The organism is Mesorhizobium sp. M0077, from assembly GCF_040322955.1.
GTDB lineage: Bacteria > Pseudomonadota > Alphaproteobacteria > Rhizobiales > Rhizobiaceae > Mesorhizobium.
The window spans coordinates 1-54580 of sequence record NZ_JAMYUL010000014.1 but is presented as its reverse complement, the minus strand read 5'-3'; the positions used below and the strand labels follow the sequence as shown (position 1 = coordinate 54580).

Annotated in this window: 56 protein-coding genes; 20 read left to right on the top strand and 36 right to left on the bottom strand. The window is 63.8% G+C overall.

What is annotated here, in order from left to right; genetic code table 11:
- The first annotated feature begins 81 nt into the window (after window positions 1–81).
- Complete coding sequence (locus NKJ57_RS24090) at window positions 82–336, top strand: DUF1344 domain-containing protein (RefSeq protein WP_023685405.1); 255 nt, start codon at window positions 82–84, stop codon at window positions 334–336.
- Between the two features lie 84 nt (window positions 337–420).
- On the opposite strand, the gene NKJ57_RS24085 is transcribed toward NKJ57_RS24090, so the two are convergent.
- The 3 genes from NKJ57_RS24085 to mddA form a co-directional block, all read right to left on the bottom strand.
- Complete coding sequence (locus NKJ57_RS24085; RefSeq protein ID WP_023685404.1) at window positions 421–1008, bottom strand: histidine phosphatase family protein; 588 nt, start codon at window positions 1006–1008, stop codon at window positions 421–423.
- A 46-nt stretch (window positions 1009–1054) separates the two neighbouring features.
- The gene (gene fabI / locus NKJ57_RS24080; protein WP_023727494.1) at window positions 1055–1876 is read right to left on the bottom strand and encodes an enoyl-ACP reductase FabI; all 822 of its coding nucleotides are present in this window, start codon (window positions 1874–1876) and stop codon (window positions 1055–1057) included.
- Window positions 1877–2100: 224 nt separating this feature from the next.
- Window positions 2101–2835, bottom strand: coding sequence for a methanethiol S-methyltransferase (gene mddA, locus NKJ57_RS24075; protein ID WP_023685403.1), 735 nt, complete (start codon window positions 2833–2835; stop codon window positions 2101–2103).
- A gap of 187 nt (window positions 2836–3022) precedes the next feature.
- On the opposite strand from mddA, the gene NKJ57_RS24070 reads away from it, so the two are divergent.
- Window positions 3023–3658: a TetR/AcrR family transcriptional regulator gene (locus NKJ57_RS24070; RefSeq protein ID WP_023685402.1), complete on the top strand. Its 636-nt coding sequence runs from the start codon at window positions 3023–3025 to the stop codon at window positions 3656–3658.
- Between the two features lie 19 nt (window positions 3659–3677).
- Here NKJ57_RS24070 and NKJ57_RS24065 read toward each other — a convergent pair whose 3' ends face one another.
- Entirely contained in the window at window positions 3678–4607 is a 930-nt protein-coding gene (locus NKJ57_RS24065) for a DnaJ C-terminal domain-containing protein (protein ID WP_023692090.1), read from the bottom strand.
- A gap of 124 nt (window positions 4608–4731) precedes the next feature.
- Window positions 4732–5193: an RT0821/Lpp0805 family surface protein gene (locus NKJ57_RS24060; RefSeq protein ID WP_023687129.1), complete on the bottom strand. Its 462-nt coding sequence runs from the start codon at window positions 5191–5193 to the stop codon at window positions 4732–4734.
- Window positions 5194–5221: 28 nt separating this feature from the next.
- Here NKJ57_RS24060 and pdxH point away from each other — a divergent pair, with 28 nt between their 5' ends.
- On the top strand, window positions 5222–5851 hold the full coding sequence (gene pdxH / locus NKJ57_RS24055; RefSeq protein WP_081725434.1) for a pyridoxamine 5'-phosphate oxidase: 630 nt from the start codon (window positions 5222–5224) through the stop codon (window positions 5849–5851).
- A 22-nt stretch (window positions 5852–5873) separates the two neighbouring features.
- Here the strand turns inward: pdxH and NKJ57_RS24050 are convergent, their stop codons facing one another.
- The 5 genes from NKJ57_RS24050 to NKJ57_RS24030 all read right to left on the bottom strand — a co-directional run bounded on the left by NKJ57_RS24050 (window position 5874) and on the right by NKJ57_RS24030 (window position 11690).
- The gene (locus tag NKJ57_RS24050; protein ID WP_352512909.1) at window positions 5874–6437 is read right to left on the bottom strand and encodes a hypothetical protein; all 564 of its coding nucleotides are present in this window, start codon (window positions 6435–6437) and stop codon (window positions 5874–5876) included.
- Window positions 6434–7027 carry a hypothetical protein gene (locus NKJ57_RS24045; protein WP_352512911.1) on the bottom strand — a complete coding sequence of 198 codons (594 nt, stop codon included), beginning with the start codon at window positions 7025–7027 and terminating at the stop codon, window positions 6434–6436. Before NKJ57_RS24045 ends, NKJ57_RS24050 begins: the two co-directional genes overlap by 4 nt.
- Window positions 7024–8937 carry a hypothetical protein gene (locus NKJ57_RS24040; RefSeq protein ID WP_352512912.1) on the bottom strand — a complete coding sequence of 638 codons (1914 nt, stop codon included), beginning with the start codon at window positions 8935–8937 and terminating at the stop codon, window positions 7024–7026. Before NKJ57_RS24040 ends, NKJ57_RS24045 begins: the two co-directional genes overlap by 4 nt.
- A 199-nt stretch (window positions 8938–9136) precedes the next feature.
- The gene (locus NKJ57_RS24035) at window positions 9137–9889 is read right to left on the bottom strand and encodes a crotonase/enoyl-CoA hydratase family protein (protein ID WP_352512913.1); all 753 of its coding nucleotides are present in this window, start codon (window positions 9887–9889) and stop codon (window positions 9137–9139) included.
- 31 nt (window positions 9890–9920) lie between these two features.
- Window positions 9921–11690 carry an acyl-CoA dehydrogenase family protein gene (locus tag NKJ57_RS24030; protein ID WP_352512914.1) on the bottom strand — a complete coding sequence of 590 codons (1770 nt, stop codon included), beginning with the start codon at window positions 11688–11690 and terminating at the stop codon, window positions 9921–9923.
- A 448-nt stretch (window positions 11691–12138) separates the two neighbouring features.
- On the opposite strand from NKJ57_RS24030, the gene NKJ57_RS24025 reads away from it, so the two are divergent.
- Window positions 12139–13251 (top strand): glycoside hydrolase family 25 protein, encoded by a 1113-nt coding sequence (locus tag NKJ57_RS24025; RefSeq protein ID WP_023723281.1) that lies wholly within the window; start codon window positions 12139–12141, stop codon window positions 13249–13251.
- A gap of 3 nt (window positions 13252–13254) precedes the next feature.
- Here the strand turns inward: NKJ57_RS24025 and purD are convergent, their stop codons facing one another.
- Both purD and NKJ57_RS24015 read right to left on the bottom strand, forming a co-directional pair.
- Window positions 13255–14541 carry a phosphoribosylamine--glycine ligase gene (gene purD, locus NKJ57_RS24020; protein ID WP_352512915.1) on the bottom strand — a complete coding sequence of 429 codons (1287 nt, stop codon included), beginning with the start codon at window positions 14539–14541 and terminating at the stop codon, window positions 13255–13257.
- A gap of 133 nt (window positions 14542–14674) precedes the next feature.
- A complete protein-coding gene (locus tag NKJ57_RS24015) occupies window positions 14675–15469 on the bottom strand; it encodes a phytanoyl-CoA dioxygenase family protein (RefSeq protein ID WP_023752609.1) in 795 nt (264 codons plus the stop codon).
- A gap of 91 nt (window positions 15470–15560) precedes the next feature.
- On the opposite strand from NKJ57_RS24015, the gene NKJ57_RS24010 reads away from it, so the two are divergent.
- Together NKJ57_RS24010 and ubiA are read left to right on the top strand one after the other, a co-directional pair.
- Window positions 15561–16472 (top strand): LysR family transcriptional regulator, encoded by a 912-nt coding sequence (locus tag NKJ57_RS24010; protein ID WP_352512916.1) that lies wholly within the window; start codon window positions 15561–15563, stop codon window positions 16470–16472.
- Between the two features lie 51 nt (window positions 16473–16523).
- A complete protein-coding gene (gene ubiA / locus NKJ57_RS24005) occupies window positions 16524–17507 on the top strand; it encodes a 4-hydroxybenzoate octaprenyltransferase (RefSeq protein WP_023727500.1) in 984 nt (327 codons plus the stop codon).
- A gap of 173 nt (window positions 17508–17680) precedes the next feature.
- On the opposite strand, the gene NKJ57_RS24000 is transcribed toward ubiA, so the two are convergent.
- From NKJ57_RS24000 to NKJ57_RS23990, 3 genes are all read right to left on the bottom strand, one after another.
- Window positions 17681–18247, bottom strand: coding sequence for a DUF6101 family protein (locus NKJ57_RS24000; protein ID WP_023743668.1), 567 nt, complete (start codon window positions 18245–18247; stop codon window positions 17681–17683).
- A 184-nt stretch (window positions 18248–18431) separates the two neighbouring features.
- Entirely contained in the window at window positions 18432–19862 is a 1431-nt protein-coding gene (locus NKJ57_RS23995; RefSeq protein WP_023740689.1) for an FAD-binding oxidoreductase, read from the bottom strand.
- 18 nt (window positions 19863–19880) lie between these two features.
- The gene (locus NKJ57_RS23990) at window positions 19881–20846 is read right to left on the bottom strand and encodes an L-threonylcarbamoyladenylate synthase (protein WP_352512918.1); all 966 of its coding nucleotides are present in this window, start codon (window positions 20844–20846) and stop codon (window positions 19881–19883) included.
- Window positions 20847–21218: 372 nt separating this feature from the next.
- Here NKJ57_RS23990 and NKJ57_RS23985 point away from each other — a divergent pair, with 372 nt between their 5' ends.
- Together NKJ57_RS23985 and NKJ57_RS23980 are read left to right on the top strand one after the other, a co-directional pair.
- Window positions 21219–21671 (top strand): hypothetical protein, encoded by a 453-nt coding sequence (locus tag NKJ57_RS23985; protein ID WP_352512919.1) that lies wholly within the window; start codon window positions 21219–21221, stop codon window positions 21669–21671.
- Between the two features lie 165 nt (window positions 21672–21836).
- Window positions 21837–22220 carry a hypothetical protein gene (locus NKJ57_RS23980; protein WP_352512920.1) on the top strand — a complete coding sequence of 128 codons (384 nt, stop codon included), beginning with the start codon at window positions 21837–21839 and terminating at the stop codon, window positions 22218–22220.
- 75 nt (window positions 22221–22295) lie between these two features.
- Here NKJ57_RS23980 and glyS read toward each other — a convergent pair whose 3' ends face one another.
- From glyS to NKJ57_RS23965, 3 genes are all read right to left on the bottom strand, one after another.
- Window positions 22296–24800 (bottom strand): glycine--tRNA ligase subunit beta, encoded by a 2505-nt coding sequence (gene glyS / locus NKJ57_RS23975; protein WP_352512921.1) that lies wholly within the window; start codon window positions 24798–24800, stop codon window positions 22296–22298.
- Window positions 24801–25106: 306 nt separating this feature from the next.
- Window positions 25107–25508, bottom strand: coding sequence for an endonuclease domain-containing protein (locus tag NKJ57_RS23970; RefSeq protein WP_352512922.1), 402 nt, complete (start codon window positions 25506–25508; stop codon window positions 25107–25109).
- 398 nt (window positions 25509–25906) lie between these two features.
- Window positions 25907–26851: a glycine--tRNA ligase subunit alpha gene (locus NKJ57_RS23965; RefSeq protein ID WP_352512923.1), complete on the bottom strand. Its 945-nt coding sequence runs from the start codon at window positions 26849–26851 to the stop codon at window positions 25907–25909.
- Window positions 26852–27027: 176 nt separating this feature from the next.
- Here NKJ57_RS23965 and NKJ57_RS23960 point away from each other — a divergent pair, with 176 nt between their 5' ends.
- The gene (locus NKJ57_RS23960; RefSeq protein WP_023684366.1) at window positions 27028–27489 is read left to right on the top strand and encodes a GNAT family N-acetyltransferase; all 462 of its coding nucleotides are present in this window, start codon (window positions 27028–27030) and stop codon (window positions 27487–27489) included.
- A gap of 209 nt (window positions 27490–27698) precedes the next feature.
- On the opposite strand, the gene NKJ57_RS23955 is transcribed toward NKJ57_RS23960, so the two are convergent.
- From NKJ57_RS23955 to NKJ57_RS23935, 5 genes are all read right to left on the bottom strand, one after another.
- On the bottom strand, window positions 27699–29474 hold the full coding sequence (locus NKJ57_RS23955; protein WP_352512931.1) for a tetratricopeptide repeat protein: 1776 nt from the start codon (window positions 29472–29474) through the stop codon (window positions 27699–27701).
- Window positions 29475–29666: 192 nt separating this feature from the next.
- Window positions 29667–30083, bottom strand: coding sequence for a DUF1284 domain-containing protein (locus NKJ57_RS23950; RefSeq protein WP_352512924.1), 417 nt, complete (start codon window positions 30081–30083; stop codon window positions 29667–29669).
- A gap of 109 nt (window positions 30084–30192) precedes the next feature.
- Window positions 30193–30783: a biotin transporter BioY gene (locus tag NKJ57_RS23945; RefSeq protein WP_023702054.1), complete on the bottom strand. Its 591-nt coding sequence runs from the start codon at window positions 30781–30783 to the stop codon at window positions 30193–30195.
- A gap of 351 nt (window positions 30784–31134) precedes the next feature.
- The gene (locus tag NKJ57_RS23940; RefSeq protein WP_023732118.1) at window positions 31135–31803 is read right to left on the bottom strand and encodes a GntR family transcriptional regulator; all 669 of its coding nucleotides are present in this window, start codon (window positions 31801–31803) and stop codon (window positions 31135–31137) included.
- Between the two features lie 87 nt (window positions 31804–31890).
- The gene (locus tag NKJ57_RS23935) at window positions 31891–32907 is read right to left on the bottom strand and encodes a polyprenyl synthetase family protein (protein ID WP_023668471.1); all 1017 of its coding nucleotides are present in this window, start codon (window positions 32905–32907) and stop codon (window positions 31891–31893) included.
- A 221-nt stretch (window positions 32908–33128) separates the two neighbouring features.
- On the opposite strand from NKJ57_RS23935, the gene NKJ57_RS23930 reads away from it, so the two are divergent.
- The 7 genes from NKJ57_RS23930 to NKJ57_RS23900 all read left to right on the top strand — a co-directional run bounded on the left by NKJ57_RS23930 (window position 33129) and on the right by NKJ57_RS23900 (window position 37400).
- Window positions 33129–33353 (top strand): putative signal transducing protein, encoded by a 225-nt coding sequence (locus NKJ57_RS23930; RefSeq protein ID WP_023692106.1) that lies wholly within the window; start codon window positions 33129–33131, stop codon window positions 33351–33353.
- Window positions 33353–34147 carry a tRNA1(Val) (adenine(37)-N6)-methyltransferase gene (locus NKJ57_RS23925; RefSeq protein WP_023806760.1) on the top strand — a complete coding sequence of 265 codons (795 nt, stop codon included), beginning with the start codon at window positions 33353–33355 and terminating at the stop codon, window positions 34145–34147. Before NKJ57_RS23930 ends, NKJ57_RS23925 begins: the two co-directional genes overlap by 1 nt.
- A gap of 120 nt (window positions 34148–34267) precedes the next feature.
- On the top strand, window positions 34268–35125 hold the full coding sequence (locus NKJ57_RS23920; RefSeq protein ID WP_023687110.1) for a S49 family peptidase: 858 nt from the start codon (window positions 34268–34270) through the stop codon (window positions 35123–35125).
- A 72-nt stretch (window positions 35126–35197) separates the two neighbouring features.
- On the top strand, window positions 35198–35383 hold the full coding sequence (locus NKJ57_RS23915; RefSeq protein ID WP_023668475.1) for a membrane protein: 186 nt from the start codon (window positions 35198–35200) through the stop codon (window positions 35381–35383).
- 26 nt (window positions 35384–35409) lie between these two features.
- Complete coding sequence (locus NKJ57_RS23910) at window positions 35410–36303, top strand: 4-(cytidine 5'-diphospho)-2-C-methyl-D-erythritol kinase (protein ID WP_023747562.1); 894 nt, start codon at window positions 35410–35412, stop codon at window positions 36301–36303.
- Window positions 36290–36844: a molybdenum cofactor biosynthesis protein B gene (gene moaB, locus NKJ57_RS23905; RefSeq protein WP_023732120.1), complete on the top strand. Its 555-nt coding sequence runs from the start codon at window positions 36290–36292 to the stop codon at window positions 36842–36844. The genes NKJ57_RS23910 and moaB overlap by 14 nt, the downstream gene beginning before the upstream one ends.
- Window positions 36845–36968: 124 nt before the next feature.
- The gene (locus NKJ57_RS23900) at window positions 36969–37400 is read left to right on the top strand and encodes a GFA family protein (protein ID WP_023709898.1); all 432 of its coding nucleotides are present in this window, start codon (window positions 36969–36971) and stop codon (window positions 37398–37400) included.
- On the opposite strand, the gene NKJ57_RS23895 is transcribed toward NKJ57_RS23900, so the two are convergent.
- A complete protein-coding gene (locus NKJ57_RS23895) occupies window positions 37390–38364 on the bottom strand; it encodes a hypothetical protein (protein WP_023709899.1) in 975 nt (324 codons plus the stop codon). The two genes, NKJ57_RS23900 and NKJ57_RS23895, sit on opposite strands and share 11 nt — an antisense overlap.
- A gap of 252 nt (window positions 38365–38616) precedes the next feature.
- Window positions 38617–39120 (bottom strand): glycosyltransferase, encoded by a 504-nt coding sequence (locus tag NKJ57_RS23890; protein ID WP_023684377.1) that lies wholly within the window; start codon window positions 39118–39120, stop codon window positions 38617–38619.
- 150 nt (window positions 39121–39270) lie between these two features.
- Here NKJ57_RS23890 and NKJ57_RS23885 point away from each other — a divergent pair, with 150 nt between their 5' ends.
- Window positions 39271–40425 (top strand): PA0069 family radical SAM protein, encoded by a 1155-nt coding sequence (locus NKJ57_RS23885; RefSeq protein ID WP_352512926.1) that lies wholly within the window; start codon window positions 39271–39273, stop codon window positions 40423–40425.
- 154 nt (window positions 40426–40579) lie between these two features.
- Window positions 40580–41278, top strand: coding sequence for a ribonuclease HII (gene rnhB, locus NKJ57_RS23880; RefSeq protein WP_023726390.1), 699 nt, complete (start codon window positions 40580–40582; stop codon window positions 41276–41278).
- Window positions 41279–41532: 254 nt separating this feature from the next.
- Here the strand turns inward: rnhB and NKJ57_RS23875 are convergent, their stop codons facing one another.
- The 7 genes from NKJ57_RS23875 to NKJ57_RS23845 all read right to left on the bottom strand — a co-directional run bounded on the left by NKJ57_RS23875 (window position 41533) and on the right by NKJ57_RS23845 (window position 47118).
- The gene (locus NKJ57_RS23875) at window positions 41533–42024 is read right to left on the bottom strand and encodes a F0F1 ATP synthase subunit B (protein WP_023668483.1); all 492 of its coding nucleotides are present in this window, start codon (window positions 42022–42024) and stop codon (window positions 41533–41535) included.
- Between the two features lie 10 nt (window positions 42025–42034).
- On the bottom strand, window positions 42035–42634 hold the full coding sequence (locus NKJ57_RS23870) for a F0F1 ATP synthase subunit B (protein ID WP_352512927.1): 600 nt from the start codon (window positions 42632–42634) through the stop codon (window positions 42035–42037).
- A gap of 92 nt (window positions 42635–42726) precedes the next feature.
- The gene (locus NKJ57_RS23865; protein ID WP_006206606.1) at window positions 42727–42951 is read right to left on the bottom strand and encodes a F0F1 ATP synthase subunit C; all 225 of its coding nucleotides are present in this window, start codon (window positions 42949–42951) and stop codon (window positions 42727–42729) included.
- A gap of 68 nt (window positions 42952–43019) precedes the next feature.
- Window positions 43020–43778, bottom strand: a complete 759-nt coding sequence (locus NKJ57_RS23860; RefSeq protein ID WP_023745505.1) for a F0F1 ATP synthase subunit A — start codon at window positions 43776–43778, stop codon at window positions 43020–43022.
- 65 nt (window positions 43779–43843) lie between these two features.
- Window positions 43844–44236: an AtpZ/AtpI family protein gene (locus NKJ57_RS23855; protein WP_023668486.1), complete on the bottom strand. Its 393-nt coding sequence runs from the start codon at window positions 44234–44236 to the stop codon at window positions 43844–43846.
- A gap of 265 nt (window positions 44237–44501) precedes the next feature.
- Window positions 44502–45686, bottom strand: coding sequence for a cell wall hydrolase (locus tag NKJ57_RS23850; protein ID WP_023668487.1), 1185 nt, complete (start codon window positions 45684–45686; stop codon window positions 44502–44504).
- Between the two features lie 136 nt (window positions 45687–45822).
- Window positions 45823–47118, bottom strand: coding sequence for an MFS transporter (locus NKJ57_RS23845; protein WP_023745507.1), 1296 nt, complete (start codon window positions 47116–47118; stop codon window positions 45823–45825).
- A 117-nt stretch (window positions 47119–47235) separates the two neighbouring features.
- On the opposite strand from NKJ57_RS23845, the gene NKJ57_RS23840 reads away from it, so the two are divergent.
- Window positions 47236–48144, top strand: a complete 909-nt coding sequence (locus NKJ57_RS23840) for a LysR substrate-binding domain-containing protein (RefSeq protein WP_023738457.1) — start codon at window positions 47236–47238, stop codon at window positions 48142–48144.
- Window positions 48145–48382: 238 nt separating this feature from the next.
- Here NKJ57_RS23840 and der read toward each other — a convergent pair whose 3' ends face one another.
- Both der and NKJ57_RS23830 read right to left on the bottom strand, forming a co-directional pair.
- Window positions 48383–49813 carry a ribosome biogenesis GTPase Der gene (gene der / locus NKJ57_RS23835; protein WP_023692116.1) on the bottom strand — a complete coding sequence of 477 codons (1431 nt, stop codon included), beginning with the start codon at window positions 49811–49813 and terminating at the stop codon, window positions 48383–48385.
- A 76-nt stretch (window positions 49814–49889) separates the two neighbouring features.
- Window positions 49890–50552: a tetratricopeptide repeat protein gene (locus tag NKJ57_RS23830; RefSeq protein WP_023729304.1), complete on the bottom strand. Its 663-nt coding sequence runs from the start codon at window positions 50550–50552 to the stop codon at window positions 49890–49892.
- 193 nt (window positions 50553–50745) lie between these two features.
- Between NKJ57_RS23830 and NKJ57_RS23825 the strand changes: the two genes are divergently transcribed.
- Window positions 50746–51750, top strand: coding sequence for a polysaccharide deacetylase family protein (locus tag NKJ57_RS23825; protein WP_023834492.1), 1005 nt, complete (start codon window positions 50746–50748; stop codon window positions 51748–51750).
- Window positions 51751–51776: 26 nt separating this feature from the next.
- Here the strand turns inward: NKJ57_RS23825 and sbmA are convergent, their stop codons facing one another.
- Both sbmA and NKJ57_RS23815 read right to left on the bottom strand, forming a co-directional pair.
- Entirely contained in the window at window positions 51777–53033 is a 1257-nt protein-coding gene (sbmA, locus tag NKJ57_RS23820) for a peptide antibiotic transporter SbmA (RefSeq protein ID WP_023668493.1), read from the bottom strand.
- Between the two features lie 115 nt (window positions 53034–53148).
- Window positions 53149–54264, bottom strand: coding sequence for a YbfB/YjiJ family MFS transporter (locus NKJ57_RS23815; RefSeq protein ID WP_023668494.1), 1116 nt, complete (start codon window positions 54262–54264; stop codon window positions 53149–53151).
- Window positions 54265–54580 lie beyond the last annotated feature (316 nt).

Below are 54580 nucleotides of genomic sequence, written 5' to 3'. Positions count from 1 at the left end.
TCGGTTGGTTTCTGCTCTCTTCCATCCGCCCGTTGAAAGCTCGCCGCCATCCGTGCAGGCGCAATGACAAAGAGGACGACGATGCGTACCCTGATTGGCGCTGCTGCCGCCATGTTGCTGATTTCCACCGCCGCCTATGCCGGCCAGACCGAAGGCCTGATCAAGAAGGTCGACAAGGACGCGCTGACGCTGACGCTGGAGGACGGCAAGTCCTTCAAGCTCAACGCCGAGACCGATCTCGATTCGCTAAAGCCGGGCATGGATATCGTCATTGCCTATGACGTGACGAATGGCGAGAACGTCGTCACCGACATGGAACTGCCCGACACCGAGTAACACCGACGCCGAACAGGGTCTTGCCGCTCGGCGGAGCCCTGCCCGGATAAACAGGACGGTCGTCCTGTTTTTATCTGCTCGAACCTAAAGCCAATCCAGACGCCCGTCCTGCAGCCTGAGCACCCGGTCCTGCCGCACTTCCAGGTTTGCCGCTTCATGTTCGGAAACACCTTCGACCATCCGAAACAGAGTCCGCACGACGCCACCATGCGTGACGCAGACCGTCTGGCGGTCGAGCGCCTCGAACCACGGCTTCACCCGTTCGAGCAGCATCTGGTAGCTTTCGGCGCCCTCGCCCGGCGGCTGGAAATTCCATTTGTTGCGTCGTCGCGCCTTCGCCGAGCCCGGCATTCGCGCGTCGAGTTCGGCATAGGTAAAGCCCTGCCAGTCGCCAAAGTGCACCTCGACCAGACGCGGGTCGGTGCGGTAGGCATCGGGATCGAGCTGCATCGCCAAGCGCAGCCGCTGCATCGTCTCGCGCGTCCGCTTCATCGGGCTGGCGACAAAGTCGAAATCCTCAGGATTCTGGATCAGTTCGGCCAGCCGCCGTCCATTGCGGGTCGCCTGCTCGCGGCCGAGCGCGTTGAGATCGGTGTCGGCCTGGCCCTGCAGCCGCGACTCGGCATTCCACTGCGTCTGGCCATGGCGCACGATGTAGACGAGCGGAACCATCAGGTCTTCCGGAAATCAGGACAGGCGGGCGGAAACCGCGGCAGAACTATTCCTTGACGGTCGAAATATCCGGCGCGTCGACCGCCTTCATGCCGACGACGTGATAGCCGGAATCGACATGGTGCACCTCGCCGGTGACGCCACGCGACAGGTCCGACAGGAAATAGACGGCGGAATCGCCGACTTCTTCCTGGGTGACGGTCTGCTTCAGCGGCGAATTGTATTCGTTCCACTTGAGGATGTAGCGGAAGTCGCCGATGCCCGAAGCAGCCAAGGTCTTGATCGGCCCGGCCGAGATAGCGTTGACGCGGATCTTCTTGCCGCCGAGGTCGACGGCGAGATAGCGCACGCTGGCTTCGAGCGCGGCCTTGGCGACACCCATGACGTTGTAATGCGGCATGACCTTTTCGGCGCCGTAATAGGTCAGCGTCAGCAGCGAGCCGCCATCGGTCATCAACGCTTCGGCGCGCTTGGCGATGGTGGTGAAGGAATAGACCGAAATGTCCATGGTGCGCAGGAAATTGTCGCGCGTCGTCTCGACATAGCGTCCGGTCAGCTCGTCCTTGTCGGAAAAGGCGATGGCATGGACGAGGAAGTCGAGCTTGCCGCCCCAATGCTTGGCGACATTGGCAAACACCTCGTCGAGGCTCGCCGGATCAGTGACATCGCAATGACCGGCGACAAAGGCGCCCAATTCCGCAGCCAGCGGCTCGACGCGCTTCTTGAACGCCTCGCCCTGATAGGTCAGCGCGATCTCGGCGCCATGGTCGACGCAGGCCTTGGCGATGCCGTAGGCAATCGATCTGTTGTTGGCGACGCCCAGTATAAGGCCGCGCTTGCCGGCCATAAGGCCCTGTCCACCCGCCATGTCAGCGCTCTCCGAAAGATTTTCTGCTTTGGAGTGCCTATCGCACAGGCAGAAAGGCGCATCAAGCGCAGACGGGGCGCGCGTTCAATTCAGACACTCGGCGTGACAACGAATGGGGGATAATAACGTTGTTGTGAGATTTGAACGCCTCACTGCGGCCAGCGCGCCTTGATGGCCCAGGCCCGCCCGACCAGCCGAATCGGCTGGCCGGCAACGCATCGGCCCTATCCAGCCATTTTGCGCCAGGGAATGAGCATTCCCACCTGCTTGCGGTAGCTTCGGTACTGATCGCCGAACATCGCGACGAGATCGCGTTCCTCGAGGAAGATGCCGAGCAAGATGTAGCCGGTGCTGCCCGCCGCGAACAGGAGATGGCCCCATGTCATGGACGGCGTCGCCCAGAAGGCCAGGAGGAAGCCGACATAGAGCGGGTGCCGGACCCATTTGTAGAACAGTGGCGTCCTGAACACGGGCGGCGCCGGTTCGCTCTTGCGCAAAGCGGCGAGAACCTGGCGCAGGCCGAACAGTTCGAAATGGTTGATCAGAAAGGTGCTGGTCAACAATACCGCCCAGCCGAGCCAGAACACGCCATGGATGACGGCGACCCAGACCGGGTTCTCGACCGTCCAGACGAGACCGGGAATCGGCCGCCATTGCCAGTAGAGCAGCAGCAGGATGAGGCTGGCCAAAAGCACATAGGTGCTGCGTTCGGCCGCGTGCGGGACAATCCGTGTCCACCAGCGCTTGAAAACCGGTCGCGCCATGATGCTGTGCTGGGCGGCGAAAAGGCCGAGCAGCAGTGCATTGACGATGACGGCTTCGACCGGACTTCCAGCGACTCCGGAATCGATCGATTTCGGCACGACCATGTTGCCGACGAAACCGACCGCATAGAGAAACGAACCGAGAAAAATCAGGTATGCGGCAACGCCGTAGATAAGGGTGATTACGCCCGCCATGACTGCCCCTCCATGCAAGCATCAGGATTCGGTCGGTCGACCGAATTCAGCGTCAAAAACCATAAATTTTCTAGCGAGTCAACTTGATCGGTCGCTCGACCGAGATAGAGTGGAGGGACGTCCAGCCCCGGACAGGAGAAGCTATGATCCGCCCAGATTGCACCGCTACCAGCGGCAGCCACGCCGCATGACGGACGCTGCCCAAGCCGTTACCCCGCCGCAGAACAAGCAAAAGCGCGACACGCGCGCCGAACTGATTTCGGCTGCCGAGTTATGCCTCCATCGAGGCGGTTATGCCGATCTGTCGACGCGCCGCGTTGCCGAGATCGCCGGCGTTCCGCTCAGCCAGATCCATTACCATTTCGGCTCCAAGGAACGGCTGTTCCTGGCGCTGCTCGACCATCTGAACGAGGGCCTGCTGAAGCGCCAGGCGGAGACTTTTGCGGCACCTATGCCGCTGTGGCAACGCTGGGAGCGCGCTTGCGATTTCCTCGACGATGATCTGGCGTCCGGCTATGTCCGGATCCTGCACGAGATGATCGCGGCAAGCCTGTCGAGCCCCGAAATCGCCAAGGCGGTGCGCCGCGACCTGCGCGGCTGGTTCGAACTGCTGGACGGACTGGCGCAAGAGGCGGAGCGGCGGTTCGGCGGCCTCGGGCCATTCTCCGCCGCCGAAGTGACCAGCCTGGTCAGCGCCGCCTTCCTCGGCAGCGAGACGATGATCCTGCTGGAGATCGAGAGCCCGCATGTCCCGGTACGGCAGGCGCTGCGCCGCTTCGGCGAAACCATCCGGCGGATGGAGGAAGTGGCGCCCGGCAGTTAGCCAGCGAAGTCGAGCCGCGTCAGCCTTTGCGGCTGCGCATCAGCGCTTCGAGTTCGCTGTCGCCGCCTTCCGGCAGCATGATGCGGACATGGGCGTAGAGATCGCCATGGCCGCCGGCCTTTTCCGGCAAGCCCCTGCCCTTCAGGCGCAGCACCTTATCGGAACTCGACCAGGCCGGAATGTTGACCGCCAGCCTGCCGGTCGGCGTGTCGACCGGCACCTTGGCGCCCAGCACCGCGTCGGCCAACGCTACCTCCAGATCGGCATGCAAGTCACGGCCCTCGATGCGGTAGCGCGGGTGCCTGCGGATACGGATCTTGACCAGCGCATCGCCCGGCTGTCCCGGCCCCTGCTCGCCCTGGCCCTTCAGCCGGATGGTCTGGCCATCCTCGACATAGACCGGCAGCTTGACCGCGATCTTGCGGCCGTCGGGGAACATCGCCGTCACCTTTTCGGCGGTCGCTATCTCCTCGATGGTGACGTCGAGCGTGACGTTCAGATCGGCGGCGGTCGCCTGCTGGCGGCGGTCGCCTGTTCCGGCGCCGCGCGCGCCGGAAAAGGCGTCGCCGAAGATCTGGCTGAAAATGTCGCTGTTGCCGTCGAACGGATCGCCGCCCGGACGCCCCGATCGGAATTCGAAGCGCGAGCCGCCGGCGCCCTGCTGGCGGCGGAAGCCACCGAACGGATCGCCGCCGCCGGCTGCGCCCTCGAAGCCCTGGAATTTCGGCTTGCCGTCGGCGTCGATCTCGCCGCGGTCGAAGGCCGCACGGTTCTTCTCGTCGCCGACGACCTCATAGGCCTGATTGGCGGCGGCAAAACGGTCCTTGGCCTTGGGATCATTCGGATTCTGGTCCGGATGATACTTCTTGGCGAGCTTGCGGTAAGCCGATTTTATGTCCTTGGCCGATGCGTTCTTGGCAACGCCCAGCACCTCATAGGGGTCGCGCATGCGTCCTGCCCTGGAAAATGAGTTAAATCCACGTTGGCCCTTATATGCGCTCCCATAGGAAGAAATTCCAGTGGCGCGCAGGCTAATCGAGGGTTGAAATTGCGATGCCCGCAAACCTCGAAAATCAGAGCGGTTTGAAGTCCTGCATGTGCCAGCCGCCGGCCGCGGCGATGCACAATTGCCCCTTGAACAAAGCGACGCCGTCGAAGCTTTCGCGCGAGGCGGTAAAGCTGCGGCAGGCCTGGCCGTTGTCCTGCACTTCGGCGAGTTCGGTGATGGAGCCGCGCGAGCCGGTGTCGGCATTCGCCCACGGCACGGCCTGGCCGCGAAGCTCCTCGATGTCGGCCGAAGACACCGCATTGCCGATCGTGGTCTGGTCGGAAGCGCTGTCGGCGTCCGTCGATGTCACCCTCGCCGGCGCGCTTGAGGTGACGATGGAACGATCGACCTCGGCCTTTTCCAGGCTGAAGCCGCCGGCGCCGCAGGCGGCAAGCGGCAGGGCGATAATCACGATCACGGCTTTCGAACTGGCCGAAGCGATAACGCTCCATTGCCCGCTGTCAAAAGCTTGCGCGATACGCGACAATCGGCAACCTCCTGAAGCTCGAGACAATTTGAGAAAAACTATGAGTGACACTGAGTTAACAAGTAGTGACTTTACCGAAGCCGCCGAGCCGTTCCGGCTCTTTGCCGAGTGGCTGGAGGACGCCAAGAAAAGCGAAATCAACGACGCCAACGGCGTAGCACTTGCAACCGTCGATGCCGACGGCATGCCGGATGTGCGGATGGTGCTGCTCAAGGGTTTCGATGAAAGCGGCTTTGTCTTCTACACGAATTTCGAGAGCGCCAAGGGCCGCGAGATTCTTGGCAGCATGAAGGCGGCGATGTGCTTCCACTGGAAATCGCTGCGCCGCCAGGTGCGCATACGCGGTCCGGTGGAGATCGTCAGCGACGCTGAAGCCGACGCCTATTACGCGACGCGGCCGCGCGGCAGCCGGATCGGCGCATGGGCTTCGAAACAGTCGCGGCCGCTGGAAAGCCGCTTTGCCCTGGAGAAGGCGGTGGCCGAATACACGGCGCGCTACCCTATCGGCGAAATCCCGCGGCCAAAGCACTGGTCGGGCTTCCGCATCGTGCCGCAGGCGATCGAGTTCTGGCACGACCGGCCATTCCGGCTGCACGATCGGCTGGTCTTTTCGCGCAACGCCGAAGGCGGCTGGGACAAGACACGGCTTTATCCCTGAGGATCGCCGGGGCCGCCGGAGATCAGTCCTTCTCCATCTGGAACAGCAGGAAATGCGGCCGTTCGCTGGCAACGCCGACCGCTGGTCGTATAGTCCTGGTGACGTCCTTCGGCACCAGGAATGTCTCGCGCAGCTTGATCGTGTCCCCGGCCTTGGCGCCCGAAAACATCGCGGAAATGCAGGTCTGAACATTGTCCGGCGCGTTCAGCCTTACCGCCGATGTCGGCGACCAGCGCCTTCCCTCGGCATCGATCAGCATCACCTTGCAGCCAAGCCAGAGGTTCTGCAGGTCGGGATCGCCGATGGTCACTGCGAAATCCGCGAGCACCGGTACGGAATCGGGCGGCAGGTTCTTCATTCCGAAGGCGCCGCGCAGATCAGTCAGCTTCCACTCGCTGCCGCCGAAATGCGCGCTCTGGCCCCAGGCCACGCGGCGCTCGAACAGATCGTTGTCGCCGAGCAGCGCCTTGACGCTGTCATAGGCCTGCACCGCCAGGGTCAGGGGAACGAGCACAAGCAGCGCCCAAAGGCTGCGGCGGCGCCATTTTTTCTCCGTCAGCCCTCTATCCTCAATCAGCGCCGTCATTGCGGTTGCCCATCGATCGGCTGCGTCAGATCGAGCGTGCCGACGGTGCCGGCAGGCATGCCGTCGGAACCGGCTGCGACCGGTCCGATCGAAATCTCGGCCTGCGAATCGAGCGCCGCCATCAGCTTGCTCGAGATCAGCACCGTGGCGTTGCCGGCCTCCTCCGGCCTCACCTCGAAGACCAGCCTGGCCTTCCGCGGCAGGCCTGGGTCGACAGTAACCGGGAGAAACCCGTTGATGAAGGACAGCCGCTCGGTGTGGTCGTAGGTCAAGCCCGTTGGTCCGCGCCATGAGGCGACCGCGACGATCGTCGACGCAGCCCTGGCCGCGAACTCGACCGTCACCACCGCCCACACGCCGCCGGTGGTCAGCACCTTGGTCTCGCCGAACCGGTCGGCCTTGAGCTTGCGCGCAAACTCCAGCTTTTTCGCGCGCACCTCGAAGCTGCGGCCAACGATTGTCTCTCCCACATTGCCCCTTACCGGGATAGGGCCGATCAGGTCGGCATAGTGCGGCTTCGAAACCTGCAAGCCGTAGCAGAGCGCTACGGCGGCGAGCAGCAGGACGAGATTGGCCAGTCTGCGCATCATGGCTGGCCTCCAGCATCGGGTGCGACAGGGATGGTCAGCGTGCCGACCGGGCTCGGATTGAACCAGCCGGGCAGGCCAAAGAGATTGTCGCGCTGTTTGTAGATTTTCCGGATGACTGTCAGATCGAGGCTGGCCGGAGCGGCAGCACTTTCCGGCAGTTCCCAGATATACACCATGCGCTCCGGCATATCAGGGTGCAGTTCGGGCGACAGCGTCTCGTCGCGCGTCAGCACGATGTACGGTTTTGTCGCCGGGTCGACAGCCGGCTGGCTTGCCCGGAGGAGTTCGAAATAATCCTTCGTCGACTGGGCCGTTCGGTTGGTCATGTCGACCTCGAAGACCAGCGCTTTGGTCCCGGGCTTGCGCAACGTGCCATAGACATATTTCTCGGCGCTGACATAGGCCTTCACCGGCCGCAGCAGCCATTGCCCGGTTTCGATCGGGCCGGCTGGGGCCAGCGCCGGCACTTGCGCGTGCCTTGCTCCGAAAGCGCCCAGCACACCGGCAACGGCAATCGCGGCCGCCGTGCCGATGCCTGCGGCGATCCATGCTCTCAGCCGCGAGCGGGCGGTTTCAAGCATTCTGCGCCTCGCCTTCCGGACCGGCCGGACCAGCCGGCTGCGCAGCCTCGCTGGCCCGGCGCTTGGGCAGCGCAAATGCCGTTTCGAGGATCGCCGCGAGGAAGCAGATGCGCAACGGCTCGACCAGAATACCGGTCGATGAGTCCTGAAAGGCACTGCCGAACAGCAGCGACACGCCCTCGGACAGCACCTGCCAGATGTCGAGATCGTGCGGGCCGGCATGCGCGTCGCGCCGAGCCACGCCCAGGCGGCCAGCCAGTCGATGAGACGATAGCCGACGATCAGGGTGAGCACGAGGACAAGGCCCGAACTCAAGGTGATGCACACGCCATTGGCGATCGGCAGATAGCGCGAGCGATAGCCCGAGATGAAGTGTTCGACGAAGTCGCGCATGAATTTCGGGATGCTTCGATAGCGGGCTCCGAGGCGCTCGACCCGGTCGTGCACGCGCAGCAGTTCCTTGTCGTCGCGTACATCATAGCCATAGATCAACGCCGTCATGACCAGCCAGATCACCGGCAGGAGCATGAAGAAGAACAGCGCGATGAGCTTCGTCGTCGTGTCGACGGAAGTGACTTCCACCGGAACCATCGGCTCGGAAAAGGCGGTGGAAACAGGATTGGCCACGCCGTCGGCTGCAGCTTGCAGGACGGAAAAAATGTTGCGGCTCATGATCCAGCCGACGATGTCGTCCTTCCAGCGCGAGATGACGTACAGACCGACGAAGATCCAGTTGGTCTCGCAGATCACGACCACGATTTGCCAGAAGGAATTTGCGCCGCCGCGCTTCTGCATCGCCTGGGCAAAACGCCTGACCAGCCAGGAGATGACAACGGAAAATATGAGCCAGCGCGAATCCAGCACATCGAGCACATTACCCGAGCCTTCGCCGAACGGCGCCATGTCGAGGGTGACGCGCGAATATTGCCGCACCGTGTCGCCGAGAAAACCCCAGGCGGCGTAGTAGGCGAAGAAGGGCAGGAGCGCGACAGTGACCATGTGCGTCAGCCTTGCGGCGCTGCTGCTCGGTTCTTCGCCAGATGTTTTCTCGGAGGCTTTGTCCCGCGCGCCCTGTTGCGCCGCGCGGATGGCCGGCAGGCCGGGAAGCAGGGTCTGGAACATGGCGACGGTGACGATGAGCTGCGTCAAGGCGACGAGCGTCAGCAGCGCCAAGCCCGCCATATGGTTGAGGAAGGCGGCGCGCGCGGCGATCTGCATGAACAGGTCGCCGCCCAAAATGCCCAACAGCACCATGGCGATCAGCTGCGGCCAGAAGCGCCACCAGAGCCTGAACGTCAGGCCGAGCGGCCTTGCAAAATCGGCAAGCATGTCCCGGCGTTCAACCCGTCAACGGGCGCCGGCTTCGATGCTGTGCGCATCGATGACAAATTCTCGGGTCATGTCCTCTCCACCTGGCCGCCAGGATCGAGCGAGAAATAGTGCAGGCCGAAGCGCTTTGACAACCCTTGAGCGGTTTTCCCCTGACGCCTACCGCCACCGGCAAGATCGGATACAGCTTGGCGTGAGCCTATGCCTTCTTACGCGTCATGAAGGCGGTCAACGCGGCGCGCGCTTCGTCGGACTTCAGCCGGTCGGAGAAATGCTCGCTCTCCACCTTGATGCGGGCGACAAGCTCGTCGCGCGGGGCGCGCATCAGGTCACGCGCAATCTTCAGCGCCTGCGGCGGCTTGGCGGCGATCGCGCCGGCCGCGGCGAGTACCGCGGCTTCTAGCCCGCCCTCCTCGACCACCTCATAGATCAGGCCGGCGGCCTTGGCGCGTTCGGCGGAAAAACCTTCGCCGAGTCCAAGCAGCGCAAAGGCGCCCTGCCTGCCGAGGATGAGCGGCGCCAGCAGGCTGGAGCCCGCCTCCGGCACCAGGCCGAGGTCGACGAAGGGTGTGCGGAACACCGTGCGCGGCGTGGCGAAAGTCAGGTCGCAATGCAAATTGAGCGTGGTGCCGATGCCGACCGCAATGCCGTCGACGCCGGAGACCATCGGCTTCTCCGTTTTGGCCAGCGCCATCAGGAAGTCCCAGACCTCGTTGCCGCCCTCACCGCCGGTGGCGATGACCAGGAAATCGGCGAGATCGTTGCCGGAAGAGAAGGCGCCAGGCACACCGAGGAAGACATGGACGCGAACCGCCGGGTCGGCATCGCCATCGGCCAGCGCCTTGGACATTGTCGCGTACATGGCGCGCGTCAGTGCGTTCTTCTTGTCGGGACGGTTCATGCGGATGATCTGGATGGCGCCCTGGCGCTCGACGAGAATATGGTCTGTCACGGTCATTCTTCCCTGGTGAGCGCTCTGGTATTCAGGCCGTTATCAGCGCCTTGCCGGCGTCAGCGAGGCTCTCGGCGCCATCGATGACGCGTTCCTTCAAGGCGCTGACTTCGCCGAGCAGGTTTTCGGCGAAAAAGCGGCAAAGGGCGATGCGGCTCTGCTGGGCAAGTCCGCCACGCGCCAGATAAGCGCCGCCGGCAGCAAGCGAGATCAGCCTGAGATAGGGGGTCGCACCGGCTTGCGCTTCGTCCAGACGGCCGTCGGCCAGCAGCTTCTGCAGGAAGCGCGTCGCCTCGGTGAGATCGTCGAACGCCTGGTCAAGCGCTTCGGCGGTGCGGCCGAAGCCCTGCAGGTTCGAGGTCCGCACCTCGTCGGCGATGGCCTTCAGTTCGGCGATATAGCCATGCACATGCTCGCCGCCGCCAAGCGGCAATTTGCGGGCTACAAGGTCGATCGCCTGGATGCCGTTGGTGCCTTCATAGATCGGCGCAATGCGGGAGTCGCGATAGAGCGCGGCCGCGCCCGTCTCCTCGATGAAGCCCATACCGCCGTGGACCTGGACGCCGAGCGATGCGACATCGACGCCGATATCGGTGGAAAAGGCCTTGGCCAGCGGCGTCAGCAGATTGGCGCGATCGCGCCAATGCGCGGCCTCCTCGCCTGTCGACACACGCGCAAAGTCGATGGCATAGGCGCAGGAATACGAGATGGCGCGGGCGATCTGGGTCAAAGCCTTCATGGTCAAGAGATTGCGCTGCACGTCGGGGTGATGGACGATCGGCGCCATCCCGGCGCCTGAAAAGTCCGATGCCTTGCCCTGGCGGCGCTCATTGGCATAGGCGATCGCCTTCTGCGTCGCGGCTTCGGCCACTGCCACGCCCTGCATGCCGACGCAAAGCCTCGCGTTGTTCATCATGGTGAACATGCAGGCGAGCCCCTTGTTCTCCTCGCCGATCAGCCAACCGACGGCGCCGGGCGCAGCACCCTGGAACCCGTCGCCATAGATCATGGTGCAAGTCGGCGAGGCATGGATGCCGAGCTTGTGCTCGAGGCCGGAACAGAAGACGTCGTTGCGGGCACCGAGCGAGCCGTCATCATTGACCAGGAATTTCGGCACCAAAAACAGCGAGATGCCGCGCGTGCCGGCCGGTGCGTCGGGCAGCCGCGCCAGCACCAGATGGATGATGTTGTCGGTGAAATCATGCTCGCCATAGGTGATGAAGATCTTCTGGCCGAAGATGCGGTAGGTGCCGTCGCCGGCAGGCTCGGCGCGACTGCGCAAGGCGGCGAGATCGGAACCGGCCTGCGGCTCGGTCAGGTTCATCGTCCCCATCCACTCGCCGGAGACGAGCTTTGCCAGATACTTTGCCTTCAGCGCTTCGGAGGCATGCTTGTCCAGCGCCTCGACGGCGCCCATGGTCAGCGTCGGGCCGATGCCGAAGGCCATGGCGGCGGAGTTCCACATTTCGAGCGCGGCAACGCCGAGCATGGTCGGCAGGCCCTGGCCACCGAATTCTTCCGGTCCGGACAGCGCGTTCCAGCCACCGCCGATCCAGCTGCGGTAAAGCGCCCTCCAGCCGGGCGGCATGGTCACGGCTGCATCCTTCAGCACCGCGCCGTGCTCGTCGCCGATCTTGTAGAGCGGCGCCACTTCCTCGCTGGCGAAGCGGCCGGCCTCGGCCAGGATGGCGTCGACAAGGTCTTCGCCGAGGTCGCCGAACGCGCCGCTGTCGAGCGCCGGTTTGAGCCCGGCGACATGCTTGAGCGTGAACGAAATGTCGTCGACCGGGGCCTTGTACATGCCGCTTTCTCCTCCGCTGCTCCGACTGCTCGATCCTAGGACCCGGGCCGATGCAAAACCATCCGCCTCTGGGCGGCCTCCGACCTTCTTTTTACGTAAACGTCAAACTTTGTCACGCGGATTTTCATCGAACTTCGTCGTCCACAGGTGGAGCGGGAGCGTAGCGGATGCCGAGTACCATGTCGCGACCTCGCGCCAGGGGCGGAACGGTGCAGAATTCCGCGCCGTGGCAACGCTTCGAAGTCGCGGAATGCATACTATGGTCCGCGCCGCGTCGCTTCGCTCCTTGCTTCGCCATAGAATGACGAAATCGCGAGAGCGACAGGACTCCTGCCCGAAAGCACTTCCTTAACCATACCGGTCCACCATCGGTGTTTGGTCAGCGGGGATCCCCTGTTTGAAAACGCCGGCGCATCTTCTTCGCCGCTCAGCGATCGCTCTCGCAGCGATGATGGCGCTGACGTCAGCGGCTACAGCCTCGGACTTTTCCGAGCCTTGGCGGGATGGCGACCGCGCGCTGGTGGTCGACGCCTATGAATACAATTCCATCGACTGGGCGCAGCTTGCCACCGACAAGCGCATTGTCGGCTTCATCAACAAGGCCTCCGACGGGCTGCCGCCGCCCTATTTCTGCTACGGCGACGAGCCTACGGTCAAACTCTGCAAGACATTGTGGAAACGCTTTGCGGTGACGCGCGAGCTGTTTCAGACGCGCAAGGTGGTGGCCAAGGCGCTCGGCCTGAAATGGGGCGCCTATCATCTTGCCCGCCCCGGCAATCCGCTCGAGCAGGCCAACAGTTTCATCGATTTCGCCGAGCCAGCCCCTGACGATCTGCTCGCCCTCGATCTCGAAGGCAACGACCCCTCGCAATGGATGTCGCTCGAGGATGCCGAGGAATTCGTGCGCCAGGTGCACCGGCGGCTCGGCCGTTTCCCGATCCTCTACACCAACGGCAAGACCGCCCAGTACATCGCCGACAACCGCTACCAATACCGTCTGCTGTCGCGGCTGCCGCTCTGGTATGCGCGCTACAAGCCCGACATCGACGTGCATTTTCCGATGGGCAACTGGCAGGGCTATGCGCTGTGGCAGTTCTCGGCGCAGGCCAATTGCGGGCGCCTGCGCTGCCCCTACCGCGTCGCCGGCACGCCCAACGACATCGACGTCAACGTCGCGCCGATGGACGCGGCGGCACTGCGCCAGCAATGGCCCTTCGGCGGCCTGATCGACGTGCCGCCCGACTACCTCGCCTCGATACCGGTGCCGGTGTCGCGCGCGGCCGGGCTCGCCGGCAAAGTCACCATCACATACGCCGATGTGGCGACGCCACCGACGGTCGAGGAAATGGTGGCGGTGCTCGGCGCGCGCTGGCAGACATTCCGCGCCGCCTTCCGCATGCCGGTGGTCAAGACGGTGCCGCGCCGCGCGCGCTTCGGTATTGCCGAGTATGTCGCCTGGAAGCGGACCACGTATCGTTCGGAGGCTCTGCTCGAGGCCGCCTTCTCGCAGGCCGCCGACCCGGTCAGCACCGCTTCGACGGAACTGGTTCGCGAGCGCTGAGGCTTATGTGGCGGCGCTGGCCTTTTCCCGCGCCACCGCCTGCCAGCCTATGTCGCGGCGGCAGAAGCCTTGCGGCCAGTCGATACGGTCGAGCGCGGCGTAAGCGCGGCTTTGCGCTTCGCCCACCGTCTTGCCTGATGCCGTGACGTTGAGCACGCGGCCGCCATTGGCGACCAGCGCGCCGCCATTGATGGCAGTGCCGGCATGGAAAATCTCAACGCCTTCGCCAGCGGCTTCGTCGAGAGCCCGAATGACCGAGCCTTTTTCCGGCGTCCCGGGATAGCCCTGTGCCGCCATCACCACGGTCAGCGCGGCATCGTCGCTCCAGCGGATCGAACTGTGCGCCAACTGGCCGTCGACGGCGGCGTTGAGCAGCACCAGCAGATCGTCCTTCAGCCGCATCATCAGCACCTGACACTCGGGATCGCCGAAGCGGGTATTGTATTCGATCAGCTTCGGCCCCTTGTCGGTGATCATCAGCCCGGCAAACAGAATACCGGCGAACGGCGCGCCAAGCTCGGCCATGCCGCGCATGGTCGGCTCGACGATCTCGCGCATGGTGCGCTCGACAATTTCGGGGCTCATCACCGGCGCCGGCGAATAGGCGCCCATGCCGCCGGTGTTGGGGCCGGTATCGCCATCGCCGACGCGCTTGTGGTCCTGCGCGGTGCCAAAGGGAAGTGCGGTCGTGCCGTCGCACAGGCAGAAGAAACTCGCCTCCTCGCCGGTCATGAATTCCTCGACCACGACCTCAGCGCCGGCGTCACCGAATGCGCCGTCGAAACAAGCATCGAGGGCGGCGCGCGCCTCGTCCAGCGTCATGGCGATGGTGACGCCCTTGCCGGCAGCGAGCCCATCGGCCTTGATGACGATCGGCGCTCCCATCTTTTCGACGTAGGCCTTTGCCGCGGTCAGATCGGTGAAGCGGCCATAGGCAGCGGTCGGGATATCGTATTTGGCGCAGAGGTCCTTGGTAAAACCTTTCGAGCCTTCGAGCCTTGCGGCGCGCTTCGACGGTCCGAAGACGCGGATGCCTTCGCCGCGCAGGTCATCGGCAATGCCGGCGACCAGCGGGCCTTCCGGCCCGACGACGACGAGGTCGATCGCGTTGTCCTTGCAGAAGCTGGCAACAGCGGCATGGTCGGCGATGTCGAGCTTGACCAGTTCGGCCTCGTGGGCGATGCCCGGATTGCCGGGCGCGGCATAGAGCCTGGTCAAAAGCGGCGAGGCCGCGATCTTCCAGGCCAGGGCATGTTCGCGGCCGCCGGAGCCGATCAACAAAACGCGCATGCCGATGTCCCTTGTCATTTCACGACAGGGACTGCGCTATTGCCCCGGGCGGCGCGGGTCAAGAGTTTTACCTTGCGCCATACCGGTTGCGCACGGGAACGTCGCGCCGAGAGCACGGCGTCCCCGGCCGGTATCAGCTCTGGAAGACGACCGGGAACCAGTCCTCGCGCAGTTTCTGGCCGGGCTTCATGTCATGGCCGGGATAGGGCGGCGAGGTACGGCCGGGGCGCTCGACATAGCGCGCATCGTCGCCGACCCAGCGCAGCGACAGCGCCCGGCGACGCGCCGCGGTCGGATTGCCGCGCGCACCATGCGCGGTGCGGAAGTCGAACAGGATGGCGTCGCCCGGCTCCATCTCCCATTCGAGCACCTTCAGCGACGGGTCCTTGTCTGGATCCGGCACGGGCAGATAATCGCCCTCGCCGGCATAGAAATTGCTGTCATCGAGCCAGCGCACCGGCAGGATCATCTTGTCCCATTTGTGCGAGCCGGCGATCAGCCGCAGCGTCGCTTCCTTGACCGGATCGATCGGAATCCAGAAGCTGACGGTCTGGGTGCCATCGACGAAGTAATACGGGATGTCCTGGTGCCAAGGCGTCGGCTTTTGCGTGCCCGGTTCCTTGACCAGCACATGGTCGTGGAAGAACTGGGCGCTGCGCGACTGCATCGCCGCTGCCGCGAGTTCCGCGGCCGGGGAATTGCGCACCACGTCGACGAATTCGGGAATGCGCTCCCAATTGCAGTAATCGTCGAAGAAGCTGCCCTTGCCGTTGGCGATGTCCGACGCCGTGGCGCTGCGGTTTTGCATGTTGCGCTCGATGCCGGCGCCGATGGTGCCGACCCAGTCCTTGAAAGCGCCGCGTATGCAGACCGCGCCGTCGCGCTGGTAGTCGGCAATCGCTGCGGCATCGATATGTCTGGCGGCCATCTCATGTCTTCCCTGTTTCGATGACCGACTATCGCAGCCGCCGCACATCGCGTAAAATAATAACTTCTCATCTCTCTTATAGTTTTAGACTATGAATCTGACCCTCACCCAGCTGCGTTACCTCGTCGCCGTCGCACGGCATGGCAGCGCCACCGCGGCCGCGCGGATGCTGAACGTCTCGCAGCCCTCGATCTCGGTGGCGATCGACAATGTCGAAGCGACGCTCGGCCAGAAACTGTTCGTGCGCCAGCGCGGCAGCGGCATCGCGCTGACCTCGTTCGGCCGCAGCGCGGTGGCGAAGGCAAAGCAGGTGCTGGCCGAAGCGGACGAACTGGTTGGGCTCGGGACGCGCGACGCCGATGTCGGCGGCGAACTTGTGCTCGGCTGTTTCGAGGATCTGGCGCCTTATTTCGCGCCGGCGCTGATCCGCGCTTTTTCGCAACGCTGCCCGGCGGTCACCGTGGTGGTCCGCGACGAGACCTTCGAGACGCTCGGCCGGCGGCTCGGCGATGCGGCAATCGATCTCGGCCTGACCTACGATCTCGGCCTGCCCTCGCACTTCGCCCGCACCCTGCTGCATGAGCTGCGGCCACACGCGCTTCTGCCGCAAGGCCACGCGCTGGCCAGCCAGGCCAGCGTCAGCCTGGCGGAGCTGGCGACCCATCCCTTGATCACCACCGACCAGCCGCATAGCTGGCAGCATATGCTGGACCTGTTCCTCAGCCGCGGCCTGTCGCCGGTCTCGCAATCGACGGCGAGTTCGTTCGAACTGCAGCGCAGCATGGTCGCCAACGGCTTCGGCGTCGCGGTGAGCTACACCAGGCCTTATGGCGACAGGAGTTATGACGGGCTGCCGCTGGTCTGCAAGCCGCTGTCCGATCCGCTGCCGATGCAGCGCATCATCCTCACCCATGACACAAGGCAAAGGCTGTCGAAGGCGGCGCTGGCCTTCACGGAGGTGGCGAAGGAATGGTTTGCCAGCCACGATATTTTCACCGCCTGAGCGACAATGCGGCCGCTTGACGGCGCACGCCGCTGCTGCCACTCCAGCACGATGGAAACCATCCAGTCGAAAGCCGCACAGGGCCGCGTCGCCGACGCGCCGAGCGGCCATTGGGTCTACAAGATATTGCCGCGCTGGCTGTGGCCTTACGCGCAGCTTGCGCGCTGGGACCGGCCGATCGGCTGGCAATTGCTGCTGTGGCCCTGCTGGTGGTCGGCAGCGCTTGCGGCCAGCGCCTATCCGCGCGCAAGCGACCCGCTGCTCACATTGCTCCCGTCGCCATGGTTCCTGTTCCTGTTCTTCGTCGGCGCCGTCGCCATGCGCGGCGCCGGCTGCACCTATAACGACATTGTCGACCAGGACATCGACAACAAGGTCGAGCGCACCCGTTCGCGGCCGCTGCCGGCCGGCAAGGTGACGCGCCGCCAGGCCTGGATATTCCTGGTCATCCAGGCGCTGCTGGGGCTGGTCGTGCTGTTGCAGTTCAACGACTTCGCCATTCCGCTCGGCATCGCCTCGCTGGTCATCGTTGCCGTCTATCCCTTCATGAAGCGCTTCACCAACTGGCCGCAATTGGTGCTCGGGCTCGCCTTCTCCTGGGGTGCGCTGATGGGCTGGGCGGTCGAGTTCGGCGATCTCGATGGCCCGGCCGTCATGCTCTATATCGGCTCAATCCTGTGGGTGATCGGCTACGACACTATCTACGCGCATCAGGACAAGGAAGACGACGCCATTGTCGGCGTGCGCTCGACGGCGCGGCTGTTCGGCGACAACACCAAGACCTGGCTGGTCGGGCTTTATGGCGGCACGCTGGTCTGCTTTGCCATCGCCTTCGCCTCGGTGCAGGCGCCGGTGGTGGCGCTGGCCGGGCTGATCGCCGCCGGCGCGCATATGGCGCGGCAGATAGCGGTTCTGGATATCAACGATCCCGATCAATGCCTGCGGCTGTTCAAATCGAACAACCAGGTCGGCTGGCTGATCTTCCTCGGCCTGATCGGCGGTGCGCTGTGGGTGGCGCTGAAGCCGCTGGTGTAGGCTCCCTCTTCCTTCTCCCCTTGTGGGAGAAGGTGGATCGACGCGCAGCGCCGAGACGGATGAGGGGTGCTCCAGCGGAGTGAGGCGTTGGCGTTCCCTGGAACACCCCTCATCCGTCTTGCCGCTTCGCGGCAATCCACCTTCCCCCACAAGGGGGGAAGGAGAAGAGCGCTCTATTCTCTCGAAATAATCTCCTGGCCATCAATAACCAGCCTCAGCCCGAGGTCGCCGGCCCTGCGGCGGGCGAGGAAGCGTGGGCGGCGCGTGGTCGAGACCCGGCCTTTGCGGCGATCCTTGGCCGGCAGCGCCTTGATGGCGGCGCCCAGCGATTCCTCAAGCGTGCGGGCAATTCCGTCGGATTCGATCAAAAGCATCTGCAGCCGATAGGCATCGGCCCAGGCGCGCCAGTCGGCGGCGACGTCTTCGAGATCGTCGGCCACCAGCAGCGGCACCGACAGCATCGGGTCGTTGTGCAGGAGTTCCAGGGTTACCGTGACATTGCCTTCCGGATCCTCCATGGCGCGGGCGGCAACGCCGCGAAACGCGTTGGCGGGCAGCGCGATGATCGCCGGCACGCCGCTCATCTCGAGCGTGCGGCGGATGACGGCGCCGCGCTGGTCGATGGTAAAGGTAACGTCGCCATAGTCGTCGCGCGTGGCATAGCTCACCACTTGCGGCAGGCGGAATGGGTCGAGGCGCATGTTGCGCCCGGCCCAGACGGGCTTCAATACACTGTTCATCTGCTGCCTTCCTGTGTTTCTCCTGAGAGCCGCTTTCACGGATCCCACCGGGCCAGTTTTCCCGGCCTCGTTGTGTGAAACATTAGCGCGAGCTTCTGCCGCGCGGCTTAAGAAAGTCAGTTAAATTTTGCTGATCTCAGGCGATGGTTATCGGAATGAGACCAGCCACAAAATGTTGAAAGGATCAGATAACCTTACCGGGATTCATGATGCCGGCCGGATCGAAGACGGCCTTCACCCGGCGCATCAGTTCGATCGCCATTGGCGGCGCGGTGGCGATCAGTTCGTCGCGCTTCAACTGGCCGATGCCATGCTCGGCCGAGATCGAACCGTGGAAGGAGCGCACGACATCGTGCACGGCATGGTTCATGGCGTGGTAGAGGCCGAGAAACGCTTCGTCGTCACCGCCCTCCGGCCGGGAGATGTTGTAGTGCAGATTGCCGTCGCCCATATGACCGAAGCAGACCACGCGCGCCTGCGGACTGACCGAAGCCACTGCACCGGCCGCCTTTTCGATAAAGGCCGGGATGGATGCCACCGGCACCGAAATATCATGCTTGATCGAAGCACCTTCGGGCTTTTGCGAATCCGGCAGCACCTCGCGGAAGTTCCAGAAGGCGTCGCCCTGCGCCAGGCTGGCCGCGATCACCGCGTCGCCGACGATGCCTTGCTCGAGGCCTGCCGACAGCACCTCCTCGATCAGCGCCTTGGCGTCCTCGGCCGAACGGCCCGACGACACCTGCATCAGCACATACCATGGCCAACGCTGCACCAGCGGCCGCGTGACGCCCTGCGCATGGCGCAGCGTGAAATCATAAGGACGCTGGCCGATCAGCTCGAAGGCGGTGAGTGCCGCCCCTGCCCGGTCCATCGCCAGGCTGAACAGCGAAAGCGCTGCTTCCGGCGACGACAGGCCGGCAAAGGCCACTTCGCGCCCCTTGGGCTTGGGAAACAGTTTCAGCACCGCCGCGGTGATGATGCCGAGCGTGCCTTCGGCGCCGACGAACAGGTTCTTCAGATCGTAGCCGGTGTTGTCCTTCTTCAGTTTGCGCAGATCGTCGAACACCTCGCCGGTCGGCAGCACGACTTCGACACCAAGGCAGAGTTCGCGCGCATTGCCATAGGCAAGCACGCCGGTGCCGCCGGCATTGGACGAGAGATTGCCGCCGATCTGGCAGGACCCTTGCGCGGCAAGCGACAACGGAAACAGCCGGTCGGCGGCGTCGGCGGCTTCCTGCAGCGTCTGCAGGATGACGCCGGCTTCGACGGTCACCGTGTTCGAGAAGACGTCGATCTCGCGAATGCCGTTCAGCCGCGACAAAGAAAGCACGATCTCGCGGCCGGAGGCATCCGGCACCTGGGCGCCGACCAGCCCGGTGTTGCCGCTTTGCGGCACGACCGGCGTTCCCGTCTCGCTCGCCAGCCGCATGATCCGGCTCACCTCGTCGACGCTGCCGGGACGCAGCACCAAGGCCGTCCTACCGTGCCACAGCCCGCGCCGCTCGGTAAGATACGGCGCAATATCGGCTTGGTCGCGCAGTGCATATTTTTCGCCGACAATGGCAGTGAAGCGGTCGATGAGAGCGGGATCGAGGTCGAAGGGGGAGTCGTTCATCGGCGCAAACTATGGCGCTCAATCGAGCTTGTCACGGGGGGCAGCGGCACGAAACAGCCGGTCGTTGATCGCCTCGCCGAGCCCTTCGACCGGGATCGGCTCGACGGCGATCGTGGCCGCACCGCTGCGGTCGAGTTCCTGCAGATACGCGAACAGATTGCTTGCGGCTTCGCGCAAATCGCCCGATGCGGACAGGTTGCGCAAGGCCGCGGCCGCTTGCCAGCCTTCCGCGCGGTCGCCACCAAAGGCCAGCAAGGCCTCGCCTTCAGCCACACTCTGTGCATCGAGCCGCACCGATGCGCTCGGCGCATAATGCGACGCCAGCATGCCGGGTGCCTCGATGCCGGCTGTCGCGCCGCGCTGCAGCTTGATGCCGGTGACGGCCTCGATATCGGCGGCAGCGATGCCGCCTGGCCTCAGCAGCCGCACGCTGTTGCCTTCGACCTTGACGATGGTCGATTCCAGCCCGACCGGGGTGGCGCCGCCATCGACCACCAGCTGGATTTTGGCGCCGAGATCGGCCGCGACGGCTTGCGCCGTCGTGGCGCTGATCTTGCCCGAAGAGTTCGCGCTGGGCGCGGCCAACGGCCGGCCGAGTCTGGCGATCAGCTCGCCGCCGAACCCCCTGGGCATGCGCAGCGCGATCGTGTCCAGCCCGGCGGTGACCAGCGGATGGATGCCGTTGCCGGGTCGGAGCGGCAGCACCAGCGTCAGCGGCCCCGGCCAGAATGCCTCGGCCAGCCGCTTCGACAGCGGGTCGAAGATCGCAATGCGCTCGGCCATCGCCAGATCGGCGACATGGGCGATCAGCGGATTGAAGCGCGGCCGGCCCTTGGCTTCGAAGATGCGGGCGACGCCAACGCCATTGGTGGCATCGCCGGCCAGTCCGTAGACGGTTTCCGTCGGGATGGCGACAACTTCGCCGCCCTCGAGCAGCGCCAACGCCCGCTCCATCGCTTCGCCGACGGATAGTATCTCAGCCACTCGCTTCACCTCACAGGCGCCGGACCTAAAGCGCGTCGCGCTGAACCGGATTCATGCGACGCGCTTTAGGTCTTTGTTTTGATGCATGTCGTTCTCTCAAAACCGGGGCCACTTTTGAACGACATGCATTAGAGCGGTTCAGCGGTTCGCTGAAACGCTCTAAGTATTTGTTTTTGCGCAATTCCGGACGGAAAACCGCTACTCACTTTTCCTGGAATTGCTCTAATACGGCAGTGGTTTTCGGGCAAGCCGGCGTTGGCGAATTATCAATGCCTAAAATGCTACGTTTCCCTGCAAGCCGGCATCAATCCACTGGGGTTAAGGCTATTTGCGGTTAGGGCTGGCGGCTTGTCGGGCAAGGGGACGGTTTCGATGTCGATGCGTGTGCTTGGAGCGCTTGGTTTCACCCTGGCGGCGATGACTGGTGGGGCGCACGCCTCGTCGATCGTCTTTCTCGGCGTCTCGACCTCGACGCCATCGGTCATCAAGGTTGGCGGATCCGAACCGGTCAGGATCGCCTCGTCGCCATCGATCGTCGCACTCGGCGATGCCCAGCCCGATGTGACTTATGAAAAGGTCGCGGCGATCCCCGAAAAGCCTAGGCAGGACCCGATGATCATTCGCGGCGGCATCGTCGGCGGCGCCTTCGCCGCGCCGGCTCCGGCCAGGGCGAGCGCCGCGGCGCCGGCAACTGAGCCGACGGCAGAGACCGCACCAGCCGGAACTGCAACGGCATCGAACGGCAAGCCCGAGTCGCAACCGGCAGCGCCGCAGCCGGCAGCAACACCGCAGCAGCTGATCGAGGGCGTCGGCAAAGCCGAGTAGGCCATTCAGCCAAAACAGTCGGCCAAGACAGTCGGCCGATCCATGCCGCTTGACGCGGATCGACGCCCCGGCGCACGATCGGCTTGGCGGCGGCGGCCCCAATTTCGCAAATCGGGTTTGGCATGAGCGCGCCGGGTTCTAGGAGAGCGAGGGGTTATCATGAACATGACGAAATCTTTGACTATTGCCGGCCTGTTGCTGGCGTCACCTATAGCTGTCGGCGGCGCGCAGGCCGGTGACGAGCTAGGGTCCTACGTCGCGCGCATTTCCGATCGCGACCACCATGCCAGCGACGGCTATGGGCTGAGCAGCGCAGCACAGATGGTGCGGCAGGACCGTGCCAACTGGCACAAGTTCCACCGGCGCGATGCCGACGACCAGGGCGATGACTGGTTCCGCAGCAACGATGATCGCGCGTATCTGGAACGCATGCTGAAGCGCGGTGGCGCGATGAGCTCCTCGACACGGAACGCCATCGTCAATGGCGAGCCGCTGATCCAGGTCGACGTCTATTCAGACAGCGTGCATGTCAGCATTTTGGAGGACTGACGGGTCAGCCTCGGGAGGACTGAAAACAAGACGGGCGGCGTGTGAACGCCGCCCGTGTTCGGGCTTGTCCGTCGCTTAGCCAGCTATTCTGGAAAAATCCGCGACCTGATCGGTGGCCGTGCGGATGCGAGCCAGCAGCGCCAGGCGGTTGGCGCGCACGGCCTGGTCCTCATCATTCACGAGAACGCGTTCAAAGAATGAATCAACCGGTTCACGCAACACGCTAAGCGCCAGCATGGCGGCGGAAAAGTCTTCGTTTTGAATCGCTTCGCCGGCTTCTCTCTCCGCCTGATTCACCGCCGCAAACAGCGATTTCTCGGCCTCCTCGCGAAACAGCGCCGGCTCAACAGTCGCGGCGACACGCGTTTTCTTCTTCTCCTCGGCAGCCAGAATGTTGGCCGCGCGCTTGGTGCCGGCGAGCAGGTTCTTGCCGTCCTCGGTGTCGAGGAAGTAGCCGAGCGCTTCGACGCGGCGCACGATCTGCAGGAGGTCATCCGACTGCGGCGTGATGACCGCATCGATGAGATCGTGGCGGGCGCCCTGGTCGCGGAGATAGACTTTCAGGCGGTCGTGGAAGAAGGCGATGAGGTCGGAGAGAACTTCTAACGAGCCTCGAAACGTATACACCTCCGCGATCTGACCGCTTTCAAAACGTGCATAGTTACAGCCGTCTGTTAGGTAAATCTCCCGACCTTCGTCCGAAAAATCATACTGCCCCCAAAGGGTGTCCGGATGGTCCTCTGGCAATTCAAAGTCCGTCGGATCTATCTCCGTTACCACTAGCTTGCGGCTGTGCAGCCGGTCGTATTGGGCGGTATGAGCAGCTCTTAGCAAACTCAACATTGCCAGCTTGATGCCATTCTCGACCAATATCCTGACTACACCCAGTGCGGCCCTTCTCAGCGCGTAAGGGTCCTTAGACCCCGTCGGCTTTTCATCAATGGCCCAGAAACCGACCAGCGTATCGATTTTATCGGCCAGCGCGACGGCAATCGACACCGGATCGGTCGGCACGCGATCAGACGGGCCTTGCGGCTTGTAGTGCTCCTCGATGGCCGCAGCCACGGACGGATGCTCGCCCTGCAGCAGCGCGTATTTGCGCCCCATGGCGCCTTGCAGTTCCGGAAACTCGCCCACTGCTTCGGTCGTAAGATCGGCCTTGGCGAGCACCGACGCACGCCCGGCGAGCGCGGTAATCTCCCCCCTTGAGGGGGAGATGTCGCCGAAGGCGACAGAGGGGGTCGTCTCGCGTGGAGCGCCAACTCCCTCTTTCTTCGAGAGACCGGACGGCGTCGCGGCAGCCGAAGCGACCCCCTCTGGCCTGCCGGCGATCTCCCCCTCAAGGGGGGAGATCGACTGCGCCACTGTTGGCGCCAGCTCTTCCGCCAGCCGCTTGATCCGCTCCACCCGCTCGCCTTGCGTGCCGAGCTTGGCGTGGAAAGTCACCCCGAGATGGTCGAGGCGGGCCATGCGTTGGTCGAGCGGCTTTTTCAGATCGAGCCCGAACTTTTTTGCCGATGCCTCGAGCTCTCCCAGATCGGGCAGATCGCCCTGGTCGGTCCGCCAGAAGTACAGCGCATCCGACAGGCGCGCGCGCACCACCTTGCCGTTGCCGTGCGCGATCTCCTTGCCGCCATCCTTCGCCTCGATGTTGGCAGTGAGGATGAAGCGGTTGGAAAGGTTTTCGCCGTCGCCTTGCGGACGGGTGACAAAGCATTTCTGATTGGCGCGAATGGTCAGCCGCACCACCTCGGGCGGAATGGCAAGAAAGGCCTGCTCGAATTCGCCCATCAGCACCACCGGCCATTCGACCAGGCCCGACACTTCCTCCAGCAGCCCTTCGTCCTCGACCAGATCGAGCCCGTTGGCGAAGGCGAGGTTGCGGGCGTCGGCAAGGATGATCTCCTTGCGCCGGTCGCCGTCGAGCACGACCTTGGCTGCTTCCAGCTTGGTCACGTAATCGTCGAAGCGACGCACGGTGATTTCACCCGGCGCCATGAAACGATGGCCGTAGGTGATATTGCCCGAGCGGATGCCATCGATCTCGAAATCGACCACCACCGGCTCCTCGGTCTCCGGCCCGAAGGTGCACAGAATCGTCTGCAGCGGCCGCACCCAGCGCAGCGAACCGGGCTTCGCCGAAGCCGGCCCCCATCGCATCGATGTCGGCCAGGGGAAGCCGCGAATGATGGCCGGCACCAGTTCGGCGATGATTTCTTCCGCCGCCCTGCCCGGCTTCGAAATATGGGCGACGTAGAAGTCGCCCTTCTTCGGATCGGAATGGACATGCGCCTCGGCAGCCGAGGCAAGACCTGCCTTGCGCAGAAAGCCCTGCACCGCCTGTTCCGGCGCCGTCGTCGACGGCCCCTTGATCTCCTCGTGGATATCCTTCGAGCGCGCGGTCAGGCCCCTGACATCGAGCGCCAGGCGCCGCGGCGTCCAGTATTCGCGCGCGGCGTCATAGGTCAGACCCGCCTCGACCAGACCGTCGGTCAGCATCTTCCTGAGATCGCCCGCCGCCTTGCGCTGCATGCGGGCGGGGATTTCCTCGGAGCGGAGTTCCAGCAACAAATCCGGCATCAGAGTTTCTCCACCCGCATGCCTTCTCCCTGATTGCGCGTCCTCGCGCCTCCGGCGCTGCGGGCGCGCAGCCGGGCCGGTATTTCCTCGGAGCGAAATTCCAGCAACAAATCCGGCATCAGAGTTTCTCCACCCGCATGCCTTCTTCCCGTTTGCGCGTCCTCGCGCCTCCGGCGCTGCGGTTGCGCGGCTGGGCGGGAATCTCTTCCGAGCGGAGTTCTAGAAGCAGGTCAGGCATGGTCAGGCTCCCACCCTCCCCTCGATGGGGAGGGTCGGCGCGCAGCGCCGGGGTGGGGTGGCGACCTCTCAGCCGCCGATACCTTCGGCACCATCGCGCAAACGCAGGTGTGATTTTCGTTCTTCCACCGCCGCATAGATCGTATCGAGCACGGAATCCAGTTCGTTTTTGATTTCATGGTTCCAGAAGCGGATGACTCGATAACCCTGGCTCTCAAACCATTTCGTTCGACGTTCGTCATGGTGCTGTTGGCCATCGAAGCTGTGATGGACACCGTCCACCTCAATGATCTGCTTCAGCCGGTGGGAGGTGAAATCAGGGAAGTAAACGCCTACCGACGCCTGCCTGCGAAAATGAGTGCCTTCTACTGGAATGCGCCACAGATGCCGCCACAGGATGCGTTCCTCGTCGGTCATCGCCGCGCGAAGCCTTTGCGCAGACTGCAGCTTGAATCGATCGAGTTTTGGCATGGAACGTCGCGCTGTCACCCCCACCCGCCGCTTCGCGGCGACCTCCCCCATCTAGGGGGAGGTAAGAGGGCATAGCAACTCGGCTGACCGCTGTTTCCAGAAATTTTGACCGCCCCTGTCGGGCCGCAACCAGCCCGCCCGTCCTTGGATCAAAGATTTCCATGAACCAAACGCAGCGCTGAAGCGACCAACGCTCAGGCAGGGAACTTATTGGCTGAACGACCATGAAAACGGCATCGAGACTCCTCCAGATCATCGCGCTCAGCGCCTGTTTCGCCGCGCAAGTGCATGGCGCCTTCTCAATGCCGGGCGTACGGCAGGCTATGCGGACCATGGCGGGGTCGACTGGCCCGATGTTGGCCCCAATCAACATTTCCCTCGAAATGATGAAGTGAGCCTCAGGCGGCGAGCCCGCCGGCACGGGTCTGCAAAAATGCCTCGCCGCAGGCTTTCGCCAGATTGCGCACCCGCAGGATGTAGCTCTGCCGCTCGGTCACCGAAATCACGCCGCGCGCATCGAGCAGGTTGAAGACGTGGCTGGCCTTGATGCACTGGTCATAGGCCGGGAAGACCATGCGGTGCATCGGCAGATTGTCGTTCAAGGCCGGGGCGCCGGCCGCGAGCAGCGCCTTGCATTCGGCTTCGGCGTCCTCGAAATGCCTGAGCAGCATGGCGGTGTTGGCATATTCGAAATTGTGCCTGGAATATTCCTGCTCGGCCTGGAGGAAGACCTCGCCATAGGTGACTTTTTCAGCACCTTCGCGCCCGTTGAAGTTGAGGTCGTAGACATTGTCGACGCCCTGCACATACATGGCCAGCCGCTCCAGGCCGTAGGTCAGTTCTCCCGCCACCGGCGCGCATTCGATGCCGCAGACCTGCTGGAAATAGGTGAACTGCGACACTTCCATGCCGTCGCACCAGCACTCCCAGCCGAGCCCCCAGGCGCCAAGCGTCGGGCTTGCCCAGTCGTCCTCGACGAAGCGAATGTCGTGCAGCAACGGATCGACGCCGATCGCCTTGAGCGAGCCGAGATAGAGCTCCTGCAGGTTCGGCGGGTTGGGCTTCAGGATCACCTGGTACTGGTAATAATGCTGCAGCCGGTTGGGGTTTTCGCCGTAGCGGCCGTCCTTGGGCCGGCGCGAGGGCTGGACATAGGCGGCGTTCCAGCCCTTGGGCCCGAGCGCGCGCAGCGTGGTGGCCGGATGGAAGGTGCCGGCGCCGACTTCCATGTCGTAAGGCTGCAGGATGACGCAGCCATAGGCGGCCCAGTAATTGTGCAGGGTCAGGATCAGCCCCTGGAACGAGCGGCTGGGATGTATATGGGCTGGACTGTCTGACGTCACGGCGGCCTCGGAAAGCGCTGAAATGATGCCATTCCCTAGTTGCCGGGCCGGCTAGCGTCAAGGCAGCGCCTATCGCCGCCTTGATGAGAGGTTGAACGCTTTGCTTCGGACTGGCCCATTGCCGGACGGTGCCGGTGGCCGTTTGCTCGCCCAGCTTCAACGACAGAGGTTCAGCCATGCAAGGCCAGCTCACCGTACGCCCCGTCACCCGAGAGGATTACGAGCAATGGCTGCCGCTGTGGGACGGCTACAATGCGTTTTACGGCCGCTCGGGCGAGACCGCCCTGCCCGGTGACATCACTGCAATGACATGGTCGCGCTTCTTCGATGCCTATGAGCCTATGCATGCGCTGGTCGCGGAGAGCGAAGGCAAGCTTCTCGGTCTTGTCCACTATCTCTATCACCGCACCACGACGGCGATTTCGCCGAACTGCTATCTGCAGGACCTCTTCACCAATGAGGCGTCGCGCGGCAAGGGCGTCGGCCGGGCACTGATCGAAGACGTCTATACCAGGGCGCAAACCGCAGGCTCCAGCCGCGTCTACTGGCTGACACACGAAACCAACCACACGGCGATGAAGCTCTACGACAAGATCGGCGATCTCTCGGGCTTCGTCGTCTACCGAAAGCTGTTCTAGAATGAGCGCCAACGCTGGGTCTGCGCCCCGTCGCTTCGCTCCTTGCTCCGCCATAGAATGACGATCGCGATAGGGCGTCTCTATCTCTTTGTTTCTGTCGCAATTCCGAGCGGAAAACCGCGCACACTTTTCCTGGAATTGCTCTAAGACGCCAAGCCGAAACAAAAACGGGGCTCAGCGAGCCCCGTTTCATCAGAAGTATGGCCCGATCACCCCTTCGGCGCTGGCGGGGTGGCCGGCTTGACCTTCGGGGTTTCCTGCGCCGTGTTGGATTCGATCGGCGGCAGGCCCTTCATCAGCTTCTGCTGCAAAATGGCAAGCACATCGGGATCCGGCTTCAGGTCGCGCGCCTGGTTCCACTGGAAAGTGGCTTCGAGCTTGCGGCCGACGCGCCAATAGGCATCGCCGAGATGGTCGTTGAGCACCGGATCTTCCGGCTTGAGCGACACGGCGCGCTCCATTTCGCGCACGGCGTCGTCGAACCGGCCCATGCGGAAATAGGCCCAGCCCAGCGAATCGACTATGTAGCCGTCGCTCGGCCTGAGGTCGACGGCCTTTTGGATCATCGCCAGGCCTTCCTTGAGGTTCATGTTCATGTCGACCCAGGAATAGCCGAGATAGTTCAGCACCTGCGGCTGGTCGGGAAACAGTTCCAGCGCCTTGAGGAAGTTCGGTTCGGCCTTGGGCCATTCCTTCAGCCGCTCATAGGCGATGCCGCGCTGATAGTAGATGTTCCAGTTGGCATTGGTCGGCGTCTTCAGCACCGCGACCGCCTTGTCATAGAGAGTGGCGGCGGAGCGGAAATCCTCCTTCGAGGCATAGACCCCGCCGAGCGCCAGATAGGCGCGCATGTCATCGGGGTGAGCTTCGACGAATGTCTTCAGATGGGCGATCGCCTCGTCGTGACGGTTGAGATCGGCAAGGTTGAGGCCGAGCTGCAGGTCGGAAAGCTCTTTCAGAGGCGAAGAGGCTGGAATGCGGCTATAGAGGGCAATGGCGCCTTCGCCGTCCTTCAACTGCTCCGCAACGGCGGCAAGCTGCACCAAAGCGGCGTCGCTGTCGGGCTTGAGCGCGAGCGCATATTGCAGATAGAGGCGCACGAACGGCTCGCCGCCGCCGCGATTGAGCGCGATGGCGAGGTCGAGCAGGATTTCAGCGGCGCCTTCGGAGGGACTGGCGACGAAGGGCTCGATCTTGTCGCCCTTGCTGATCCTGTCGCGAAGCGCCTGGATGTCGAGCTTGCCGGGCGCGAACGCCTCGGCCTTGTCGAGCACGTAGAGCGCCTTGTTCTTGTTGCCCTTGCGCGCCAGGAAAGACGCGTAGGCCTGGGCGTTGCGCATCCATGTCTCGGGCGCGGCACCGCCGGCCGTGACGTCGGTCAGGGTCGCGTCATAAAGCGCGTCGGCCTTGTCCGACAGGCCTGCGGCATCGGCGATCAGCGCGCGGTGGAAGGACTTGAACAGGCCGAACCAGTCAGGCCCCTGCAGTTTGTCGATCGAGGCCATCGCCCCGGTGGGGTCGCCGGCGCCCTCTTGTGCCCAGCCGGACATGACGCCGGAAATCAGCCGGTCGAGATCGGATTCGAGCGACAGCTTGAGCCAGTACTGCGCCTTGGTGAAATCCTTCTTGTGGAAGGAATCGACCGCCAGAGCCAGACGCGAGAAGCGCTCGACGTCGGGAACTGCCTTGAGCTTGTCGGCATAGACCAGCGATTCCTCGAAGCGGCCTTGCGCGATCAGCGACAGCATCAGGCTTTGCTGCAGCGAGGTGTCGCCGGGATTGAAGGCGAGCGCCTGCTTGTAATAAGCGATGGCATTGTCGAGGTCGTTGTCGCCTTCGGCGATGCGGGCGGCGAGATAGGCGCCCGAGAAGGAGGTGATCTTGACCGGGTCGGTCGATTCCTTGGCGTAGGCAGGCAGCGGAGAAATCGCCATCCCTGCCACAATTGCCAGCCCCGCGAGCCAGCGCGCACGTCCTTGCCGCATCGTATCCCTTTCAGCCAAGCGCCATCCCGCGTCGGCGCGGAGAAGCCATAGACTCGATGTTTCCTGACAAAGCATGGCCTTTTTGGGGTCAGGCTTCAATCCGGGCCGAATTCACAATCGGGTCACCCGATTAACAAACCATGGCGACACACACACTGTCGGTTCGAGATAATAGCAGATCGGGGTTGGGAGCTACAGCCTGACATCGCGATATCCACCTGCCGCTATCGTGCTGCACAGGCCGGCCCACTCGCAACCCTGGCAGGCCTCACGCGTCACGCCGGCTGAAAAGGCCGCGCGCAAGGCGGCAAGCGTTGCCGCGTCGAGGCTGAAGCGGACGCCGGCCCGGATCGGCCGGGCCAGCAGCTTGCCGACATCGCGTGCTGCCAGCTCGTCGCGGCCTGCGGCGCTTTCGCGCAAGCAGTGGGGCTCGGCCTCGCCGAGCAGCGGCCGACAGATGTCGTCGGGGCCGGAGACGATCAGAATATCCTCGCCCCGGCCCAGACGTTTCGCGATCACGTCATAGTTGGCGACGAAGGCTGCGCTGTACCCTTCGCCGATATAGGTCAGCAGGCAAAGCAGATGGTGGGAGCGCAGCCGGACGGTCATCGGTCAGGACGCGCCAGCGGAGCCTGTTCCATCCCGATGGTATCGGGATGGGGCTCCATCTTTTTGTTTGAGCATGATCTCTTCCGAAAACCGGACTCATTTTTCGGGATCATGCTCCTGCCGGGTCCGCCTTACCGGAAAACAGCTTGAGCGTCGCGGCGCCGAGCGCCGATTTCAGCAGGCCGCCGACGAGGAACGGCAGGAAACCGAAGGCGATGGCCTGTTCGAGGCCGATCATGACGGCGAGCCAGGCCGTTCCGAGAACCAGGCAGGCGAGGTTGCCGAGGACCATGCCGGCGAAGGCGAGCAGCACGCGGTTGCCGTTCCAGCCGCGCTCGGCCAGCCAGCCGACAAGCGCGCCGACGAGCGGGAAGGCGAAGAGATAACCGCCCGTTGCCCCGACGAAATACGACGCGCCCGCTGCCCCTCCGGACAGGACAGGAAAGCCCACGGCGCCCTCGGCGAGCCAGGCGATGATGGTCATGGCGCCAAGCCGCCAGCCATAAAGTGCGCCGACCAGCGTCACGGCGAAGGTCTGCATGGTGACCGGCACCGGCACCATCGGCACCTCGATCTGCGACAACAGCGCCAGAAACAGCGTACCGAGGACGACGGCCGCGGCCTGCCAGCTATGCGAGCGGGTTTGCAGGCGCAACGGGCTGAAGGACGGCTTGGACGGCGAAAAGGCGATGTCGGTCATGGTTGCTTCCTAGCTGGTTTGAAATTATAGATAATTTTATTGTTCGATCTATCATCGAATCCATATTTGCGCGGGAATGGCAACCCTCACCCCAAAAGGCTTGGGCTTGCGTGTCGAATAAAGGACATTTGGAAAGGCTGGCGGGACAGCACCCCCCTCTGTCCTGCCGGCCATCTCCCCCGCAAGTGGGGAGATCGGATGTCGCCTTTGCTTTCGCCAATGGCCGACGTTGCAGGACTAACGCAACGGCAAAGCTGTTGAGCTCCCCCCTTGCGGGGGAGATGTCCGGCAGGACAGAGGGGGGTGTGAAGGATCGCTACGCGCGGAATCCGACGACTTGTCCCTTCGTCCCTACCCGACGATGGCAAACGCTTCGCGCATCTTGCCCGACGCGGTCTTGACCGGTTTCTGGCCGATCCACTGGACGTGCCGGCCAAGCGTGGCCGCGGCCGATTCGGTGTTGCCTTGCCGCAGCGCGCTCAGGATCGCGCGATGATCCTGGTCGGTGCGGATTTCCCATTCCGAGCGCCATGCGGCGAACAGGAAGCGGGCGCTTGCGGCGTGCAAATCGTCGATGGTGGCGATGAGCCGCGGCATGCCGCAGGGCGCCAGGATCAGCCGGTGGAAGGTGCGGTTGGCCTCCTCCCAAGAGCGGACATCGCGGGATTTGTCGCCGGCCTTTGTGGCTTCTTCGGCAAGATTGAGAATGGAAGCCGTCAGATGCGGCGCGGCATGGCGCAGCGCCAGCACTTCGAGGGCTGCGCGCATTTCGGCGACTTCCCTGACTTCGCCGAGGTCGAAGGCGGCGACGCGTACGCCCCGCCTGGGCTCACTGGCCGCCAGCCCTTGCGCCTCTAGGCGCCGAAAGGCCTCGCGCACCGGGACATGGCTGGTCTGGAATTCCTCGGCGATGTGATCCTGCCGCAGCCGGGCGCCGGGTTCGATCGCACCCGATATGATGCGATCCGCCAGCACCTTGCTGATGCGCATGGCGATGGTGTCGTCTGCGGTCTTTGCCATGTTTTATAGATAATTTGCACTGCTGCCGATTGTCGAGCGGTGATTGCCCGATTTTGCATGCAAACTTTCTTTGGCGCCAGGCGCGGATCAGTTCACCCGGCTGATGCAGAAGTCGATGACGTCGATCAGCGCCGATTTCTGCGGCGTCGCCTCCAGCGGCGCCAGCGCGTCACGGGCGATCTCGCCGAAATGGCGGGCCCGTCCGATGGTGTCGGCAATGGCGCCATGGCGGGTCATCAGGCCGATGGCCTTTTCCAGTCCGGCATCGTCGGTGACATTGTCCTCGATGGCGCGCTTCCAGAAGGTGCGCTCGGCCTTGGTGCCGCGCCGGTAGGCGAGGATGACCGGCAGCGTAACCTTGCCTTCGCGGAAATCGTCGCCGACATTCTTGCCCAGCTCCTGGCTGGAGCCGCCATAATCCAGCGCATCGTCGATGAGCTGGAAGGCAAGGCCGAGATTCATGCCGTAGGAGCGCAATGCGGCGCGATCGTTGCGCGTCGCCGATGCGATGACCGGACCGACCTCGGCGGCAGCCGAGAACAGCGCCGCGGTCTTGGCCTTGATGACGGCGAAATGCTCGTCCTCGGTGGTATCGAGGTTCTTGGCGGCCGCCAGCTGCATCACCTCGCCCTCGGCGATGATCGAGGCGGCGCTGGACAGGATGTCGAGCGCTTCCAGCGAACCGACATCGACCATCATGCGAAAAGCCTGGCCGAGCAGGAAATCGCCGACCAGCACGCTCGCCTGGTTGCCCCAGATCATGCGGGCAGTCTTTTTGCCGCGCCGCATGCCGCTCTCGTCGACGACGTCGTCATGGAGCAGCGTGGCGGTGTGCATGAACTCGACCGCGGTGGCGAGCTTGACGTGGCCCTCGCCGGAATAGCCGAACATCTGGGCCGCCGCGAGCGTCAGCATGGGACGCAGCCTTTTGCCGCCCGACGAGATCAGATGATTGGCGACCTCCGGGATCATCTCGACGTCGGAGCCGGCCTTGGACAGGATCAGTTTGTTGACGCGCCCCATATCGGCTGCTGTCAGGTCGATGAGATCCTTGATGGAGGCGGGTTCCCGCTTCCCGTTTTCGATGTTGAGAACGACACCCACCAACAAACACTCCCGTCTTTGATCACGCGTGCGACGGCACCCTGGTCCCGCCTGGGACTCTAGGGCGGCACATACGGGCACGGCAAGAGGCGAATTGGCGCGGCTGCGGTGACGGCGTGTCAACCTTAGCGACCGCATGCCGTTGCCCGAAAACCGCTCCACACTTTTCGGCGCCATGCTCCAGCGTTTACATCAACGCTGCAACCTGCGAACTTCGTCCGATGATAGAACTCGTGCGCACCAACGATGCCGTGATCATCTCCTTTGTCGAATCGCTGATGCGCGATGCCGGGATTGCCTGCTTCGTCGCCGACCAGAACATGAGCATTCTCGAAGGGTCGATCGGTCTTTTGCAGAAGCGCGTCATGGTCGATGCCGACCAGGCCGATCAGGCGCGGCGCATCTTGAAAGACGCCGGCATCGAGAACGAAATCCGCCAGACATAATGGCTGAAGCGAGCGCGCTTACCAGCGATACGCCGGCCCATACGGTCGATGCCTTCCATCGCGGCCGCTTCTGGCTGGTCCAGCCCAGGACAGGGCATCGCGCCGGGATGGATGCCATGATGCTGGCGGCAGCAGTTCCATCCGGCTTTGCTGGACGCCTCGCCGATTTCGGCGCCGGCGCCGGTGCGGCGGGTCTTGCCGTGCTGTCGCGCTGCCCAGAGGCGCAGGTCGTGCTCGTCGAACGGTCGACCGAGATGGCAGGCTTCGCCACAACCACGCTCGCCCATCCCGGCAATGCGCATCTCGGCAATCGCGCCTCGGTGCTGACCGCCGACGTCACGCTGTCGGGCCGGGCGCGGACGCAAGCCGGCCTTGCCGACAATTCCTTCGATTTCGTCATCATGAACCCGCCCTTCAACGCGGCGCAGGACCGCGCCACGCCAGATCCGCTGCGGCGGCAAGCGCATGTCATGGACGACGGGCTGTTCGAGAGCTGGATCCGAAGTGCGGCTGCCGTCGCCAAGCCGCGCGGGGGCCTGGCCGTCATTGCGCGGCCGGAACAGCTTGGCGACCTCCTCGATGCGCTGTCGGGCCGCTTCGGCGACGCCGAGATGCTGGCCGTGCATCCGCGCCCGGAAGCAGCCGCAATCCGCATTGTGGTCAGGGCAGCGCTCGGCGCGCGCGGCAAGCTGTCGATCCGCCCGCCTTTGATGCTGCATGGGCAAACGGGCGACGGCCCGTCGGAACGAACCGAGATGATCAACAACGGACTGGCGTCGCTGTTTGGCGATTGATTTAGGCCCGTCAGTGTCGTTGCCGCAAAACCGGCACACAGTTGGCTGAGATGGATTGCAGCATTGCCGTTGACCGGCAAATCCCTACATGCGTTGAAGCCATTTGGAGACAGCCACCTCGTGAAACGCCTTTTCAACCGCCTGCTGCCGAAATCCTGGCGATCCAGCGTCGTCACCATTCCCGTCATCAGGCTGCATGGCACCATCATGGCCGGCGGCGGCCCGTTCCGGCCGAGCCTGTCCTTGGCGTCCACCGCCGCCCTCATCGAAAAGGCGTTCCTGTTCGATGCGCCCGCCGTCGCCATTTCAATCAATTCGCCTGGCGGCTCGCCGGTGCAGTCGCGGCTGATCTTCAAGCGCATCCGCGACCTCGCGGTCGAGAAGAACAAAAAGGTGCTGGTCTTTGTCGAGGATGTGGCGGCCTCGGGCGGCTACATGATCGCGGTCGCCGGCGACGAGATCTTTGCCGATCCGTCCTCCATCGTCGGTTCGATTGGTGTCGTCTCGGCCTCGTTCGGCTTTCCCGAGTTGATGAAGAAGATCGGTGTCGAGCGCCGTGTCCACACCGCCGGCCAGAACAAGGCGGTGCTCGACCCGTTCAAGCCGGAGAAGAGGGAAGACGTCGAGCGCCTGAAGGCGCTGCAGCTGGAAGTGCACGAGACCTTCATCGACCTGGTCAGGGAACGCCGTGGCACCAAGCTGAAGGACGATCCGGACCTGTTCACCGGCCTGTTCTGGACCGGCAAGAAAGGGCTGGAGCTTGGCCTCGTCGATGCGTTGAGCGACATGCGCACGGTACTGAAAACCCGCTTCGGCGCGAAAACCCAGCTCAGGCTGGTCACCGCGCCGCGTGGCCTGTTTGGCCGCATCGGCCTGTTCGGCTCGAACTTTTCAGCGCCCGATATTGCCGCCGCCGCCGCAAGGGGCGTGATCGATGCGGCGGAAGAGCGCGCATTGTGGGCGCGCTTCGGGCTTTGAAAAAGCGGGGAAAGCGTCTAGCATGAGCGCTTGACAGTCTGCCTTGCCGTCTTGCGAGGGAGGAGCTTTGAAATGCCACAGATCATTTTCTTCGCAGTTGTCGGCGCCGCCGCTTATTTCGGCTACCGCACCTTCGTCCGCGAGGCCGAACGTGTGACCGCCAAGGTGCGGCGCACCGAAAAGCAGGCAGCCAACGGCACCAACGGCACGCTGGTCCAGGATCCCAAGACCGGCGAATACCGCCTGGCCAAGGACTGAGCATCATCCCGTCAGCAGCCGACAGTTTGGATGCCGCAGCCCGGACGTGGCTTGCGCCCGCCAAGATAAATCTGGCGCTGCACGTCACCGGCAAGCGCGCCGACGGCTACCATCTGCTCGAGAGCCTGGTCGTTTTCACCCGCTTCGGCGACAGGGTCGAGATCGAGCCTGCCGACGCCGACCGGTTCTCCGTATCGGGCCGTTACGCGACTTCCGTGCCGATCGACGACAGCAATCTGGTGGTGAAGGCGCGCGAGGCGCTGCGCAGGCAGGCCGGCCAGCAGAGCACGCCGCCGGTTGCCATCCGGCTGGAAAAGAACCTGCCGATCGCATCCGGCGTCGGCGGCGGCTCAAGCGACGCGGCGGCGGTATTGCAGGGTCTTGTCCGGACCTGGGGGCTCGACATCGGCGAGGCCGAACTGAGCCGGATCGGTCTCACGCTCGGCGCCGACGTGCCGATGTGTCTTGCGGCAAAACCGCTGGTTGCGCGTGGCGTCGGCGACGAGCTGTCGCTGGTGCCGGATTTTCCGGCGCTCGCTTTGGTGCTGGTCAATCCCGGCGTCGCCGTCTCGACGCCTGATGTGTTCAACGCACTTGAGAAACGCGACAATGAGGGATTGCCGCCGCTGCCGCGTGCATTTGACTTCCACAGTGTCCGCAACTGGCTGGAGATCACCCGCAACGATCTCGAACCGGCGGCGCAGGCGATCCAGCCGCCCATCGGCCGAGCGCTTTCCCTGCTGAACAGGGCCGGATCTGGATTCTCGCGCATGTCGGGCTCCGGCGCGACATGCTTCGGACTGTTCGAGACCGGCAATGTCGCCAAGCGCGCCGCCGCCGAGATCCGCAGCCGCGAACCGGAGTGGTTTGTCGCCGCGACACGAAGCATCGCTTCAGAGGGGGCCGATGACCAAAATTGACGAAAGCCGCCCCTTCATCCCGGTGCGCATCGCGGTGCTGACGGTGTCCGATACGCGCAGCCTTGCCGACGACAAATCAGGGCGGACGCTGGCCGATCGCATCGTCGAGGCCGGCCATGTCCTGGCCGCGCGCGACATCGTCACCGACGACCGGGAGAAAATCCGCGACAAGGTGCTGGGCTGGTCGCGCGACGAAGACATCGATGTCGTCATCACCACCGGCGGCACCGGTTTTACCGGCCGCGACGTGACGCCGGAGGCGCTGGAGCCGATCTTCGAGAAGCGCATGGATGGCTTTTCCGAAGTGTTCCACCGCATTTCCTACGACAAGATCGGCACCTCGACAGTGCAGAGTCGGGCGACGGGCGGCGTCGTCAACGCCACCTTCGTCTTCGTGCTGCCGGGCTCGCCCGGCGCCTGCAGGGACGCCTGGGACGGCATCCTGAAACCGCAGCTCGACTACCGCCACATGCCCTGCAACTTCGTCGAGATCATGCCGCGCCTGGACGAGCATTTGCGGCGCGGCAAGGCCGCCTCGTAAACCAAGGCAAAGCCGGCCAAGTGCTGCCTTTGTCAGGCAGAATGGCGGCTGCGCCTTCGAGAGGTCATTTCCTCCGGGTCGTCGGGCGGATAGTCTGTCGCCAAGTCAAGACGGAAGAGATCCAATGAGCGCGCACCGCGGCGGCTGCCATTGCGGCAACATCCACCTGACGTTCGAAACGGGAATCGAGCCGGCCGAGGTGGAGATCCGCGCCTGCCAGTGCGCGTTCTGTGTCCGGCATGGTTCGCGCGCCGCTGCCGATCCGCAGGGCCGATTGATCGTCTCGGTCGAGGACGAGGCGCGGCTGCACCGATACCGGTTCGGATTGCGCACCGCCGATTATCTCATCTGCCGGGACTGCGGCGTCTATGTCGCTGCTGTGACCACCGACGGCGAACCGAGAGCGATCGTCATCGTCAATGCGCTGGATGACCGGCCGCGGTTCAACCGCGAGCCGGTCCCAATGGACTATGATGCCGAGAACAAAGAGGGTCGCATTGCCCGGCGGCAAGCGCGCTGGATGCCGGTCGAGATCCGCTCCGGCGTCAGCGGATGACCGGCTCGCCGTGGAAGCGGCGGCGCGAGGGCGGCGAGACGCCGAAGCCGACCTCCATCATCAGCCGTGGCGTGGTGGACGGCACGGTGCCCATGTGGAAGCCGAACGGGTCCTCGACGAAGCCGAGGCCGGCCTCGCCGGTCAGCGTGACCGGGCTGTCGTCGCCATAGACCTTGAGCACGTCTTGCGCCGGATGGCCGACCAGCAGCGTCAGCTGGTGCTTGAGGCTGCGCCTGTTGTGGCTGGCTTTGACATAGACATGCGGGCCGGTGCCGGCATCGCAGGGCTTGAGATAGAAGAAGAATTTCAGCATCCGCCAGTCGTCGAGATCGAAATGATATTTGCCGAGCGAGGCAAGGTTCTTGTCGGCGTCGGAAGCCTCGCCGGTCGGAAAGCTCCACCAGACACGCGTGGTGATCAGCTTTGCCTGCCCGCCCAGATAGTGCTGGGCGATGTCGAGCAGCAGCGGGTCGTTCTGGATGGCGAGTGCCGCCTTGCAGCCGAGGATGCGCTCGAAATAGTGTCCGCTGAGCAAAGAGCGGCCGAACCGCTTCTCGGCTTCTGCGTGTTCTCCGGGCATGAATTCGAGCCGGCGGTCGAAATTGCCGAAGCACGGCGTGCTCTGAGCAAAGCTGGCGATCTCTTCGTGGATTGCCTGCGGAAGGACCAGTCCGGAGAACAGGCCATCGGCGCGCAGCGCCGCGACGATCGACTTGAGGTCGACGCCCCTGAACATCGTCGCTCCGGCACTCTGCGCGGGGCGCGCGGCTTTGGCGCCAAGCCAGTGCAGTTTGCGCGCCGGCATGGTGCGGGCAAGCACGAACATCGGCAGCCATGCGGGATTTTCGCGCAGGTCGGACAGATAGGTCGGGATACGCACCGCAATGCGGCGGAGCAGGCTGCCGTTGCGGGCAATGGCTTCCAGACTGGGGGCGCCGGATTTGTCAGGGGACGAAAGGTTCATCGGGGTCCTCAGATATGAACGGCAGCAACGACGACGCGGCGCTTGCTTACCGCTCCGGCACTACCCAAACCCCGATATCCCGCATCAACGGAATGCTAATCCCGCGTCAGCTTTTGTGCAATGCACAATAGGTTTTTGCGGCGAAAAAGAGGGATGGTGCTGCGACCGTGCCAATGCGGATGAGACGCCGACGCTGCCCCTCATCCGCCCTTCGGGCACCCTTCTCCCTGGGAACGGGAAAAGGGAGAAACATCACTTCTTCGGCGCCAGCCAGATTTCGGCGTCGAGCCGCCTGGTGGCGAGACCGCGCGCAAGGGCTTCGGCGCTGTGCGCGTTCTTCGACAGGGCAGCGGCCTGGCGCTTGCTGATGACCAGCCCTTCGGCCAGCGCCCGGTTGCCCGAAAACACCCGTGACAGGAACGGCGTGCGGCTGCCGCGCGCACGGGAAAAGCGCGCCGGCATGGTTTGCCGCGCCGTGTGAGCGACAACGTCGTCGATCCAGCCCTCCGCCAGCCTTGCGCCGGGTTCCAGAAACAGCAGCCAGTCACCCTTCGCCTGCCTGATTCCCGCGGCAATGCCGCCGGCCACGAAGTGGCAGCCGGCATGATCGGCAACCCGATGCGTCTGGTCGGTCGAGCCGGTGTCGCAGACGATGACATCGCGCACCACGCCCTCGACCGCGCCGCCGATCAACGAGGCGAGCGTGCGGGCAAGGCCTTCTTCGTCATCCCGGGTTTCGATGAGAACGCTGAGCATTTTTAGCCGAATAGCGGAAAGCCCGGCGCAGCGCCAGTTTTGCATGGCCCAACGAAAAAGTTCTTGCTTTGTTCTCATCAGCGAAATAGGATTATTTTCATGAACAGAGCGATTCGACAGCCAGCCGACAGTCCTTGGGAAAGGGCCAAAATGGAACATATCGTGCGTGCGGACATTGCTGCTTTCGGAGCAGGGCGAGCCGAGATGGCCAATGCGATGATCGAACAGAGCGGCATGCGCGTCCGTCCGGATCGCAACCGCGGCCGTTCCGCGGGCATCAACCCGTCCGGCCGGTTCGAGCCGGTCAGCCGGGATGTGTTCGACGACGGCTGGAATTCGCTGGAGGAATTGCCGCCGTTCAAGACCGAAGTGCAGGTCGAGAAGCCGCGCACCATCATCACCCGCAACGAATCGCCCGACATTTCCTTCGACCGCTCGATCAACCCCTATCGCGGCTGCGAGCATGGCTGCGTCTATTGTTTCGCCCGGCCGACGCATTCCTTCATGGGCCTGTCGCCGGGGCTGGATTTCGAAGCGAAGCTGTTTGCCAAGCCGGATGCGGCGCGGCTGCTCGACAAGGAACTGTCGAAGGATGGCTATCAGCCGCGCACCATCGCGATCGGCACCAACACCGATCCCTACCAGCCGATCGAGAAACAATACCGGGTTATGCGCGAGATCCTCGAAGTGCTGGAGGCGCGCGGCCATCCGGTCGGCATCGTCACCAAATCCCATCTGGTGACGCGCGACATCGACATCTTGTCGCGCATGGCCGAACGGGGCTTGGCCAAGGTGGCGCTGTCGGTGACAACGATGGACCGCATGCTGGCGCGCACCATGGAGCCACGCGCGTCGACGCCGACCAAGCGGCTTGAGGCGATCCGGCAGCTTTCCGATGCCGGCATTCCGGCCTCTGTCATGGTGGCGCCGATCATTCCCGGCCTGACCGACCAGGAGATGGAGCGCATCCTCGATTCGGCACGCGCCGCAGGCGCCCGCGAGGCCGGCTATGTCATCCTGCGCCTGCCGCTCGAGGTGGCGCCGATCTTCAAGGACTGGCTGCTGCGCCATTATCCCGACCGCTATCGGCACGTGATGTCGCTGATCCGTTCGATGCGCGACGGCAAGGACTATGATTCGGAATGGGGCAAGCGGATGAAAGGCGCCGGCCCCTATGCCTGGCAGATCGGCCGGCGCTTCGAGATCACGGCCAAGCGGCTCGGCCTCAACGCCGAGCGGCGCACGCTCCGAACCGACCAGTTTGTCGCCGCCGCCAAGGCGACCGAGCAGCTGATGCTGCTCTGAGAGTAGCGCCTGCCCTGCCCTCGTGGCTGTCAGGCGACCCAAGAATCCCGTCCGGCCTGTCCCCCGGCCTGCAGACGGTGCCCTCCCGGTCTTGCCCCACTCGACCTTGGAGGGACTTGCGGAGAATCGGAGCCGATGCGAACCTCGCCGCAACATGGCTCGCGCACGTTCCGATTCTCCGCTTCTTTTCGAAATCGTCGAAAAGCCCGACTTCTCCTTCGAGACGAAGGCGATGGCGGAAGGCCTGTGGCCGGTGGCAGGCATGGACGAGGCCGGCCGCGGTCCGCTGGCCGGGCCGGTGGTGGCGGCGGCCGTGATCCTCGATCCCGCCAACATTCCCGACGGGCTCGACGATTCCAAACGGCTCAACCATTTGCAGCGCGAGGCGCTGTTCCTGAAAATCCTGGGGTCAGCGCTCGGCGTGTCGATGGCCTCGGTCAGCGCCGAAGGCATTGACGGCAGCAACATCCTCAAGGCCAGCCTGGAAGCCATGCGCCGCGCCCTTGCCGGCCTGCCGATCCAGGCGAAGCTGGCGCTGGCCGATGGCCGCGATGTGCCGCCGGGCCTCCTCTGCGAAGGCCGCGCGCTGATCAAGGGCGACCAGCGCTCGCAATCGATCGCCGCCGCCTCGATCGTCGCCAAGGTGATGCGCGACCGCATGATGTGCGGCTGCGGCAGCCATCACGAGCGCTACGGGTTCGAGGTCCATATGGGCTACGCCACCGTGCGGCACCGCACCGCGATCGAAGCGCATGGGCCGGTGGCAAGGCTGCACCGGGCATCATTCGCGCCGTTCAGGCTGGGTGGGGTTGAGGTGGTGGAAGAAGAAGGGTTTGTCGGGTTGGACAGCTAATCTCCCCCCTTGAGGGGGAGATGGCCGGCAGGCCAGAGGGGGTCGCGCGCGTGAAGTGCTAGCCCTTCTTGGTCGCAGAAAGAGCGTCGCGCCTGGTCGAACGGACCCCCTCTGTCGCCTTTGGCGACATCCCCCCCTCGAGGGCCCTCGAGGGGGAGATCAGGCGCACCACCGCCTTCGCCAATCTCCGTCGCCGCTCAACAAAAAAGCCGCCAGGTTGCCCGGGCGGCTTGATGTCAGCGAGTTAACCCCGCTCAGTTCAGCCTGGCCTTCACGTCCTGCAGCGCGGACTTGAACAGGTCGGCGCCGGCCTTGGCGTCGATCTTGCCGGCAAGCAGCGTGCGGGCCGCCTCGACGGCGATGTCGACGGCGCTGGCGCGCACTTCGGCGACGGCTTCGCGCTCGGCCTGGCCGATCTTCTGCTCGGCAAGCGCAGTGCGACGGGTGACATAGTCTTCGGTCTTCTTGTGCGCCTCGGCGGCAAGCATGTCGGCCTCGCGCTTGGCGGCAGCGACGATGGCTGCGGCCTCCTGCTCGGCTTCCTTGCGCTTCTTCTGGTATTGGCCGAGCAGTTGCTGGGCCTCTTCGCGCAACCGGCGGGCTTCCGCAAGCTCGTCGCTGATCTTGGTCGCACGGGCGTCGAGCGACTTGGCGATCAGGCCTGGCACCTTGATGTAAACGGCAACGCCGAGGAAAATGACGAGGGCAACCGTTGCCCAAAGCGTTGCGAGAGATGTGGCGTCCATGATGTGCTCCTCACCGGGCCACGGATTTGACCGCAGCCGAGATCTCGGCCTTGCTCGTCTTGCCGCCGACAAGCGCATCGACGATGGCTGAAGCGGTGTCCTCGGCAATCATGCCGACTTCCTTCATGGCGTTGGCCTTGATGGAAGCAATGCTGGCCTCGGCCTCGCCGAGCTTCTTGTCGAGGGCGGCCTCGACCTTCTTGCGGGCAGCCTCGGCTTCAGCCTTGGCAGCGTCGTTGGCCTGCTGGCCGATCGCGTTGGCCTTGGCCTTGGCTTCCGCCAGTTCCTGCTCGTAAGCGGCAACGGCGGCGTCGGCCTCGCCCTTCAGCTTGGCGGCCTGGTCGAGGTCCTGCGTGATGCGATCGCTGCGGACGTCGATGATGCCGCCAAGGCGCGGCATCACCACCTTCTTCAGGAACAAATAGAACAGCCCGAACGTGATCGCCAGCCACAGAAGCTGGGACGGAAACGTCGCCGGATCGAATGGCGGGAACGTGCCGTGCGCCTCGGCAGGCACGCCGGTGCCGGAATGCGTGTCGCCTTCCGTACCGGTGTGGGCGCCTTCAGCGGCGGGTGCGGACTCTTGCGCAAACGCAGATGTCACGAACATGGACTATCCCCTCATATCAGGCATGGCCGCAGGAATGCGGCCAGCCAATTCTTCCCAATGCTCGTCCGACCGATAATTGGCCGAACAGGGGCTCAGCCGAACAGGGCGAGAAGCGCGATGAGAAGCGAGAAAATGCCCAGAGCTTCGGTCACGGCGAAGCCGAAAATCAGGCGGCCGAACTGGCCATCGGCGGCCGACGGATTGCGCAGGGCGCCCGCCAGGTAGCTGCCGAAGATGTTGCCGAGGCCAATGCCCGCGCCGCCCATGCCCAGGCAAGCGATACCGGCGCCGATGTACTTTGCTGCTTCTGCGTCCATTTTGAACTCCTTTGGATCTGTAATTCCGTTGCAATTCCATCCGGCGAAAGATGCCGGAAATTCTAAGGTCAGTGCCCGGGATGCAGGGCGTCGTTCAGATACATGCAGGTCAGCACCGCAAAGACGTAGGCCTGCAGGAAAGCGACCAGCAATTCCAGCGCGGTCAGCGCGACTGCCATGGCCAGCGGCAACACCGAACCGGCAACGCCGACGGCGCCGAGCGCGCTCAGGCTGACGACGAAGCCCGAAAACACCTTCAGGGTGATGTGGCCGGCCAGCATGTTGGCGAACAGACGAACCGAGAGGCTGACCGGGCGCGACACGAAGGAGATCACCTCGATCAGCACCACCAGCGGTAACAGGAACACCGGAACGCCGTGCGGCACGAAGAGCTTGAGGAAGCCCAGACCGTGCTTCGTGAAGCCGTAGACAACGACGGTTCCGATCACCAGGGCTGCGAGGCCGAAGGTGACGATGATGTGGCTGGTGACGGTGAAGAAGTAAGGGAAAAGGCCAAGCAGGTTGGCGACCAGCACGAACATGAACAGCGAGAACACGAAGGGGAAGAACTTCATGCCCTGCGTTCCGGCGGCGTCGCGCAGCATGTTGGAGACGAACTCATAGCCCATTTCCGAAACCGACTGCAGGCGCCCGGGAACAAGGCTGCGGCTGGAGGTCGAGAGGTACAGAAACGCCGATGCGACGAGCACGGTCGCGACCATGAACAGAGCCGAATTGGTGAAGGACAGGTCATAGCCGCCGATATTGATCGGAATCAGCTTGACGATATGGAACTGGTGGATCGGATCGACCTTGTCAGCAGCCATTTACATCCCCGTCAAAACCGCGAGCGGCCTTAAGTGTCCTTGTGCGCCATTGGCGGCGCGCCATTTCATTCTTTCGGATCGTGCGACTTCTCGCTTTTTCCGAATTCCGCCACAACACCTGACGAACGCAGGACATTGAGCACGCCGGCGCCAAAGCCCAGCAACAAGCCGACGACCAGACCCCATGGCGAGGTTCCCGCCACGCGATCCAGAAACCAGCCAAGGCCCACACCCACCACTATCCCGGCGATGAACTCGCTGGACAGCTTGAGCGCCTGGCCATATCCGGCCGTCGCCTTCGCGCCGTCATTCCCCTCGAGCTGATCCGGCCGTCTTGTCGCAAGCGATGCTCCAAGCTCACGCCGGCGGCGTTCGAGATCTTCGTCGCGGATGTCGGCCTCGTGCTTGCTGCCGCGGCCGGTTTCTCCGGTTCCGTCTGGCCCGTTCTTGTCGGCCATCGTAACCCCCCTGCCCGGTCAGACCGTCACCGTCCGTCCGCTTCTAAAGTCGCCGGCAACATAGTTAGAGGGTTTGCGCCCGTCAAGCCACGGGCGGGACTTCAAAGCCATGTATTTTTTCTATTGGAATCAATCACTTGGCGAGGTGCGACATCGTGCCCGGCACTATCGGGTCGGCACATGCCCCGAATCCGTCCGGCGACCGTTGTCCGATTTCGGCTTCCAGGGCCTTTGCGGTTCGTTTGCGACAGGCAAGCCGAAGGGCTCAGCTCCAGCCGCCGCCATAGGTGCGGTAGAAGATATGCAGGCCGATCTTGGTCATCTTCTGCATCGTGCGCGCCCAGCCCGGATGGACGTAGTTGGCGTAGTAGTGGGTCGATGAGCCGACTTCGGGAATGAATATCTTGCCGGCGGTGACCGCCATCGCGACGTCCTGCGCGGTCTTGTAATGGGCGGGGCTCTCGATGCGCTTCTTGCGGCCGTCGCAGGCGAAGGAGAACTGGCAGCGGTTCAGCCAGTTGTCGTTCTGGTAGACGACGCCGCAAATCGAGTTCGGATAGGCCGGATTGCGGACGCGGTTGAGAATGACCTGCGCGACGGCGGCCTGGCCGCGCACGGATTCGCCGCGCGCCTCGAAATAGATGCCGTTGGCGAGGCAGGCCTGCTCCTTCGTGGAGAAGACGCTGGCCGGCAGCGGGTTCTGGATCCACGAGTGGTCACCCTTGGCCATCGGCGGAATGAAGCGCCCGCTGCTCGGCTCCTCGTCCTGCAGCAGCGCTTCGAAGGGTGAGGCCTTGGCGTAATCGGGTTCGGCCTGGGCATAGGCGGTGGCCAGCACGTCCGGTCTGTCATTGTTGACCAACGCGGCAAGCATGGCCGGCACGCCGGGATCGGGCTTCTTGTCCACATTGGTATGGAAGGCCTGGGCGATCTGGATTTCCTTGCCCTTGATGCCGGGCTTGGCGAAGGCGAGCTTCAGGCCGCTGTCCATGCTCGGCCGCAGCAGCGAGGACGTGCGCTGAAAGATTGAGCCGGCATTGAAGTTCTTCGGCGGCGCCACCGGCGAGACCTGGATGATGCGGCCCTTCTTGTCGGCGCGCATGATGCGGTCCTCGTCGGGCGTGATGCCGGCGACATTGCCCTTGCCGCGAAACGAGACCTTGCCGACGCCGGGCAGGCGCACGCCCGAGCCCGAGAGCGAACCGGTGGTGACGGAATCGATGAAAGGCATTTCGGCGGCATGAACCGAGCCGGCGACGGAGCGCTCGACATAAGAGTTCCAGCGGGTGCCCGAAGCTTCGAGGCCGGAAATCAAGCTGCCCATGTCCTGGTAGGCGACGACAGTTGGAAAGCCGATCCAGATGCCGAGCCCGATGACCAATGGCGATACGAAGGAACGTTTTTTCTCACCGGCGGCGGCGGCCAGCCGCTTCAGGACACGTCGATGCACGGGGAACTCTCCAGAAACGCCACTGAGCCACTGGAGAGCCAAAGTGAAGCATTAACCTTGATGCGGGGTTAACGCGGTTGATCGTGTTTTTCCGAAGCGGCCCGAAATGGGACGCCGTTTGCCGACCGGCAACCCGTCAGTTCGGCCGCAGGAAAATTGGCCATGCAATCATGGCGCAGAGCGCGCCCACCAGCCAGACGCCAGGCCACGACCAGATGAGCAGCAAAGCCGGAATGGCGGTCGGCACCACGAAGAAGGCGATGAAGACGAAGCTGTTGGCAAGACCGAGCGCGGTTCCGGCGCGGCTGGCGCCGGCAAGCGTGGCGAGTTCGGTGTAGGCGACGCCATGCCAGGCGGAGACCGAAATGCCGGCAACGACCAGCAGCACGTCGATCGCCGGGATCAACGCGGCATGGGCGTCTGGCGTGGCTCCTGCCGCCAGGACCAGCAGGCCGACGGCCGCGAAGCCAAGCGCGCTCGTCATGCTGCAGAGGCGCAGGAACCAGCGGCGGTTGCCATGGCGGTCGGTGAAGCGGCCGCTCCAGACGCGCATCACCATCGCGCCGGTCTGCACCGCGGCAAGGCTGGCGCTGATCGTGAGCGTGGCCATGCCGGCGAAATCGTGCAGGAAGACGGAGGCGAAGGTGAGCACCGCCACTTGCGGAAAGCAGAGCAGGCCGATGGCGGTGGCGATGCGCCAGACCTCGACATTGCGCAGCGGCGCCGGACCGCCCGACTTTGCCACGGCCATGCTGCCGGCATTGTCCAGTTCCGGCGGCTGGTGCAGCCATCGCCAGGCAAACAGCGCAGAGACGGCGTTCATGGCGGCCAGCAGCCCGAAGACCGCCGCGAAACCGTGCACCGATGCCAGCGACGGCAGGACCAGCGCGCCGAGCCCGCCGCCGAGCGGCACCGCGGTCTGCCTGATGCTCATGGCAAAGCCACGTTCGCCTTCGTGGAACCAGGCCATGATGGCGCGGCCGCTGGAACCGTTGACGCTGCCGCCGAGCAGGCCGGTGACCAGAAGGCATGCGGCCAGCATTGCGACGCCAGGCACATAGGTCACTGAGGGCACGATGAACAACGCCATCAGGGCGAGCCACGCCGCGGTCGCACCAAGGCCGGTCAATAGCACGCCGCGATCGCCCCAGCGGTCGGTGAGCAGACCCCAGGGCAGTTCGCTCAAGGCAACGCCCAGTCCGAGAAGACCGAGGACCAGGCCGAGATTGCCATTGCTCAAGTGATAGCCCGACCGCAGAAACACCGCCGCCGCCGGTATGCCGGCGAAGGTGGCGGAGAAACTGGCATTGGCGGCAACGCCGATGCCAAGCACCTTCCAGCGATGATTGGCGCGAAATCGTTCAGCCTTCGACGTGACGGCGGCGGCTCGGCCAACCCGGCCTGGCTCACAATTTGCGTCGGCGATCGACATGGCGGGACTCCTGTTGATGCCCTTTCGGGACCTTGACGCCTCGTCTTTACCGCCATAACTTCATCCCGAATATCGGGAAGTTTTTGACAATTGTTCCCGAAAAACAGGATCGTTGTGATGCGCCGCGTAACCTTCGACCTCGATGTCCTCCGAAGCTTCGTCACCGGCATGGAACTCGGCAGCTTCGCCAAGGCCGCCGACCGGCTTGGCCGCTCGACCTCGGCGGTGAGCGCGCAACTGAAGAAGTTGGAGGACCAGGCGGCGACGCCGATCTTCCGCAAGTCGGGCCGCGGACTGGCGTTGACCGAAGCCGGCGAAACCATGCTCGGCTATGCCAGGCGGCTGCTCGAGTTGAACGACGAGGCGGCCTCGGCCATCCACGACGTGGAACTGGAAGGCTGGGTCAGGCTCGGCTTGCAGGAGGATTTCGGCGAGGCGGTGCTGCCGGAGGTGCTCGGACGCTTCGCCCGCGCGCACCCCAAGGTCAAGATCGAGGCGCGGATCGGGCGCAGCTATGAACTCGCCGAGCGGATCACATCAGGCAATCTCGACATTGCGCTGGCCTGGGACAGCGGCCAGGCGCTGCCTTACAGCCGGCATGTCGGCGACGCGCAATTGCGCTGGATCGGGCCGGCAAAGCTGATCGAGACCAGGCTACGCGAGGGCGAGGCACTGCCGCTGGTGGCGCTGGAAGCGCCATGCCTGCTGCGCACAGTGACGACGGAAACGCTCGACCGCGCCGGCCTGCCATGGCGGATGGCCTTCTCCAGCCCCAGCCTTGGCGGCATCTGGGCGGCGGTCGCCGCCGGCCTCGGCCTGACCATCCGCACGGATATCGGCCTGCCGGCCAATGTCAGGACGATGGCACCGCAAACGTTGGGCTTACCCGCGCTGCCAACCATGGCGCTGGTGATGCACCAGAAAGACGCCGAACTGGACCCGGTGGCGACGCGGCTGGCGGATATTTTGTGGCAGGCGGCGGTGGCGGCGCTGCCGCAGGACGAGCGGTTGAGAGAGGTCGCTTAGACGCGGTGATCACCCGGTGTCGCGTTCCGTCACACCCCCCTCTGTCCTGCCGGACATCTCCCCCTCAAGGGCCCTCAAGGGGGGAGATTGCTGTCATCAACGCTTTCGCCAATTTTTGATCTTGCAAGGTGAGAACGGCCGCAGCGGCTGCTGATCTCCCCCCTTGAGGGGGATGCCCGGCAGGGCAGAGGGGGGTGTGCCCCGCCAATCTTGCGGAGAATTTCGCAACCGTCACCGCTCACTTGCGCTTGTTCGCTCTCCCCGCGAACGGGTTGTCCGAAGTCCGCAGCGCTATCCTGATCGGCACGCCGGGCATGTCGAAGGCTTCGCGCAGGCTGTTGGAGAGGTAGCGGACATAGGATTGCGGCATCGCGTCGGGCCGCGAGCACTGGACGACGAAACCCGGCGGCCGGGTCTTGGCCTGGGTGACGTATTTGACCTTGAGCCGGCGTCCGGCGACGGCGGGCGGCGGATGATGCGCAAGAATGCTTTCCAGCCAGCGGTTGAGCTTGCCGGTGGAAACGCGGCTGTTCCACACCTTGTGCGTCTTGATGACGGCATCCATCAGCTTGTCGAGGCTGCGCCCGGTCTCGGCCGAAACCGTCACCGCCTGGATGCCGCGCACTTGCGGCAAAAGCCGTGTGGTCTTTTCGCGCAATTCGGCCAGCAGTTCCTGCGGATTGTCGATCAGGTCCCATTTGTTGAAGGCGATGACCGGCGCCCTGCCCTCGCGGATGATCAGGTCGGCGATCTGGAGGTCCTGCTTCTCGAATGGGATGGTGGCGTCGAGCACGATGATGACGATCTCGGCAAAGCGGATGGCGCGCAGACCGTCCTGCACCGACATCACTTCCAGCTTTTCGTGGATCCTGGCCTTGCGGCGCATGCCGGCAGTGTCGAACAGTTTTAGGCGACGGCCATGCCAGTCCCAGTCGACCGAGATGGAATCGCGGGTGATGCCGGCTTCCGGGCCGGTCAAAAGCCGCTCCTCGCCGATCAGCGCGTTGATCAGCGTCGACTTGCCGGCATTGGGACGGCCGACGACGGCGATGCGCATCGGCTTGGTGTCGTCATAGGCAGGTTCGGCGTCGGGATCGGTGATGTCCTCGCCGATCAGCACCTCGCTGGCGGCGACGTCCTCGGCCTCGTCTTCTTCCTCGCCGAAGGCGCGGTCTTTGCCCAGCGCCTCGATCACCGCGTCGCGCAGATCGGGCATGCCCTGGCCGTGCTCGGCCGAGACCGGGATCGGCTCGCCGAGGCCGAGTTCCCAGGCCTCCAGCATGCCGCCCTGGGCGCCCTTGGCCTCGGCCTTGTTGGCGACCAGCACGACCGGCTTGCCGGATTTGCGCACGATCTCGGCAAAGGTGCGGTCGTCGGGCAAAAGGCCTGATTTGGCGTCGATGGTGAAGAAGATCAGGTCGGCTTCGCGGATCGCGATCTCGGTCTGCGCGCGCATGCGGCCGGGCAACGTCGAGGCGGCGGCGTCTTCGAAACCGGCGGTGTCGATGACATCGAAATGCAGATCGTAGAGTTTGGCCGCGTGGACGCGACGGTCGCGGGTGACGCCCGGCGTGTCGTCGACAAGCGCCAGCTTCCGTCCCACCAATCGGTTGAAAAGCGTCGATTTGCCGACATTGGGCCGGCCGATAATGGCGACTTTGAAGCTCATCCGGCTATCCATATCATCGCCCAAACCGCAGCGCGCCCTTGGGTCAGGCCCGAGGGCAGGCTTTGGGCGATGCGTATCATGACGCGCCCGAGCCGCGGATCAATTCCGACATCAGCGTCGCCCGCTGGCGCGCGTTGCGCGGGGCGCCGTCATCGGCGGCGATCTGGTCGAACAGTTTCAGCGCATCCTGGGTCTTGCCTTCCTTCCAGGCGGCAAGGCCGAGCGCTTCGCGCGCTGTGTGGCGCAGCGTGTTGTTGTCGGCGGTCAGCGCCTCGACGCGGCTGGAGACGTCGGCGAAGGAGCCGTGATCGACGAGCAGCAGGGCGGCCCGCAGGCGCGCCATGTCGCGAATGCCCTGGGGAATGGCGTTGTCGGCGGCGACGCCATCGAAATCGGCGACGGCGGCGGCAAAGTCGCCCTTGTCGGCCTTGACGGTCGCCGCGCGCATGCGGGCGAGCAGCGGATAGGCGCCGTAGCCGTCCTTTTCCAGCTGTTCGAGGGCGGTCAGCGCCTCGTCGCTCTTGCCGTCATTGGCAAGCTTCAGCGCCTGCGAGAAGGCATCGCCGGAGCGGTTGGCGCGCGTCTCGTCCCAATAGCGGTAGCCGACGAAGGCGGCGGTGCCAAGCACCACCAGGATGGCGAGGCCAAGGATCGCCGGACCAAAGCGGTCCCATAGCGCCTGCGCCTGCTCGCGACGGATCTCGTCGTTGACTTCGCGGATAAAACTGTCGTCGGACATCAATCAAAACCATTGCTGCCCTAACAGGGGCGCTTCTTGAGCCCGCGTTTTAGCGAAATTTCGCGGGCATGGAAGGGGCTCGGCAGGAAAATCGGCTAATCGCCGGGCGCATAGCTGCCGACGTTGATCGCACCCACGCCACATTTTGCCGATAGCCGGCTTGGACTGCCTCCAGATCAAGCCCAGATTGCCGATGCCACGTTTGTCCCGCGTTGTTGCGTTTTCCTCAGCCGTGCTTGCCATGGCTGGTGCGGCTTTCGCCGACCCGCCGGCGCCGCCTGCCCCGGCAAAGCCGAAGCAAATCGTCATCATCTCGTTCGATAGCGCCCGGGAGATCTCGCAATGGCAGCGCAGCCGGGCGCTGGCCAAGCGCACCGGCGCGCATTTCACCTACTTTTTGTCCTGCGTCTTCCTGCTGTCGCCGCAGACGCGGGCCGACTACACAGCTCCGGCCAAGTCCGCGGGCAAATCCAACATCGGCTTTGCCGCTTCGAAGCAGGACGTCGCCGATCGGCTCGATCAGATCGGGCTCGCCGCTTCGGAAGGCCACGACATCGCCAGCCATGGCTGCGGCCATTTCGACGGCAAGGACTGGAGCAAGGCCGACTGGCTGAAGGAATTCGCCTCGTTCGAGCGCATTCTGGAAAACGCCTATGCGATCAACGGTATTGAACCCGAGCCCAAGGGATGGCGCGATATTGCCCATGCCGTTGTCGGCTTTCGCGCGCCGTACCTCTCGACCAGCAAAGGGCTCTATGAGGCCCTGCCTGAAGCCGGCTACCACTATGATGCCAGCGGCGTTTCGAAAGGCCCGGTCGAGCCGCCGACCGGCGGCGGCTTGACCCGCTTTTCGCTGCCGCAGATCCCGGAAGGCCCTGATGGTAGGCTGGTGATCGCCATGGACTACAATCTCTATGTCAGGCATTCCGGCGGCTTCGAGCGGCCAAGCCAGGCGGCAGACTTCACCGAGCGGACGTACCAGGCGTTCCGCGCCGCCTTCGACAGGCAATATCAGGGCAAGCGCATCCCGCTGGTGCTCAGCTTCCACTTCACGCCGATGAACAACGGCGCCTACTGGGACGCGCTGGAGCGCTTTGCCGGCGAAAACTGCGTCAAATCAGATGTCGAGTGCATCAGTTTTCGCGATTATGTGCAGCGGCAACGTGGTAGCGAGAGGCAGGCGGCGGTGGGCGGCTGAGCCGCCAACCGTCTATGCAGATAGGATCAAGCCGGGTCGGGTTCCTTTGCCTGGCGCGCGAGGAAACGACGATCGATATCGGGAAGCGGCTCGCCGTGGATAATTGCCTCGAAGGCACGCAGGCGCTTGTAAATGGACAGAAGCTCGACAATCGTTGTCCACGCATTGACGAGATATTGGAACGAGGAGCGCACTTGCCCGAAGGCATCGAGAATTCGGTTCAATAGACCCAAACTGATTTTGGCGGCCACCATCGTTGGGACCAATACTATATAAGGGAATATATTATCTATCTGAAGATAGAATATGCGAGCCACATTGAAATACATGTAGTGGAAGTAAAGCCTAAAGTAATTTCGCCGCACGTTGTTAAATAGTTCGGCGACAGTGGGCGGCCGAGCACGATTCGGATCATCTTCACCATAAACAAGTTCTTTTCGATAGGCAGCCTCGACGCGCTGGTTACGGAATTCGAGGCCTGGCAACTTGATGCCGACGAGCGCCAAGAAAGTAGTCCCAAAAATCGACCAAACAATCGCTACCACCACTAGGGAGTAAGGGACCTCTCCGACGATTGGCAATTCAGTTACATTTTTCGACAGAACGAGGAGAACGGGCAAGAATGCGATCAGCGTCATTACCGAGCGGACCAAATTCACACCGAGTGCTTCCATCGTCGTGGAAAAGCGCATGGTGTCGTCCTGGACACGCTGCGACGCTCCTTCGATAGTGCGAAGCCTGTCCCAATAGAACATGTAGTATTCATTCATCGCCGTGCGCCAGCGGAAGATCCAATGGCTCACAAAAAATAGGTTAAGGACACCCACGGCAACGGCCAATCCAGCGACCCAGGAGATGGTCAGCAGTTGGCTGTAGAAATCCCACGGCGTTGTCGAATACGCCTTGCCGAGCGCCCGCTGTATGAGATCGTAGAACGGTCCGTACCAAGCGTTAAAGGCTACATCCACTTGAACCTGGAAATAGATCACGAAGAGAATGAGCGCGGACCCAAGGATCGACCAGTTCTGCCAAGGATGGGGTGAATACCACCTCCAAAAGCCAGCGAAAAGCGCTACGCCCGTGCCGTAGTATAGGTAGAACCAGACGAACGGGTCAGACCAAAAGACTTCAACGCCAACGGGCGTGTCGGCTGCCACCGGAGCAAGCCCAATCAGGGTACCCAGCTCTTGGCCGCCGAAAAACCAAATTATGATGAGCAAAAGGCTCCAGACGGCGGCCGAGGTGAAAAACAGCTTCGGCTGCGGGAAGAAGGATACGAACACTGTGGTGAAATCCTCGGTCGGTGCGCAAATCAGCGGGGTTCAGCGGGCATAAAGTCACACATTAGGTGGAAAGCAAATGCCCGTACCCGATGCCCGGCATCGAGCAAGACCACAATCATGGCGATTTTGGCGCGGCCGACCAGGTGATCCCAGCAGATACCAGCAATACGCCAGCAGCGACGATCGAGGCCAGGAAGAAGTTGCCCGAGGCTTGCGCCAGCAGTCCGGCGACGATCGGGCCGACGATCTGGCCGATGCCGAAGGAAGCGGTCATCAGCGCAAAAATCCGGCGCGGCGCCTCCGGCACGAGCTGCCTTGCCGTCTGCAGGCCGAGCGCGGTGATGGCGATGAAGGTGCCGCCGAGCAGGACGCCCGCCAGCAGCGGCCCGGCGGTGCCGCCGATGGCGACGCTGGCGGTGACGCCGACCACCTCGACCAGGCAGCCCACGGCATAGGCGGTATAAAGCCCGATCCGTGCCGCTACCTTCTGCCACAGCCAGACCGAGGGAAAGCCGGCAAGGCCGGTGACCATCCAGACGCTTGCCTCGAAGACGCGGCCGCCGCCGCCCTGGCGCACGATGGCGACCAGGAAGGTCGCCGTCACCACATAGCCGAAGCCGAACAGGCCGTAGGCAACGATGACTTTTGCCAACGACCGGTCCCTCGGCAGTGCCGGTTCGCGGTCGGCCACGCCGCGGCCAGGTGCGGTGCTGCCGGCGAGCAAGGCGACCATCGCAAGGCCGCCGGCGGAAATCGCTGCCGACCACAGCCAGCCCGAAGCCCAGCCGGCATGTTCGGTGACCAGAACCGCCATCAGCGCTGAGGATGCCGCGATGCCGAGGCCGACGCCGCCGAAATGCAGCGCCTGCAGGTCGCTTCTGTTGGCGGCTGCCAGGTGACCGAAGACGATCGAGGCCATGAACACCATGACGAAGGCGCTGGCGAGACCGGCAAGGAAGCGGAGGACGACAAAGGCGGTCATCGTCTCGCTCAGCCCCATCAGGGCGGCGAGCGCAGCACTGGCGGCAAGGCCGCCAAACATCAGCAGGCGCTCGCGCCCATGCGCCCAGCCGCCTGCCGCCGCAAGCGCGCCGACGAGGTAGCCGAGATAATTGGCCGACGCGATCCAGCCGGCATCGGCCGGCGACAGATGCAGTTCTTCCATCATTCCGGGCAGGATCGGCGTGTAGACGAAACGGCCAATGCCCATGGCAACGGCCATGGCGATCATGCCAGCGAGAGAAAGGCGTAAGGGCGCGGCGTTCATTGCGTCGCACAATAAGGGTGCGGACCGATCAGACCAATCCACTTGCGTTGGGCCAGACTTGGCGGCGGCGACAGTGGCCGTTGGCGTGACTGTGCCGAGGCGCGAGGGCCACTTGGCGTCGCGCCGCCCCGCCTGCCGGCACCTTCTCCCCATATAGTGACGGGGAGAAGGGGGTTATGTCCGAACCGGATAGATAGGTAACAGAATGGACCGATAGCATGGGTGACAGTTTTCTTGTCCGCCGGAGGACCGGCGATGGTTTGGCGAGAGACTGGCATCA

Excerpts from the sequence above, each read along its gene's own strand:
- NKJ57_RS24010 (WP_352512916.1), top strand. The coding sequence starts at position 15,561 with ATGAATCTGACCCTCACCCAGCTGCGTTACCTCGTCGCCGTCGCACGG.
- NKJ57_RS23825 (WP_023834492.1), top strand. The coding sequence starts at position 50,746 with ATGCCACGTTTGTCCCGCGTTGTTGCGTTTTCCTCAGCCGTGCTTGCC.
- NKJ57_RS23980 (WP_352512920.1), top strand. The coding sequence starts at position 21,837 with ATGACGAAATCTTTGACTATTGCCGGCCTGTTGCTGGCGTCACCTATA.
- NKJ57_RS24085 (WP_023685404.1), bottom strand. The coding sequence starts at position 1,008 with ATGGTTCCGCTCGTCTACATCGTGCGCCATGGCCAGACGCAGTGGAAT.
- NKJ57_RS23845 (WP_023745507.1), bottom strand. The coding sequence starts at position 47,118 with ATGTCGATCGCCGACGCAAATTGTGAGCCAGGCCGGGTTGGCCGAGCC.
- NKJ57_RS23855 (WP_023668486.1), bottom strand. The coding sequence starts at position 44,236 with ATGGCCGACAAGAACGGGCCAGACGGAACCGGAGAAACCGGCCGCGGC.
- NKJ57_RS23960 (WP_023684366.1), top strand. The coding sequence starts at position 27,028 with ATGCAAGGCCAGCTCACCGTACGCCCCGTCACCCGAGAGGATTACGAG.
- NKJ57_RS23930 (WP_023692106.1), top strand. The coding sequence starts at position 33,129 with ATGATAGAACTCGTGCGCACCAACGATGCCGTGATCATCTCCTTTGTC.
- NKJ57_RS23830 (WP_023729304.1), bottom strand. The coding sequence starts at position 50,552 with ATGTCCGACGACAGTTTTATCCGCGAAGTCAACGACGAGATCCGTCGC.
- NKJ57_RS24040 (WP_352512912.1), bottom strand. The coding sequence starts at position 8,937 with ATGCTTGCCGATTTTGCAAGGCCGCTCGGCCTGACGTTCAGGCTCTGG.
- NKJ57_RS23870 (WP_352512927.1), bottom strand. The coding sequence starts at position 42,634 with ATGTTCGTGACATCTGCGTTTGCGCAAGAGTCCGCACCCGCCGCTGAA.
- NKJ57_RS24065 (WP_023692090.1), bottom strand. The coding sequence starts at position 4,607 with ATGCGCGACCCCTATGAGGTGCTGGGCGTTGCCAAGAACGCATCGGCC.
- NKJ57_RS24025 (WP_023723281.1), top strand. The coding sequence starts at position 12,139 with ATGATGGCGCTGACGTCAGCGGCTACAGCCTCGGACTTTTCCGAGCCT.
- NKJ57_RS23955 (WP_352512931.1), bottom strand. The coding sequence starts at position 29,474 with ATGCGGCAAGGACGTGCGCGCTGGCTCGCGGGGCTGGCAATTGTGGCA.
- NKJ57_RS23875 (WP_023668483.1), bottom strand. The coding sequence starts at position 42,024 with ATGGACGCCACATCTCTCGCAACGCTTTGGGCAACGGTTGCCCTCGTC.
- NKJ57_RS24045 (WP_352512911.1), bottom strand. The coding sequence starts at position 7,027 with ATGATGCGCAGACTGGCCAATCTCGTCCTGCTGCTCGCCGCCGTAGCG.
- NKJ57_RS23890 (WP_023684377.1), bottom strand. The coding sequence starts at position 39,120 with ATGCTCAGCGTTCTCATCGAAACCCGGGATGACGAAGAAGGCCTTGCC.
- purD (WP_352512915.1), bottom strand. The coding sequence starts at position 14,541 with ATGCGCGTTTTGTTGATCGGCTCCGGCGGCCGCGAACATGCCCTGGCC.
- NKJ57_RS23945 (WP_023702054.1), bottom strand. The coding sequence starts at position 30,783 with ATGACCGACATCGCCTTTTCGCCGTCCAAGCCGTCCTTCAGCCCGTTG.
- NKJ57_RS23915 (WP_023668475.1), top strand. The coding sequence starts at position 35,198 with ATGCCACAGATCATTTTCTTCGCAGTTGTCGGCGCCGCCGCTTATTTC.
- mddA (WP_023685403.1), bottom strand. The coding sequence starts at position 2,835 with ATGGCGGGCGTAATCACCCTTATCTACGGCGTTGCCGCATACCTGATT.
- NKJ57_RS24015 (WP_023752609.1), bottom strand. The coding sequence starts at position 15,469 with ATGGCCGCCAGACATATCGATGCCGCAGCGATTGCCGACTACCAGCGC.
- NKJ57_RS23950 (WP_352512924.1), bottom strand. The coding sequence starts at position 30,083 with ATGACCGTCCGGCTGCGCTCCCACCATCTGCTTTGCCTGCTGACCTAT.
- NKJ57_RS23940 (WP_023732118.1), bottom strand. The coding sequence starts at position 31,803 with ATGGCAAAGACCGCAGACGACACCATCGCCATGCGCATCAGCAAGGTG.
- NKJ57_RS23885 (WP_352512926.1), top strand. The coding sequence starts at position 39,271 with ATGGAACATATCGTGCGTGCGGACATTGCTGCTTTCGGAGCAGGGCGA.
- ubiA (WP_023727500.1), top strand. The coding sequence starts at position 16,524 with ATGGAAACCATCCAGTCGAAAGCCGCACAGGGCCGCGTCGCCGACGCG.
- NKJ57_RS24090 (WP_023685405.1), top strand. The coding sequence starts at position 82 with ATGCGTACCCTGATTGGCGCTGCTGCCGCCATGTTGCTGATTTCCACC.
- NKJ57_RS23900 (WP_023709898.1), top strand. The coding sequence starts at position 36,969 with ATGAGCGCGCACCGCGGCGGCTGCCATTGCGGCAACATCCACCTGACG.
- NKJ57_RS23860 (WP_023745505.1), bottom strand. The coding sequence starts at position 43,778 with ATGGCTGCTGACAAGGTCGATCCGATCCACCAGTTCCATATCGTCAAG.
- glyS (WP_352512921.1), bottom strand. The coding sequence starts at position 24,800 with ATGCCGGATTTGTTGCTGGAACTCCGCTCCGAGGAAATCCCCGCCCGC.
- NKJ57_RS24050 (WP_352512909.1), bottom strand. The coding sequence starts at position 6,437 with ATGACGGCGCTGATTGAGGATAGAGGGCTGACGGAGAAAAAATGGCGC.
- moaB (WP_023732120.1), top strand. The coding sequence starts at position 36,290 with ATGACCAAAATTGACGAAAGCCGCCCCTTCATCCCGGTGCGCATCGCG.
- NKJ57_RS23925 (WP_023806760.1), top strand. The coding sequence starts at position 33,353 with ATGGCTGAAGCGAGCGCGCTTACCAGCGATACGCCGGCCCATACGGTC.
- NKJ57_RS24030 (WP_352512914.1), bottom strand. The coding sequence starts at position 11,690 with ATGTACAAGGCCCCGGTCGACGACATTTCGTTCACGCTCAAGCATGTC.
- NKJ57_RS23995 (WP_023740689.1), bottom strand. The coding sequence starts at position 19,862 with ATGAACGACTCCCCCTTCGACCTCGATCCCGCTCTCATCGACCGCTTC.
- NKJ57_RS24000 (WP_023743668.1), bottom strand. The coding sequence starts at position 18,247 with ATGAACAGTGTATTGAAGCCCGTCTGGGCCGGGCGCAACATGCGCCTC.
- der (WP_023692116.1), bottom strand. The coding sequence starts at position 49,813 with ATGAGCTTCAAAGTCGCCATTATCGGCCGGCCCAATGTCGGCAAATCG.
- NKJ57_RS23840 (WP_023738457.1), top strand. The coding sequence starts at position 47,236 with ATGCGCCGCGTAACCTTCGACCTCGATGTCCTCCGAAGCTTCGTCACC.
- NKJ57_RS23895 (WP_023709899.1), bottom strand. The coding sequence starts at position 38,364 with ATGAACCTTTCGTCCCCTGACAAATCCGGCGCCCCCAGTCTGGAAGCC.
- fabI (WP_023727494.1), bottom strand. The coding sequence starts at position 1,876 with ATGGCGGGTGGACAGGGCCTTATGGCCGGCAAGCGCGGCCTTATACTG.
- NKJ57_RS23985 (WP_352512919.1), top strand. The coding sequence starts at position 21,219 with ATGTCGATGCGTGTGCTTGGAGCGCTTGGTTTCACCCTGGCGGCGATG.
- NKJ57_RS23815 (WP_023668494.1), bottom strand. The coding sequence starts at position 54,264 with ATGATCGCCATGGCCGTTGCCATGGGCATTGGCCGTTTCGTCTACACG.
- NKJ57_RS24070 (WP_023685402.1), top strand. The coding sequence starts at position 3,023 with ATGACGGACGCTGCCCAAGCCGTTACCCCGCCGCAGAACAAGCAAAAG.
- rnhB (WP_023726390.1), top strand. The coding sequence starts at position 40,580 with ATGGCTCGCGCACGTTCCGATTCTCCGCTTCTTTTCGAAATCGTCGAA.
- NKJ57_RS23865 (WP_006206606.1), bottom strand. The coding sequence starts at position 42,951 with ATGGACGCAGAAGCAGCAAAGTACATCGGCGCCGGTATCGCTTGCCTG.
- NKJ57_RS23970 (WP_352512922.1), bottom strand. The coding sequence starts at position 25,508 with ATGCCAAAACTCGATCGATTCAAGCTGCAGTCTGCGCAAAGGCTTCGC.